Annotated in this window: 51 protein-coding genes (2 of these 51 only partly in view); 17 read left to right on the top strand and 34 right to left on the bottom strand. The window is 34.8% G+C overall.

The window, feature by feature from the left end:
* The 4 genes from ACHRV5_RS05525 to ACHRV5_RS05540 all read right to left on the bottom strand — a co-directional run.
* Window positions 1-174, bottom strand: the 5' end (the start) of a protein-coding gene (locus tag ACHRV5_RS05525) for a hypothetical protein (RefSeq protein ID WP_395426052.1). It extends 363 nt beyond the left edge of the window; 174 of the gene's 537 nt are visible here — the first part of the coding sequence; the start codon lies at window positions 172-174; its stop codon lies off the left edge, out of view.
* Window positions 175-413: 239 nt separating this feature from the next.
* Window positions 414-1,376, bottom strand: coding sequence for a hypothetical protein (locus ACHRV5_RS05530; RefSeq protein WP_395426053.1), 963 nt, complete (start codon window positions 1,374-1,376; stop codon window positions 414-416).
* A gap of 177 nt (window positions 1,377-1,553) precedes the next feature.
* Window positions 1,554-2,000, bottom strand: a complete 447-nt coding sequence (locus ACHRV5_RS05535; protein ID WP_395426054.1) for a hypothetical protein — start codon at window positions 1,998-2,000, stop codon at window positions 1,554-1,556.
* Between the two features lie 434 nt (window positions 2,001-2,434).
* Window positions 2,435-2,821, bottom strand: coding sequence for an RDD family protein (locus ACHRV5_RS05540; RefSeq protein ID WP_082210615.1), 387 nt, complete (start codon window positions 2,819-2,821; stop codon window positions 2,435-2,437).
* Between the two features lie 333 nt (window positions 2,822-3,154).
* Here ACHRV5_RS05540 and dnaK point away from each other — a divergent pair, with 333 nt between their 5' ends.
* Together dnaK and ACHRV5_RS05550 are read left to right on the top strand one after the other, a co-directional pair.
* A complete protein-coding gene (dnaK, locus tag ACHRV5_RS05545) occupies window positions 3,155-5,038 on the top strand; it encodes a molecular chaperone DnaK (RefSeq protein WP_047775908.1) in 1,884 nt (627 codons plus the stop codon).
* A 248-nt stretch (window positions 5,039-5,286) separates the two neighbouring features.
* Window positions 5,287-5,859 carry a hypothetical protein gene (locus ACHRV5_RS05550; protein ID WP_395426055.1) on the top strand — a complete coding sequence of 191 codons (573 nt, stop codon included), beginning with the start codon at window positions 5,287-5,289 and terminating at the stop codon, window positions 5,857-5,859.
* Between the two features lie 53 nt (window positions 5,860-5,912).
* Here the strand turns inward: ACHRV5_RS05550 and ACHRV5_RS05555 are convergent, their stop codons facing one another.
* Window positions 5,913-7,520 (bottom strand): lipocalin family protein, encoded by a 1,608-nt coding sequence (locus ACHRV5_RS05555; protein ID WP_395426056.1) that lies wholly within the window; start codon window positions 7,518-7,520, stop codon window positions 5,913-5,915.
* Between the two features lie 165 nt (window positions 7,521-7,685).
* Here ACHRV5_RS05555 and corA point away from each other — a divergent pair, with 165 nt between their 5' ends.
* From corA to ACHRV5_RS05570, 3 genes are all read left to right on the top strand, one after another.
* Entirely contained in the window at window positions 7,686-8,756 is a 1,071-nt protein-coding gene (corA, locus tag ACHRV5_RS05560; protein ID WP_047775903.1) for a magnesium/cobalt transporter CorA, read from the top strand.
* 63 nt (window positions 8,757-8,819) lie between these two features.
* Complete coding sequence (pta, locus tag ACHRV5_RS05565; protein ID WP_395426057.1) at window positions 8,820-10,913, top strand: phosphate acetyltransferase; 2,094 nt, start codon at window positions 8,820-8,822, stop codon at window positions 10,911-10,913.
* Between the two features lie 88 nt (window positions 10,914-11,001).
* Complete coding sequence (locus ACHRV5_RS05570; protein ID WP_395426058.1) at window positions 11,002-12,198, top strand: acetate/propionate family kinase; 1,197 nt, start codon at window positions 11,002-11,004, stop codon at window positions 12,196-12,198.
* A 259-nt stretch (window positions 12,199-12,457) separates the two neighbouring features.
* On the opposite strand, the gene ACHRV5_RS05575 is transcribed toward ACHRV5_RS05570, so the two are convergent.
* From ACHRV5_RS05575 to ACHRV5_RS05585, 3 genes are read right to left on the bottom strand one after another with little or no spacing between them, the layout of a single operon-like run.
* Window positions 12,458-13,009, bottom strand: a complete 552-nt coding sequence (locus tag ACHRV5_RS05575) for a hypothetical protein (RefSeq protein WP_047775899.1) — start codon at window positions 13,007-13,009, stop codon at window positions 12,458-12,460.
* A gap of 8 nt (window positions 13,010-13,017) precedes the next feature.
* Window positions 13,018-14,409 (bottom strand): hypothetical protein, encoded by a 1,392-nt coding sequence (locus tag ACHRV5_RS05580; RefSeq protein ID WP_395426059.1) that lies wholly within the window; start codon window positions 14,407-14,409, stop codon window positions 13,018-13,020.
* Window positions 14,410-14,415: 6 nt separating this feature from the next.
* Entirely contained in the window at window positions 14,416-14,982 is a 567-nt protein-coding gene (locus ACHRV5_RS05585; protein ID WP_047775897.1) for a YceI family protein, read from the bottom strand.
* A 756-nt stretch (window positions 14,983-15,738) separates the two neighbouring features.
* On the opposite strand from ACHRV5_RS05585, the gene ACHRV5_RS05590 reads away from it, so the two are divergent.
* The 10 genes from ACHRV5_RS05590 (at window position 15,739) to ACHRV5_RS05635 (ending at window position 33,422) form a co-directional block, all read left to right on the top strand.
* Complete coding sequence (locus tag ACHRV5_RS05590; protein ID WP_395426203.1) at window positions 15,739-18,483, top strand: histidine kinase; 2,745 nt, start codon at window positions 15,739-15,741, stop codon at window positions 18,481-18,483.
* A gap of 243 nt (window positions 18,484-18,726) precedes the next feature.
* The gene (locus ACHRV5_RS05595; RefSeq protein WP_395426060.1) at window positions 18,727-21,741 is read left to right on the top strand and encodes a SusC/RagA family TonB-linked outer membrane protein; all 3,015 of its coding nucleotides are present in this window, start codon (window positions 18,727-18,729) and stop codon (window positions 21,739-21,741) included.
* Between the two features lie 4 nt (window positions 21,742-21,745).
* Entirely contained in the window at window positions 21,746-23,209 is a 1,464-nt protein-coding gene (locus ACHRV5_RS05600; RefSeq protein ID WP_395426061.1) for a RagB/SusD family nutrient uptake outer membrane protein, read from the top strand.
* An 11-nt stretch (window positions 23,210-23,220) separates the two neighbouring features.
* Window positions 23,221-24,120 (top strand): LamG domain-containing protein, encoded by a 900-nt coding sequence (locus ACHRV5_RS05605; RefSeq protein ID WP_047775889.1) that lies wholly within the window; start codon window positions 23,221-23,223, stop codon window positions 24,118-24,120.
* Between the two features lie 68 nt (window positions 24,121-24,188).
* Window positions 24,189-25,574, top strand: coding sequence for a glucoamylase family protein (locus ACHRV5_RS05610; protein ID WP_395426062.1), 1,386 nt, complete (start codon window positions 24,189-24,191; stop codon window positions 25,572-25,574).
* Window positions 25,575-25,579: 5 nt separating this feature from the next.
* Window positions 25,580-26,293 carry a prolyl oligopeptidase family serine peptidase gene (locus tag ACHRV5_RS05615; RefSeq protein ID WP_395426064.1) on the top strand — a complete coding sequence of 238 codons (714 nt, stop codon included), beginning with the start codon at window positions 25,580-25,582 and terminating at the stop codon, window positions 26,291-26,293.
* A gap of 11 nt (window positions 26,294-26,304) precedes the next feature.
* A complete protein-coding gene (bglX, locus tag ACHRV5_RS05620; RefSeq protein WP_395426066.1) occupies window positions 26,305-28,605 on the top strand; it encodes a beta-glucosidase BglX in 2,301 nt (766 codons plus the stop codon).
* 101 nt (window positions 28,606-28,706) lie between these two features.
* Window positions 28,707-29,492, top strand: a complete 786-nt coding sequence (locus ACHRV5_RS05625) for a glycerophosphodiester phosphodiesterase family protein (protein ID WP_395426067.1) — start codon at window positions 28,707-28,709, stop codon at window positions 29,490-29,492.
* 65 nt (window positions 29,493-29,557) lie between these two features.
* A complete protein-coding gene (locus ACHRV5_RS05630; protein ID WP_395426068.1) occupies window positions 29,558-31,489 on the top strand; it encodes a discoidin domain-containing protein in 1,932 nt (643 codons plus the stop codon).
* 544 nt (window positions 31,490-32,033) lie between these two features.
* Window positions 32,034-33,422: a M20/M25/M40 family metallo-hydrolase gene (locus ACHRV5_RS05635; protein WP_395426069.1), complete on the top strand. Its 1,389-nt coding sequence runs from the start codon at window positions 32,034-32,036 to the stop codon at window positions 33,420-33,422.
* Between the two features lie 644 nt (window positions 33,423-34,066).
* Here ACHRV5_RS05635 and ACHRV5_RS05640 read toward each other — a convergent pair.
* The 17 genes from ACHRV5_RS05640 to ACHRV5_RS05720 all read right to left on the bottom strand — a co-directional run bounded on the left by ACHRV5_RS05640 (window position 34,067) and on the right by ACHRV5_RS05720 (window position 46,394).
* Window positions 34,067-34,372 carry a hypothetical protein gene (locus tag ACHRV5_RS05640; protein ID WP_395426070.1) on the bottom strand — a complete coding sequence of 102 codons (306 nt, stop codon included), beginning with the start codon at window positions 34,370-34,372 and terminating at the stop codon, window positions 34,067-34,069.
* A 4-nt stretch (window positions 34,373-34,376) separates the two neighbouring features.
* Window positions 34,377-34,829, bottom strand: a complete 453-nt coding sequence (locus ACHRV5_RS05645) for a hypothetical protein (protein ID WP_395426071.1) — start codon at window positions 34,827-34,829, stop codon at window positions 34,377-34,379.
* 90 nt (window positions 34,830-34,919) lie between these two features.
* Window positions 34,920-35,597, bottom strand: coding sequence for a YiiX family permuted papain-like enzyme (locus ACHRV5_RS05650; protein WP_395426072.1), 678 nt, complete (start codon window positions 35,595-35,597; stop codon window positions 34,920-34,922).
* 112 nt (window positions 35,598-35,709) lie between these two features.
* Window positions 35,710-36,546 (bottom strand): hypothetical protein, encoded by an 837-nt coding sequence (locus ACHRV5_RS05655; RefSeq protein ID WP_395426073.1) that lies wholly within the window; start codon window positions 36,544-36,546, stop codon window positions 35,710-35,712.
* 18 nt (window positions 36,547-36,564) lie between these two features.
* Window positions 36,565-37,383 (bottom strand): 3-deoxy-8-phosphooctulonate synthase, encoded by an 819-nt coding sequence (gene kdsA / locus ACHRV5_RS05660; protein WP_047775870.1) that lies wholly within the window; start codon window positions 37,381-37,383, stop codon window positions 36,565-36,567.
* Window positions 37,384-37,667: 284 nt separating this feature from the next.
* Entirely contained in the window at window positions 37,668-38,120 is a 453-nt protein-coding gene (locus tag ACHRV5_RS05665; protein WP_395426074.1) for a 2-dehydro-3-deoxyphosphooctonate aldolase, read from the bottom strand.
* Window positions 38,121-38,220: 100 nt separating this feature from the next.
* Window positions 38,221-38,919: a lysoplasmalogenase gene (locus tag ACHRV5_RS05670; RefSeq protein WP_395426075.1), complete on the bottom strand. Its 699-nt coding sequence runs from the start codon at window positions 38,917-38,919 to the stop codon at window positions 38,221-38,223.
* Window positions 38,920-38,931: 12 nt separating this feature from the next.
* A complete protein-coding gene (locus tag ACHRV5_RS05675; protein WP_230001680.1) occupies window positions 38,932-40,203 on the bottom strand; it encodes a sterol desaturase family protein in 1,272 nt (423 codons plus the stop codon).
* Between the two features lie 65 nt (window positions 40,204-40,268).
* Window positions 40,269-40,544, bottom strand: a complete 276-nt coding sequence (locus tag ACHRV5_RS05680) for an ATP-dependent Clp protease adaptor ClpS (RefSeq protein ID WP_047775865.1) — start codon at window positions 40,542-40,544, stop codon at window positions 40,269-40,271.
* A 34-nt stretch (window positions 40,545-40,578) separates the two neighbouring features.
* Window positions 40,579-41,412, bottom strand: coding sequence for a 50S ribosomal protein L11 methyltransferase (prmA, locus tag ACHRV5_RS05685; protein ID WP_047775863.1), 834 nt, complete (start codon window positions 41,410-41,412; stop codon window positions 40,579-40,581).
* 142 nt (window positions 41,413-41,554) lie between these two features.
* Entirely contained in the window at window positions 41,555-42,307 is a 753-nt protein-coding gene (gene tpiA, locus ACHRV5_RS05690; RefSeq protein ID WP_047775861.1) for a triose-phosphate isomerase, read from the bottom strand.
* A 70-nt stretch (window positions 42,308-42,377) separates the two neighbouring features.
* On the bottom strand, window positions 42,378-42,872 hold the full coding sequence (locus tag ACHRV5_RS05695) for a TlpA disulfide reductase family protein (protein ID WP_230001682.1): 495 nt from the start codon (window positions 42,870-42,872) through the stop codon (window positions 42,378-42,380).
* Window positions 42,873-43,170: 298 nt separating this feature from the next.
* On the bottom strand, window positions 43,171-43,836 hold the full coding sequence (locus ACHRV5_RS05700) for a YqiA/YcfP family alpha/beta fold hydrolase (RefSeq protein WP_395426077.1): 666 nt from the start codon (window positions 43,834-43,836) through the stop codon (window positions 43,171-43,173).
* A 58-nt stretch (window positions 43,837-43,894) separates the two neighbouring features.
* The gene (locus tag ACHRV5_RS05705) at window positions 43,895-44,194 is read right to left on the bottom strand and encodes a type II toxin-antitoxin system RelE/ParE family toxin (protein WP_395426078.1); all 300 of its coding nucleotides are present in this window, start codon (window positions 44,192-44,194) and stop codon (window positions 43,895-43,897) included.
* Window positions 44,191-44,436 (bottom strand): type II toxin-antitoxin system ParD family antitoxin, encoded by a 246-nt coding sequence (locus ACHRV5_RS05710; protein ID WP_230001684.1) that lies wholly within the window; start codon window positions 44,434-44,436, stop codon window positions 44,191-44,193. Before ACHRV5_RS05710 ends, ACHRV5_RS05705 begins: the two co-directional genes overlap by 4 nt.
* A gap of 229 nt (window positions 44,437-44,665) precedes the next feature.
* Complete coding sequence (locus ACHRV5_RS05715) at window positions 44,666-45,787, bottom strand: BT_3928 family protein (RefSeq protein WP_230001685.1); 1,122 nt, start codon at window positions 45,785-45,787, stop codon at window positions 44,666-44,668.
* A 67-nt stretch (window positions 45,788-45,854) separates the two neighbouring features.
* Window positions 45,855-46,394 carry a DUF1599 domain-containing protein gene (locus tag ACHRV5_RS05720; RefSeq protein WP_047775851.1) on the bottom strand — a complete coding sequence of 180 codons (540 nt, stop codon included), beginning with the start codon at window positions 46,392-46,394 and terminating at the stop codon, window positions 45,855-45,857.
* A 148-nt stretch (window positions 46,395-46,542) separates the two neighbouring features.
* On the opposite strand from ACHRV5_RS05720, the gene folP reads away from it, so the two are divergent.
* A complete protein-coding gene (gene folP, locus ACHRV5_RS05725) occupies window positions 46,543-47,376 on the top strand; it encodes a dihydropteroate synthase (RefSeq protein ID WP_395426204.1) in 834 nt (277 codons plus the stop codon).
* Between the two features lie 47 nt (window positions 47,377-47,423).
* Window positions 47,424-48,071 (top strand): hypothetical protein, encoded by a 648-nt coding sequence (locus ACHRV5_RS05730; protein ID WP_395426079.1) that lies wholly within the window; start codon window positions 47,424-47,426, stop codon window positions 48,069-48,071.
* A 150-nt stretch (window positions 48,072-48,221) separates the two neighbouring features.
* Here the strand turns inward: ACHRV5_RS05730 and rlmH are convergent, their stop codons facing one another.
* From rlmH to ACHRV5_RS05775, 9 genes are all read right to left on the bottom strand, one after another.
* Window positions 48,222-48,695 (bottom strand): 23S rRNA (pseudouridine(1915)-N(3))-methyltransferase RlmH, encoded by a 474-nt coding sequence (gene rlmH, locus ACHRV5_RS05735; protein WP_029269532.1) that lies wholly within the window; start codon window positions 48,693-48,695, stop codon window positions 48,222-48,224.
* Window positions 48,696-48,915: 220 nt separating this feature from the next.
* A complete protein-coding gene (locus tag ACHRV5_RS05740; RefSeq protein ID WP_395426080.1) occupies window positions 48,916-49,221 on the bottom strand; it encodes an antibiotic biosynthesis monooxygenase family protein in 306 nt (101 codons plus the stop codon).
* Between the two features lie 65 nt (window positions 49,222-49,286).
* Complete coding sequence (locus tag ACHRV5_RS05745) at window positions 49,287-50,705, bottom strand: adenosine deaminase (protein WP_395426082.1); 1,419 nt, start codon at window positions 50,703-50,705, stop codon at window positions 49,287-49,289.
* A 109-nt stretch (window positions 50,706-50,814) separates the two neighbouring features.
* Window positions 50,815-51,099, bottom strand: a complete 285-nt coding sequence (locus ACHRV5_RS05750; RefSeq protein WP_047775842.1) for a GNAT family N-acetyltransferase — start codon at window positions 51,097-51,099, stop codon at window positions 50,815-50,817.
* 5 nt (window positions 51,100-51,104) lie between these two features.
* The gene (locus ACHRV5_RS05755) at window positions 51,105-51,500 is read right to left on the bottom strand and encodes an OsmC family protein (RefSeq protein WP_047775840.1); all 396 of its coding nucleotides are present in this window, start codon (window positions 51,498-51,500) and stop codon (window positions 51,105-51,107) included.
* 3 nt (window positions 51,501-51,503) lie between these two features.
* Window positions 51,504-52,385 (bottom strand): pirin family protein, encoded by an 882-nt coding sequence (locus ACHRV5_RS05760; RefSeq protein ID WP_395426083.1) that lies wholly within the window; start codon window positions 52,383-52,385, stop codon window positions 51,504-51,506.
* A 292-nt stretch (window positions 52,386-52,677) separates the two neighbouring features.
* Window positions 52,678-54,675, bottom strand: coding sequence for a heavy metal translocating P-type ATPase (locus ACHRV5_RS05765; protein WP_395426084.1), 1,998 nt, complete (start codon window positions 54,673-54,675; stop codon window positions 52,678-52,680).
* A 10-nt stretch (window positions 54,676-54,685) separates the two neighbouring features.
* Entirely contained in the window at window positions 54,686-55,903 is a 1,218-nt protein-coding gene (locus ACHRV5_RS05770; RefSeq protein ID WP_395426085.1) for an efflux RND transporter periplasmic adaptor subunit, read from the bottom strand.
* A gap of 11 nt (window positions 55,904-55,914) precedes the next feature.
* Window positions 55,915-57,671: the 3' end of a CusA/CzcA family heavy metal efflux RND transporter gene (locus tag ACHRV5_RS05775; RefSeq protein ID WP_395426086.1), read on the bottom strand. Its footprint extends 2,560 nt past the window's final position; only the last 1,757 of its 4,317 coding nucleotides appear in the window; its start codon lies beyond the right edge, outside the window; it ends in the stop codon at window positions 55,915-55,917.

A 57,671-nucleotide genomic window follows, 5' to 3' on the forward strand; every position in this document is an offset into this window, starting at 1 on the left:
TATCAAAGGTAAGTTGTCGGTGAAAAATAAGGTTTGAATAATTCCATTTGTAAATTGAAGTGTTATTAATGATAAGAAAATTATCAAGACCCAACTTCTCTTTTTTGGAGTAGATATAATTATTTCTGAATTCGTCTCTATAATTTCAGAGATCATTTTTTTTGGTTCTTCCATATTGTCTTGATATATTACAAAATTGGTGATAACGTTATGCCGCTATACTTGGTTGGGAATTAATGATTGCGGTTTTGTCCATTACGTACAAATTCTCCGCTGTTCGAATTCTCCCGACTTTGTACCCGCTCCAATGAGCTAAAAAAGTTGTAGCCGAATATAGCAGTGTGTGCGAAGTCAGGAGACTTCGCACAGCGATCGCAATATTGAAAGAACACTTCGAAGAGCTGGATAGAAGCTTAGTCTTGTTTAATAGGGATGTGTTTTTCTTTGCAATATTTTTCAATTTCAGAATCGTTCTCAAAATATAGATCACAAAATTCATCAAGTTCTTTTTCTGTTGATTTATAATATCTTTCTTCGGCGGTCATTAATTTTTCGGTTTGCTCGATAAATTTTTCAAATTCTTTATTTATTTTGCAAAGTTTATCAATAGTTTTAAAGTCTAAATCGCGATATTTTGCAGTAAAAAGAATTTTGCTTTGATAAGGATTTGCATCTAGTTTGATTACTCCGATTCCAAATGACTGATTTAGACGCTCTATTTCTTCATATAAGCTATCGCTAAACTCAAAAGCAACCAAGTATCCAAAATTTGCCCAACTCGAATTTGAAACAGCTTGGAAGAAAGCCTTTTTTAGTTCACTATCGTTATTAATTTCTCTTTTTAACTCATAAGAACTAAGTTTAAATGTATCGACTCGATTTATGGATTTTAAAAAATTTTGACTTGCCTTTGTCTGTAAGTTTAAAAACTTTATTCCAACCATATCTGGATGTGACCAAATCTGATTACTATCTTTTCCATTTGATTGTTCGTGAAAAATTGTTTTGGAATAAGTATCAGCGTTTTTTAAATAACTACTTAGAAGCTTATGCAAATCTCTTTCTTCATAAGTTTTTTGTTTTCCAGATGATTTAACATCGATTTGAGTTTCACTAAATAATAAGTCTATTCCAATATTTTGTTCATTTTTTGTTAAGTAATATAAATAGGAGCCGTTTTCTTGTTTTATTCGCTTGACTCTTGAATCACCATTCCTAATGAAGTCTCCTAAAGATGCAGAAATCGTAGAAGAAGGTGTTTTAGATGCCCCAAAATCAAAATATTTTTTTTCAACAATATTACTATGTACCGCAAGATAATTTGTTAATCCGCCAATATCCTCTAAGCTTTTTAAAACTGCTTCTTTAATAATCATTTCGTAAATTTTGTGTTTAATTTATTCTATTATTGCATACAACACTCAGGCGCTTGGCGCGGTTAAAGACTAAAGATGCTATTTCTGTTATTATTAAGAAATTTTCCGGATACAAAACTAACTTCAAATTCAGCCTAATGTCCAAATCTCGTGTAACGGCTGTTAACAGCAGTAAAATTATTTCTCTGGTATAACATTAGTTTTCTTTGCCTGATAATTAAAAGCAAAATTATTTGTCCACTTGTTAAAAAATATAAATAGCCCCAGAGTTAGTAGGATTGTCCCATTTATTATGAATTCGTATTCAAGTCCGAAATGAGAAACCAAGTTGCCCAACGAAAAAAATATTGTGTTAATAATTTTGATGTGAAACAGTCCAAAGCGGTTTAGCAATAGTGCAATAATGAAAACAATAAGCGCATTTAGCCAAAACATCTTCTTTTTTATTGTTAAGCCAAGTGAAATTAGAAATCCAAACAACAATCCAATTAATCCGGATAAATTTGTCCAAATTAAAAAATAAGCAATTCGACTTGAATAATTACCCTCTTTGTATAAGTGTTTTAGACTGCCTTCAAGTCCATATTTGTCTATTGATTTAATAATGCCTATGTCGTTGAGCATTGCAAATTGTCTGGCAGCTATAATCATAAAGAATGTCGCGACAAGATGTATTGCTATTAGAGGCCAATTAAATTTATGGGTAAAATTAGAGAATGTCATCTGTCGTTATCGTCTATTTGTTGCTATTAACCAGTACATATGTCTGACAGGACTTGGCTTATCACCTTAAATGAGATGGATAAGTCCAGTAATAGTTAGACTTTAGTTGGATGCGAATATATAAATATTTCGTTACAAATTATCAAAAGAGCTTTTGATTTGCGTGAATACTTTTGGCGTTTACAGGTGTATTGATTTCGGTAGTTTTACTAGTACTTTGTCCTGAAAGTTGTTGGTATATTTAAAACTGTTCAGCTTTCAGGGAAATGAATGACATAATGATAACGTAGCCAATGAAGAGGTGCAGGTTTTTAAACCTTAATTATTTATTCTGCTTAAATTTTCACCATTACAGTCCCACTAAGAATATCATGAAGGGCTCGTTTCTTTGAGCTCGAAAAAATAGTGATAAAAGAAAGCCAGCCGAACAGTAATTTGATGAAATATCGAATCAGCGCCTGGAAAATATTGATTCGTTTTGTGCTGTCGGAATTTTTTCTGACTCTTATGCTTTTTATGTTATTGCCTATTGTGCCACCAAAAGTAGTAGCTATTGGCTCGTATAGAAATAGAGCTACCAGTAAAACAGCTCTTAGCCAATCGGGTACATTTTTGAAATTAGATAGAATATCAGAGAAAATGATCATGCAGGCTACTATTAAAACCGAGTCAATTAGAATAGATTGTATTCTCTCGAGTAAAAAAGGGTATTTTTCGTTCATCGTTTTTTTTTGACGAATGTACTTATTTTAATGGTATTCACAGAACTTTTTTTAACACAACCAAGTGCCCTAGCCCTGATGGGAGCGGCATCCTTTTTCTTGCTTCTTTAGCAAGGAAAAGATAGAGCAGACAGCAGGAATCAGCTCCTGATAATGACACTTAAAGTACTGATATGCCATGAATGTCAGGTTTTAAAAATGCCATGTTGTCATATTTTTTTGGTGTGTCAATAGTAAACTGACAATTTACTTTGGTTTTTTATATTGGCACAAAGATTGACTTATGCCACATGAGTTTAAAAATTAGTATATCAAAAATAAATTATATAAAAAATGGGTAAAATAATCGGAATTGACTTAGGTACGACGAACTCTTGTGTTTCTGTAATGGAAGGTAATGAAGCAGTTGTTATTCCTAACGCAGAAGGAAAAAGAACTACACCATCTATCATCGCTTTTGTTGAAGGTGGAGAAATTAAAGTGGGTGATCCTGCAAAAAGACAAGCGGTAACTAATCCAACTAAGACTATTGCTTCTATCAAACGTTTTATGGGACAAGGTTTTGGTGAGGTTTCGGCTGAAGCAAAAAGAGTTTCTTATTCAATCGTAAAAGGAGATAACAATACACCACGTGTTGACATTGATGGTCGTTTGTACTCTGCACAAGAATTGTCAGCTATGACACTTCAAAAAATGAAAAAAACTGCTGAAGACTATTTAGGTCAAACAGTTACTGAAGCGGTTATTACTGTTCCTGCTTACTTTAATGATGCACAACGTCAAGCTACAAAAGAAGCTGGAGAGATTGCTGGTCTTAAAGTTATGCGTATCATCAATGAGCCTACTGCTGCTGCATTAGCTTACGGATTAGATAAAAAAGGAACAGATCAAAAAATTGCTGTTTACGATTTAGGTGGAGGTACTTTTGATATCTCTGTTCTTGAATTAGGAGATGGTGTATTCGAAGTATTGTCTACAAATGGTGATACTCACCTTGGAGGAGATGATTTTGACCACGAAATTATTGACTGGTTAGCTGACGAATTTAAAGCTGAAGAAGGTATTGATTTACGTTTAGATCCAATGTCTTTGCAACGTTTGAAAGAAGCTGCTGAGAAAGCTAAAATTGAATTGTCATCTTCTGCTGAAACTGAAATCAACTTACCTTACGTAACTGCTACAGCTTCAGGACCAAAACACTTAGTTAAAAAATTAACTAGAGCTCAATTCGAAAAATTAACTGATTCTTTAGTAAAACGTTCTATGGAACCAGTTGCTAAAGCATTAAAAGATGCAGGTTTATCTGTTTCTGATATTGACGAAGTTATCTTGGTAGGTGGTTCTACTCGTATGCCAAGAATTGCTGACGAAGTTGAAAAATTCTTCGGTAAAAAAGCGTCTAAAGGAGTTAACCCTGATGAGGTTGTTGCAATTGGAGCAGCTATTCAAGGTGGAGTTCTTTCTGGAGATGTAAAAGATGTATTGTTATTAGACGTTACTCCTTTATCTTTAGGTATTGAAACTATGGGTGGAATTATGACTATCTTAATTGAGTCTAACACAACTATCCCAACTAAAAAATCTCAAGTTTTCTCTACTGCTGCAGATTCTCAACCAACTGTTGAATTGCACGTACTACAAGGAGCTAGAGCAATGGCTGCTGATAACAAAACTATCGGTCGTTTTAACTTAGACGGTATTCCACCAGCACCAAGAGGAGTTCCTCAAATCGAGGTTTCTTTTGATATTGATGCTAATGGTATCATCAAAGTTTCTGCAACTGACAAAGGAACTGGAAAATCTCACGATATCCGTATCGAAGCTTCTTCTGGTTTAACAGCTGAAGAAATCGAAAAAATGAAAAAAGACGCTGAAGCTAACGCTGAGTCTGATAAAGTAGCTAGAGAAAGAGCTGAAAAATTGAACGAAGCTGATGGAATGATCTTCCAAACTGAGTCTCAATTAAAAGAGCTTGGATCTAAATTAGCTGATGATCACAAAGTTGCTGTAGAGTACGCTTTAACTGAATTGAGAATGGCTCACCAATCTCAAGACATTCCAGCTATTCAAACAGCTCTTGACAACATCAATGCAGCTTGGAAAACAGCTACAGAAGCGATGTACGCTCAAGGTGAACAAGGTCAACAAGCGGCTCCTCAACAAGAGCAGTCTCAAGGTGACAATGTTGAAGACGTTGAATTCGAAGAAGTAAAATAATTTACTCCGTAGAGACGCACTGCTGTGCGTCTCTTACATAAGAATAGTAAAACCGAGTCAGAAATGACTCGGTTTTTTTATGGCTTTTTTTTTAGATAGGTTTTTAGGTCGGGTATTCTGTTTATTTGAATTAACCCCAGCAGGTTACGGAAACTGGTTTGATTTGGTTGTGAAATATTTTTCTATAAATGTGGTTTCCCTCAATCTTATTGAGTTTTTTAGTGTTTTATTTGCGCAAAAATTAAATTATGAAAAAAAGATTAGGCCTGGTAGTACTGTTAGTAGCTGCTTTATTTACAGGATGTAGTGGTGATGCTGATGACAAAAAAGAAGACCAGGCTGGAATTGCCTCAGTTACAGCTACCATCAATGGTGTAGCGTGGAAAGCTACAAAAATCAACAGTGTTACTTTGATGAAAGTTCCGGGAGAAAATGGAGGACAGCGTTTTGATATCAATGCTGAAGATGGTTCGCAAAGACTTTTTTTAACGTGCGGAGGCGAGTTAACAGCCAATGATGCTATGCCGCTAAAAGAATATGTTTTTGAAGATTCAGGTTCTGAAGGAGAACAGATTAATATTAATGCACTGTTTTTGAACTATTATCTAATTGGTGGAGATTCTTTTGCGGAACATACACCTAAATCCGGAAAAATGACAATTACAGCTATGAATCCGGAGAAAAAGACAGTTTCGGGAACCTTCAGTTTTACAAATGAAAAAGGAGGTATTTTACAAACTAAAATCGTAACTCCGGATGTCTTTGAAGTTACTAATGGTGTGTTTACTGATTTGTCTTATACAGTTATTAAAGGAGAGTAAAGATATTTTTAAATGTAAAAACCGAGTCAGAAACGACTCGGTTTTTTTAGATATTATTTTTTTCGGGTAAAAATAAGATATTCTCCCTTTGAAGTATTTTCACTTTCAAGTTCTAATGTAGTTTCGTTAAGTTTTCTAATCAAATAGCTTTCTGGATCTCCATTAATTTGAATTGTAAGTTTATCATTTGCCAAAGTATAGATCCCAGTTTGAATTTGTGGAACTTCAGGTGAACATTTAAGCGGGCCTTCATCAACTTGCAAAATTCCATTGTCTAAATAACTGTATATGTCGTCTAATTCACAGGCATCTTGTTGTGCGGGATTCCCAAAGATTGTAAATGATTTCCATTTCCAGCTACCTAAGATAGACAAAGATTTATTCACATTTATTGGTAAGCTCCCTGAAAATGTGCTAAATTCATCATCATAAGTGTAATTCAAAGTACTGGTTATTGGTGTTGTACTTGGAGTACCAGTAATTTCAATGTTTAAATCCATTTTTCCTATGCTTTGATAAGAAGCGCTTTTTAATATCAAATTGGGATGATTTATGGAAAATTTAAAATTTTTAAATGTCAATAGATCTGCAGGCGAAAGAACAATTTGGCCATTTGAAGGTAATTCAAGTGTTTTGAATAAACTATAGTTGATTGTCGGGATGTTTTGATTCAACCAAAGTATTACGGTATTCATTTTATTAACACTATTATTAAATGAATCTTGAGATTTAAAAAGATTAATAATTACTGGTTTTGAATTATTTTTGTCACTTGTAATTAGTATTCTGTCCCGCGTGTTAATTGTTACTGTTTTAGTATTGTTTGACAGTAGATTTAATGGAGTGTTAGTATTGTCGGACTCTCTTTTTTTGATAATTTCAGCTTCTCTAAGATCTGCATCGATGGAGTTTAATGCTTCAGTTTGAAATCTTTTATGAGCTTTAATTGCATTATAAACTGCAAATGCCGCTAGTGCTACTCCTGCAAGTTTAACTAAGGTTTCTCCCGCGTAAATCATCCAGACAGCTGGTACAATAAGTAAAACATTTTTATCAAATGAAATGATTAATTTTAGCTGATTCAATATGTTTTTTCCAGCCAAATTATCAGTGTCATAAAAAGGATTATCAAAAAGGGATTGATTTACTTTATATAAAATTGCTAATTGTCTTTTTTCTTCTAATGATGCATTAGTTAAAAAGGAAGTAAAACGGGATATATTCTTTTTAGCGTCAATTCCTTCTTGAGAATCATCTAGTTTTTGGGAAGACTGGTTAAAATTAAAGATAAAACCTTCTAAAGTTTTTTCGGGCGTTTCTGTTAATACAACTTCTTTAACGTCGATTAGGATTGATTTATTGGCTAAAGCAGGTATTGTTAATTTATTTAATCCAATTGGAGTTGTATTTGTAATAAAAAGAAGGAGTTTGTTTTCTGCTGATTTTGTTAATTTAATTAATGCATTTCCAAATACCCCATCATACTCATCCATTAACAGATTAGTATCTTTTAAGTCAATAGTTATTAATTGTGAGCGAAAGGCTTCAATGGTAAAAGTGGCATCAGATACTTTTTCATTATCATTATCTTTTGAGCACGAAATTAGAATTAGAAAAAAGAATAGTGTTAAAAAGCTGGTTTTAAAATTTAGAGATTTCATGTTATTTTGGTTTTAAAAATTAGTTGAGTTGTTAAAACCTTGACATTTAGCAGGATATGATGTATAAAGGTAATTGTTTTTTTATTCAAACACTAAATCAAAATGACAATTGTCATTTCTCCTTCGAATTCTTTTTCGTAATATTACTGTATAAAACATTTTTGAATGCGAAAGATAAAATACAAGAAAGGACGCAAGCTGCAACACATTACGCTAGAGTACACGGGCTCTCACAAAGAACATCAATCAGAGATGCAACTTTTTGTCTATGACGATGCGGATGTTATTGAATACGAGAAATTTAGTATTTTGGCATTAAATACCTGTGTTGATTATACCAAGAATAACTGGCTGAACATTCATGGATTGAATGATATCAATTTGATAAAAACCATTGGAGCGCATTTTAAAGTTGATGATTTTCTTTTGGCAGATATCTTAAATACAACCAAAAGAACAAAGTTGCAGGAGCAACAAGATATTTTATTCTTCAATATAAAATCGATTTTGCCTTCAGAATATTCAGATAACATTAGTGTTGAACAGATTAGTTTTATTTTGAAAGACAACGTTTTAATTTCATTTCAAGAAAAGCGAAGTGATTTTTTTACCCATATACGCGAGCGTCTTCGTACCCATTCCGGGATTGTGCGAACAAAAAAAGTAGATTATTTGTTGTACTTATTATTGGATGCTGTAATGGAGAATTTCTACATTACGTTGGAAGATGAGGAAGATAAAGTAGAGGAATTAATCAATGAAACTAAAAAAGAAGCCAGACCTATTATTCTGGAAAAGATTGAAAACCATCGCGATAATTTAAATTTTTTGAAAAGATCAATTATTCCGCTTAGAGATTCATTATACTATTTGAAATCAATAAAAGATGACAATACGGATAACGGAATCGAAAAAGAAACCTTCAATTTTTTTATAAGACTGCATCAGAAAAGTTTAGAGCTTTTAGAGCAAATTGAATCCGATATGAGTTCATTAGAAAGTGCGTCTAATTTTTATTTTTCGGAGCAAAGTCGAAAAATGAATGAAATCATGAAAACCCTCACCATTATTTCGGCCATCTTTATTCCACTGACTTTTATTGTTGGAGTGTACGGAATGAATTTCGACAATATGCCCGAACTTCGGTACAAATACGGCTATCATTATGTCATGATTGCGATGTTTTTTCTTGTTATAGGTTTAATCGTTTATTTCAAAAAAAGACGTTGGTTTTAACGTTTATTTCGAAGTTAAAAATTTCGGGATAGACTACATTTGTTAAGTTAAAAAAAATAAAATATGAGTAAAGCGATATACATAGCTACAAGCGACCAAAATAGCGGAAAATCGATTATGACACTCGGTTTGATGAGTATTCTGATTGGCAAAACGGCAAAGGTGGGTTATTTCAGGCCCATTATTGAAGATTTTGTCGATGGCGAATCAGACAATCATATAGAAACAGTTCTTTCCTATTTTAATCTTGACATTAAGTTTGAAGAGGCCTATGCGATTACAAAAAGCAAATTAATTAAGAAGAAAAATAAAGGGAAAATAGGAGAGGTTTTAGATCTAATTATCGAAAAATACAAACGCCTTGAAGAACGTTTTGATTTTGTTTTGGTCGAAGGAACAAGCTTTACAGGAGAAGGAACCGCAATTGAATTGGACACCAATGTTCTAATCGCGAAAAACCTCGGAATCCCAACAATAATCATAGGATCCGGAATTGGAAAAACCTTGGACGAATTAGTAGACAGTCTTAATCTGGTTTACAATTCGTTTAAAGTCAAAGAAGTTGAAGTTTTATCGGTTATTGCCAATAAAGTGCAATTCGAAAATATTGAATTGGTGACACAAGGATTGCAAAAAAGCTTGCCGAGTACGGTTTTGATAAATACAATTCCGCTAATTTCAAGTCTGAACAATCCGACAATGCAGGAGATCGTCAATCAATTGGGTGCCAAAGTATTGTTTGGAAGTACTTATTTAAACAATCAGATTGGGCATTATAGTGTAGGAGCCATGCAATTGCATAACTATCTGGTTCACTTACATGATAACGCTCTGGTAATTACACCCGGTGATCGTTCCGATATTATTTTAGGAGCATTACAGGCAAATGAATCGGCGAACTATCCTTCGATTTCCGGAATCATCCTGACCGGAAATATAATTCCCGAAGAAAGTATATTAAAACTTATAGAAGGACTTTCGGCAGTAGTACCTATAATTGCGGTTGCTGAGGGAACATACTATATCACGAATAAAATAGGTAGTATCAGATCGGAAATTTATGCCAACAACACCCATAAAATTGAAACCTCGATTAGTACTTTTGAAAAATACGTTCAAATTGAAGCACTGTCTGAAAAATTAATCACTTTTGAAGCAGAAGGTATGACACCGAAAATGTTTCAATACAACATGGTTAAAAGAGCCAGACAACACCGCAAACACATCGTACTTCCGGAAGGAAATGACGAACGAATTATTGTGGCAGCATCAAGATTATTAGATATGGATGTGGTTGATATTTCAATTATTGGAGATAAAAAACAAATCGAAAATAAAGTCACAGAACTCGGAATTACTTTTGATTTTTCGAAGGTTACCATTATCAATCCGATAGAATCGCCACTTTATGAAGACTATGCCAATACCTACTACGAGCTTAGAAAAGCCAAAAACGTAAGTATTACAATGGCAAGGGATTTAATGGAAGATGTTTCATATTTTGGTACTATGATGGTCTATAAAGGCCACGCTGACGGAATGGTATCAGGAGCAGCGCATACAACACAACACACCATTTTACCCGCATTACAATTCATTAAAACAAAACCAAATTCTTCTGTAGTTTCCTCCGTATTTTTTATGTGTTTAGAAGATCGTGTTTCCGTTTTCGGAGATTGTGCGATTAATCCAAACCCAACGGCAGAACAATTGGCAGAAATTGCTATTTCATCAGCAGAGTCAAGTTTAGCGTTCGGAATTGAACCCAAAATAGCAATGCTTTCCTATTCGTCAGGATCTTCAGGAAAAGGGGATGAGGTTGATAAAGTAAGAGCTGCCACAGCAATTGTAAAACAAAAACGACCTGATTTAAAAATTGAAGGACCAATTCAATACGATGCTGCAGTTGATCTGACAGTTGGAAAAAGTAAAATGCCCGATTCAGAAGTCGCTGGACAAGCAAGTGTACTTATTTTTCCGGATTTAAATACAGGAAATAATACCTACAAGGCTGTTCAGAGAGAAACAGGAGCTTTGGCTATCGGACCAATGTTACAAGGTTTAAATAAGCCAGTAAACGATTTAAGTCGCGGTTGTACCGTAGATGATATTATAAACACAGTAGTAATAACAGCCATCCAAGCACAAGGATTGTAGTCAAGAAAAAAATGTTTCAGGTTTCAAGTTTAAGGTTCTATAACTTGAAACTTGAAACCTGAAACAAAAAAAAACTCAGCAAAATAAAATGAAAATATTAATCATAAATTCAGGAAGTTCATCAATTAAATACCAATTAATGGTTATGCCGGCAAATGAGGTAATTTGTACCGGTATGATTGACAGAATTGGTTTGGAAAGCTCCAATGTTACGTTTAAAACTTCAACTGCTTCCTATGAAGAAACAGTATCAATTCCAACCCATAAAGTAGGATTACAAAAAGTAGCCAATATGCTTTTAGATGCAGAAAAAGGAGTTATAAAATCAACTTCAGAAATTACTGCCGTTGGACATCGTGTGGTGCATGGCGGAAGTAATTTTACTGATACCGTAAAAATCGATGAAAAAGTAAAAGCCAAAATCAAACAACTTTTTGATTTGGCGCCCCTTCACAATCCAGCTAATTTGGAAGGTATTACCGTGGCTGAAGAAATCTTTCATACAGCAGATCAAATTGCCGTTTTTGATACCGCTTTTCATCAGACGATGCCCGAAGTAGCTTATAAATTTGCAATTCCAAATGAATTGTTGACCGAAAAAAGAATTCGAGTGTACGGTTTTCACGGAACAAGTCATAAATATGTTTCAGAACAAGCAATTAAGTATTTGAAAGGGATTCGACATGCCGCACAAAATATCATCACCATTCATTTAGGAAACGGTTGTAGTATGACTGCAATTAAAAACGGAAAAAGTGTAGATCATTCTTTCGGTTTTGGACCAACAAACGGTTTAATTATGGGTACCAGAGCCGGTGATGTAGATCAATCGGTGATTTTTTATATGGCGAACTCATTGGGATACAGTTTAGACGAAATAAATGAGATTCTTCAGAAAAAAAGTGGAATGTTGGGACTTACGGGTTACAGCGATTTGCGTGATATTGAAGCAAATGCCGAAAAAGGAGATAAGGAATGTCAATTGGCATTGTTCATGAATGCCTATCGTATTAGAAAGTTTATCGGTTCTTACACCGCAGCATTAAATGGTTTGGACGCCATTGTTTTTACGGCCGGAATTGGAGAGAATTCTTCGTACATGCGCAAATTAGTTTGTACGGATATGGAGTTTTTCGGAATTGAGATCAACGATGAAGAAAACCAGATTCGTTCCAAAGAAATAAGAGAAATCAACAAAACAACTTCTAAAGTTAAAGTTTTGATTGTCCCAACTGATGAAGAATACGAAATTGCCAATCAGGTATACCACTTGCTTCAAAACTAGGATGCTGTATTTAAAGATGAAATTATGCTTGCCCATGTAGAGTCACGTTTTTTAAGCTGCAGATTATGAGGGTCATGAGAAGGGTATCCAAATCATAGGTCTGATATTCTGATATTTTAAATGTCTAAACGGGCAAGCATAATGTTTTTTGCATTGAAATTTTAAGCGCAATACTATTTGTAAAGACTGTCCAATAAAAAAAAATCTTTAAGCCATCTTTGAAATAGGCTTTAGAAGGTTTTTTTATAAATAGGACAACCTAGTTTTTGTGCAGAAAAAAGTCAATCTGTATTTCATCTTTTACTTTTACCAAGCCAGCCATTCTTACCGGAGGTTCAAGTCCGATCTCGGAGAAGCTTAAATTTATAATGCCCTCAATTTTATTTCCCGAAGTGTTAAGTATAATGTCTTTGTATTTGAAAGTTTTATCTGTTATCAAAAAAGAAAGGTTGCATTTATAGTTTTTTCCGTATGTTCTTATATCGTAAATGGTTACAGAACTCGTAGGGTATTTTTTTACTTTTACCGTAGTTTGAAAGTCTTTAGTCATTATTCGGTGTCTGCAATCAAAGCGGAGCATCGGAATTTCTGCAACAATGTTGTTTCTTTTGTTTAGATTTAGAAAAATGGTGTCTTTTTTTAAGAGTGAATTATCACAATTATAATCTCCAATCGTTGATTTTCCACTGATTTTTATTTCAATCATTTTGATGATTAAAATGGTGTCATCAGGGTAAAAAGTGGGTCTGGCACTTCCTAAGACTAGAAAAGATACGAGACCCAACATTACAATTATAACTAACTTTCTCATTTTATTCGTTAAAAAGTAATAACGGCTTCAAATAGTACTCCGTTGAACTTTCCGCCAAAGAAATCGTTTGGAGTTCCATTGGCATTAAACTGACTGTAATCTTTATAGGTTTGGTTGATATAGCCAACCTTTGCAAGGATATTTTTGGTCATAAACCAGCCGGCACTGCCTTCAAACCTGTTCACAGAAACTTTTTTGGAGTCTGCATTGCTTAATTTGCCACTCACGGTATTGTATTTTCCTCCTATAAAGAAGTTTTCAGAAGAACCAAATCGGTAAACCAAATCGGCTTCATACTGGTTTGTAGTACGTTTTTCGTCATTACCTTTTTTATCTCCTCCAGATGCAAACTCTAAAGTTGCAAAGAATTCAAGCCCTTTGTATTTTACAAAAGGGTTAATCATATAAGAGGTGGCCCAGTTACCAAATGCAGGATTAAATCTTCCGGTGGTCTGGTTAGAAGCCGGGTCAAAATTATCGGCAATAGAGATAGGAGGAGTGGCCGGATTATTATCTTGATCAAATGACGAAGCGGCATGAGTCATAACACCTGTAAAGCGGCTTCCGGCTCTATCAGAAGAGTACAAATTACCGCTGGAGTTGGCCGTGTGATATAAAGAACCCGTAAGTCTGACTCTCAGATCAGCGTCAAGTTGTTTGTCATAACCTATTTTGGCAAGAATGGTAGGGCTAATGGTAGTGTTTTGATCCGGAGCAGCAGGGGTTGTTGGAGCAGGAACAATTTCTTTAACATTTTGATTCATTTTAGAATTGGTTACGCCAATCATACTGACAAAGCCACTTCGGATGTAATAAATCTCGGCACCCATTTCGGTTATAAAAGCATCCATGATATTGTTACCGATAAAAGGATTCATCAATGCATTTCCATTGTCGGATCTTCTAAAATGAGCATCACCATAATTGTTTTCCATTTGACCAATTTTGATAGTGGCGTACTGCATAAAATCGGACAGAAAATCTTTTTCGATAAAATCTAATTTGTCAATTTGTAAATAACCCCCTTTTACCCAGGTTTCGTTATGGTGCCTTGAAGCCAGATAAATATCTAAATTTACACGAACCCCGTCAAACAATTGAGCTCCAATAGTCATATTTGCGTTCGGTAAATTAAAATTATTTTCAAGATTATTTAGTTTGTATTGGTCAGCAGGATAGTTGTGATCATTAAAAGACTTTACCCCCTGAAACTGCAGTGCAAAAGCAGCTCCTAAATCAACACTCAATCCTTTAAACTTAACGCTGTCTTTTTTTACATCAAATTGATTGATTCCCTCTTTGTTACGTGGAATCAGATTTTGAATTTGACCGAATCTGTCCTGAGCTGTTACAGTAGCAATATGTATTAAAGTTATTACCAGAATATAAATTTTTTTCATTAGTGCTTATTTTAAAAAGAGGTTGAAGTTGATAGTAAGGTCTTTACCGGTTTTAATTGTTCCTAATAATGCTTTAGGGGGAGTCATTCCGAAATCGGCAAAAGTTATTTTTTGAACCCCTTGTAAGTTTATAATTTCATTGACAAAGCTTGTTTTTATCTGGGTTTTATATTCTTTACTAACTCCGGCTATGGTATAGATCCCGGTTAAATTCCAGGTAGATTCATTTACTTTTTCTGCAGATTTTAAAACGTATTTTATGTTTTTATGTGTTTTAGTATTTAGCGTTTCGTAAGCAGCTTTGTTTATACCGTTTTTTTCGTTTTTTATACTTTCTGCCAACAGCATAATAGTAAGACTGTTGATTTCGGTTATTTTATGATTCAAGGCTGTTATGTTTGCAGTACCCGTGCCGGTATCAGATTTCATTTCCCAGTCATGTAAAGTAGAGGTTCCGGTTACTGAAAATAGTGATTTTGTATCTACAGTGTAATTTTTCTGAGCTTTGGCATAGAAGGCAATCCCTAAGCAGATAAAGGTTAAGAGAATAGATTTGATTTTTTTTGTTTTCATTTTTGTTCTTTTTTTTGGTTGTTAATTAAGGGGAATTATCTAATAGTCGACTGATTTTTGAATCAGCAGCCGATTCCTAAGATGCGTTGTAAAAAAACAGACAGCTTCTTTAGAGCTGCTTTGAATAGTATTTAACATTTGGATTCTTTGCGTTCCAGACAGCTGTCAAAATTGAACTTCGTCTCCATTTGTTTTTACTACAATAAAAAGATTTCACTCTTTTTGGTGCTTAAAACTGAGAAAAATATAATTTATAATTTTCTTGCATATGTGTTAATTTTTGAATGAATTAACTTATTTTTAGCGAAAATATAAAAAAGATAATAACTGGAGGCAAAAAAAATATACTATTTTTACTCTTATTTGTTTGTTTTTTAACAAGTTTATTTTTTCAAATAAAAGTAAGCGACTGTACTATAGACTAATTGCTTTTTTATGATTCATAAGTTTCAACGAATACCATCCATACCCTATAAAAAAGTCTTTGATTTTATAGAAATAGTTTTTTGAAGTGTTTTTTTGATGAAATTTAGATAATGAGCAAAGCGAACCAAGTAATTTTTTTTAGCGAAAAAAGAGTCCAATAAAATCGAAAGGATGGGTAAAGATTTTAGAAATAGGATTAATATGAATTGTAAAAACAAGTGATGAGATGTGTCAAGTGACAGGGCAAATTGGTGACAAAAGAACAGACTGCTTGGTGTCACATAAAAAATTAAATTTTTGTCAGTATCTTTGAATATAAAACCAAATGTTTTGAAATCGACACTTTTAAAATTATTTTTCTTTTTCCTCTTCACTTCTCAAATTCAGGCACAAGAATTACTTCCTTTTGTTGAAAACTACAGTAAATCCGATTTTCAGGGAGATAATCAGGTTTGGAACGTTGCTCAGGGGAAAGATAACGCCATGTATTTTGCCAACAATCATTATTTGTTACGCTACGACGGTGTAATGTGGGAGAAATACACGTTGCCTAATAAAACAATCATTCGTTCTATTTTAATCGAAGATGACAAAATATATTCCGGTTCCTATAAAGAGTTTGGGTATTGGTATCGCAAGGATGGTAAAATGCATTATGTTTCGATTACCAAAAATCTTCGCCTGTTTGCCGAAAAAGACAATGAAGAGATCTGGAAGATATTCAGATTCAATGGATCGCTTTATTTTCAATCCTTCAATGATGTCTTTATTTATAATGGGAAAACCATTCAAAAGATCAAATTCTCATCGCTTATTTCGTATTGTTTTCCTGTCGATAAGAATCTTTATGTAGCGTCTGTTAAGGATGGTATTTTTAAGATGAATGGAAAAAAAATAGCCAATCCAAAGGGATGGGGGATTCTAAAAAATACGGTGGTTCATGCCATTGAAAAATACAAAGACGAAACGTATATTTTTACACAAAAAAAAGGCGTTTTTGTGGTCCAAAACAATGGACTTAAACCGTGGGACAATCCATTGAATGAGACCTTAAAGTCAACTACTATAAATGTGGCCAGATTTATTAAAGGCAATAAATTGGTTATTGGTACGGGGAATAAAGGCGTATTTATTTTAGACTTAAAATCCAATTTGTTTAAAAACATTGACCGAAATAATGTTTTAATGAACAATTCTATTTTGAGTATTGGTTTTGACAAAGAAGATGATTTGTGGCTTGGTTTAGATAATGGAATTGCCCATATTGAGGTGAATTCCCCCATATCAATTTTTTATGATAATACAGGAATCCTGGGATCCGTTTACTCTGTGGCAAACACAAAAGACGGCTATTTAATAGCTTCCAATCATGGTATTTTTGAGTTTGGGACCGGTAAGTTTAAGATGATGCCAAATACACAGGGGCAAGGCTGGAATATTACTAAAATTGGTGATAAATTTATTATCGGTCACAATGACGGAACATTCTCTTATGATAACGGTTCATTGACTAAAATCAGTACCGTGAGCGGAGGGTGGAATTTGTCCAAAAGCACCATTAACAATACCTATTTCCAATCGACTTACAGTGGTATTTTAGTATATGATGATTTGTCAGATTTGTCTAAGTATAAAACAATAAAAGGCCTCACAAAGCCTATAAAATATGTGGCTCAGAATAAGAAAAATGAAATTTGGGCAGCCGATAATTATCGCGGATTGTATCATGTACTATTAGACGATAACTACAATACCAAAAAAGTAGAAAACGTTACCCAACAGAGTAAAATAAAGAATGATTTTGGTATCAAGATTTTTGAGTTTAGAAAAGAAATACTTTTTCTAATTAATAATTCATGGTACACCTACAATTCAATTAGCAATAAACTCGAAAAAAATGAATTGTTTAATGCCAATTTCAAAAACGTTTCAGATGTTGTAGCCATAGACGAAGATCATTTTATGGTGCTTCAAAACGGAATTCTGTATCACATTTATGCCTCTGGGAATAAATTTGTCTGGAACATTATTCAGGAGAAATACTATAAAGGAAAATTGATTAATGAGAATTTAAGAATTTTTAAAAATCAGAATCACTATCTGTTAAATTTAGATGATGGTTTTATTTCACTTCAGTTAAAATACATCAACAAGCAGCACAAAACGTTACGAGTAGAAGCTTTTAGCGAGGGAACTCTGGTGACAGACAATTCTAAAATTAAATTCAATAAAGAGCTTAAAGTAAATGTGATCTCTGGAATTTATGGTGCAAGTAAACCTAATTTATTCTACAAGCTAAATAAAAGTAAAGATTTTGTTCCAATTTCTGACGGCGTTATTTTATTGAATAACTTAAGTAGCGGTTATCATTCGGTTGTTATTTACAAACACGACGGCGCCAGTTATGAAAAAGTAGCTGATTTTGATTTTAAAGTAGCACAACCCTGGTATTTTTCTTTATGGATGATTTTACTTTATTTAATAGGTGTAGCTGGAATTCTGTTTTTCTATTATAAATGGAATAAGCTGCGTTATACTCAAAAGTTAAAATTGCAAGCGGAAGAATTAAAGCACCAAAGAGAAATTCTGGAAATGGAATTAAAAACCGAGAATGAGTTGAATATTCAAGAATATGAAAAACACATTCTGGAATTGGAACTGCAAACCAAATCATCTGAAGTTGCCGGAAAATCATTGTCAATTGCCAAGCAGAGCGAAATGATAGACAACATCCAGAATATTTTAAATACAGAAAAAGATTTTAGTAAACTCAAAAGCGAAATTAAAAAAGCAATTAAAATCAATGAAGTAAACAAACACGAGTGGGAAATTTTTGAAACCAATCTGAACCAAATCCACAATGAGTTCATTATTAACCTTACCAAAAAATTCCCAAATCTGACTCCAAAAGATATTAAGCTCTGTGTATATCTTAAAATGAACCTTTCTTCAAAGGAAATTGCCCCTATGATGAACATCTCTTTTAGAGGTGTAGAATTACACAGATATCGTCTAAGAAAGAAGTTAGACCTGACTCAAGACGAAAACCTGTCAAAGTTTTTATTAAGTCTGTAAGATTCTGTTGATTTTTTTAAACATCTTTTACTTTTTTATTTCTTTTTTTAGATTATTCTAATACATCATTACTACATCATAACGTTATGTTAAAGGAAATAATTGAATATTTAAATTATTGACTATCAGTTTGTTGTATTCGTTTTTTTGCATAATGATGTAGCTGTGTAGTAGTGTGTTTGATGTACTACAACGTTGTAATTGTTTAATTTGGCTCTACTAACTTAAACGATTACAAACTGTATGAAAAATTTTATTTTTAGCTTTTTAGCACTCTTGCTGCTTCCGGCCTATATGTCCGGACAGGCAATTAAAGGAAAAGTACTAGACAGTAGCGGGATGGGTGTTCCGGGTGCTATTATTACGGCATCGGAATCCAAAACTTCTGCTGATACTGATTTCGACGGAAATTTTACGATTAATGCTAAAGTTGGAGAGACTTTAAAAATTGCTATGTTGGGATTTGATTCTGCTTCTGTACCGGCAAGTGCAGGACAAATGACAATCACGCTAAAAGAATCTGGTGATACCGCTTTAAAAGAAGTCGTTGTAATTGGATACGGTACCAGAAAGAAAGTTGATAATACAACCGCTATCAGCTCCATCAGATCGGAGGAAATTACAAAAACTAAAGTACTAAATGCTTCACAAGCCATACAAGGTAAAGCAGCAGGTGTACAGGTTATCTCTTCAGATTTACCGGGAAGTACACCATCTGTAATTATTAGAGGTCTGGGTACTGCACTTGGAGGAAGAACTCCGCTATACATTGTAGACGGAATGCCGACAGAGAATATCAATAACATTAATACAAATGATATCACTTCTTACGATATTTTAAAAGATGCTTCGGCATTGGCAATTTATGGTACAAGGGCTGCAAACGGTGTTATTATCATAACAACTAAAAGAGGTACAGGAAATAAAGTTTCTGTAGAAATCGAAAGTTTTGGAGGTATTAGAACGCCTCTTAAAAAAGTAAAAATGGCAGGTAGTAATAAGTATGCTCATTATACTAACTCAGCGCTACAATCCACTACTTTTTCTCAAGATCAGCCCGTTAATACAGATTGGTTTGACGAAATTACCAGAACGGGAACCTATACACAAAATAATATTTCTGTTTCGGGAGCTTCAGAAAATATAAAATACTTTTTTAGTTTAGGAAACTATGAAGAAAAAGCAATTATGAACGGTTTGGATTTTGGAAGAACCACTTTTAGAAATAATAATGAATATAAAATTTCTAAAAAGTTGAGTCTTAGTCAGAACTTTAGTTTTTCATCTTCCAAATCAACTCCAAAACCATTATCAGCATTTACAAATGCGTACAAACAATCTCCTTTGGTACCGGTTTATTTTCCTGACGGGAAATATGGTGTGTCCAGAGTTGGTGATAATGGTTTTGCTAACGAGACGGGATCTTCAATTAATAATGTAGGGAATCCTGTGGCACAGTTGGACTTTTTTGATGAAGAACAAAGAAGCATCAACTTGCAAGGTGGTTTGAAATTGGATTATGAGATTCTTAAATCTTTAAAATTTACTTCGCAATTTAATGGTGAATATTACACTTGGAAACAGTACAATTATGCAGATAACAAAAATATTTGGCTGGCTGCAAATCCTGATAAAGTAGCGAGTGATTATGAAAAAACGTTTCCGAATGCTAACGTTAATACACTCACAAAAGGCAGAGAACAATACTACAATTGGAATCTTTCTAATTATCTAACCTATAATAAAGTTTTTGGTGAGATTCATGATGTTGAGGTGACTGCCGGTATTGAAACAAATGTAAAAGGATCCAGAGAAAAATTAACGATTGTTAGAAAAAATGTAAATGCAAATGCTAATTATTGGTCATTAAAAGATGTAGAGTATGCAGCAAATGTTACAAGTTATAAAGATGAGGTTTTTAATGAAACTAAATTAGCATCCTATCTGGGGCGTTTTCAATATAAATTGATGGACAGGTATTTGGTTACCGGTACGGTTAGACGTGATGGATCTTCTAATTTTGGAAAAGATTATCGTTGGGGGACCTTTCCTGCTTTTGGTTTAGGCTGGATCGTTACCAAAGAGAGTTTTATGGCTAATGTTAAAGCAATCAGCTTATTGAAACTAAGAGGAGGCTGGGGTAGATTGGGTAACCAAAACGTACCACTTAACAGAGCAAGTTATACGTCCGGTCAAACGGCTTATTTAGGAGGTTCTATACTTAATGAAGGAACAACTATTAATTCTCAAATTGATCCAAGTTTATCTTGGGAAATAACAGAAGAAACTTCAGCCGGTATTGATTTTGAATTATTTGAAAATAAGTTAAAAGGATCATTCGATTTATATGATAAAAATACTAATAATGTAATACTAAATACAAGACCTTACGCTACTTCCGGAATTACAAATGCATCTCCTGCGCATGTAGGTGAGGTTTCCAACAAAGGTTATGAAATTTCGCTGCGTTGGGATGATAAAATTAATGAGAATTTCAGCTACTGGATTGGGGGTAATTTTTCAAACAATAAAAATGAACTTACCGGTGTAAAAACTGTAATCTTGTCTCCTGTAGTTGGTGGTGGTTTGGGTAACGGACAAGACACCAAATTGTTAGACAATACCTCTGTTGGACAACCAATAGGAAGTTTTTACCTTTATGAGTATGCTGGCTTTGATCCTGCAAACGGAAAGATGCTTTATTATAATGCAGCAGGAAACAAAGTAACTCAAGATGCGTTAAGCGCAACTGCAGATAAAAAATATGTAGGTTCTATTTTACCAAAATCTAATTACGGTGTTACGTTAGGATTTAATTACAAAAACTTTGATTTTTCTGTTGATGGTTACGGAACGTCTGGAGCAAAAGTATATAATGGTAAAAAAGCACAACGTTTTTCAGGCGAGAACATTGAGGAATCTCTAGCGAATAACTTCTGGACACCAAATAATACGACCGCTTCTAATCCCGGAGCATTTAATCAAGTACCGGTAGCATCTACTTATTATTTAGAATCAGGTGATTTTTTTAGAATCAATAACATTACTGTAGGTTACAAATTGCCTTTACAAAGCAACAGTTTTATTAGTTCTTGCAGAATTTATGTAAACGCAATCAATCCATTCATTACGCAAAAATTCTCAGGATTTTCTCCCGAGTTAAATGGCGATGGTGATCCATACAAACTTCAAGGAGTGGAGTTAGATGCTTATCCAACTTTGAGATCGTTTGTAATGGGTGCTAATTTAAAATTTTAAGATCATGAAAAAAATATATATAACAGCGTTCGTAGTATCAGCCTTCTTTTTTTCAGGATGTGCGGACGATTATTTAGATGTAGATCAAACCGAATCTATTTCTACAGATGATACCGAATTGTTTAATAACGATGCGGGAGCTGCTACGTTTGTAACGTCAATTTATAACAAGTTTCTAAACTGGGACATGACCTCATTTGGCTGGATTGGTCTTTCAAGTATTACGTCTGATGATGCGGACAAAGGTTCATCACCAGGAGATACAGGAACCGATAAAGATGTATTGGATGCTTTAACGTATAATGCATCAAATCCATCTGCGGAGAGTACTTTTAGAGCTAATTATGATGGAATTAACCGATGTAATCAAGCTTTAAATATTTTACCAAAATTAGATAAAGTTAATCCTGCCTTAAGGAATAGATTAGCGGGTGAGGCAAAATTCTTAAGAGCTTTTATGTATTTTACTTTGGTAAAATGTTATGGAGGAGTTCCTATCGTAGATCATTTACCTGTTCCGGGTTCTGATTCGGACAGAATTATGCAACTAACTCGTAAGTCCGCTGCTGAGGTATATACTTTTATTGAAAACGATTTAAATGAAGCAATTGCTGCTTTGCCGGAAAAAGGCGCTTATGCTGCGGGAGAACGAGCACGAGCTTCAAAAGGTGCTGCTTATGCGCTATTGGCAAAAGTAAGTTTGTATCAAAAGAAATGGCAACAGGTAGTCGATAATTGTAATAAAGTTACCGGATATTCTATTGTTAATGATTATGCTTCCATGTATAAAGCTGCGGGGAAATTTGATTCTGAATCTATTTTTGAAATTTATGCCCAAGGAGCTGTACCGGCAAAAGGAATTGAAGGTTATTCTAATACACAAGGTGCTCGTGGTACCGGTGGTTGGGGATGGGGGTTCAACACACCTTCTCAAAGTTTAGTAAATGCCTATGAGCCAGGGGATGTTAGAAAAAATGCTACTATTATTTTTAGAGGTACTACTTTATACGATGGTAGAGTGATACCTAACACGGTGGAGAACGAAAGATACAACTACAAGTGTTATTCATCTCTTTATACAGATGCATGGGAAACCGACGTAGATATTAAATATTTAAGATATGCTGAAGTTTTATTGATGAAAGCAGAAGCTTTAAATGAATTAGGACAAACTGGGGAGGCTATTCCTTTATTAAACCAAATCAGACTTAGAGCAAATTTAGGTGAAACACCAGCTGTTTCTCAAGGAGATGTTAGAATAGCGATCTGGAAAGAAAGAAGAGTTGAAATGGCTTTTGAACACGACAGATTTTTCGATTTAGTGCGTACAGGACAAGCCAAAGCTGCTTTTGATGTTGATGGAAAGAACTTTATAGTTGGAAGACATGAATTGTTCCCTATACCGGCAGCATTTTTAAGAGAAGCCGGAAATCTATCTTCTCAAAACCCTGGTTACGATAACTTTTAAAGACAATCAAAATGAAAAAAAATAAATATATTTTCTTGCTTTCTTCTGTTGCAATGTCAGCATTTTTTACTGGTTGTGAGGATAGTATAGATAAAGTTAACAGTCCAATTCCGTACGAACAAATTGGCGGATATGATAATTCAGATGCTATTGCTCCAGACCATTTGGTGGCTAAATTTAGTTTTGATGGAACTATTTCAGATTCTAAAAATGCAATTACGGATGGTGTTGGACAAAACGTTAGCTATGAAGCGGGAATCAAGGGAGAGGCTTACAAAGGATCTAAAACATCTTTTATAGCTTACAATAACGTTGCAAGTTCTGTAATAAACCTGAAGAGTATTACAGTTTCAATGTGGATCAAAACAGATCCACATACAGGTGGAGCTCAATCTTTATACATGCTCCCTAAAAAAACAGATTTCTGGGGGAATATTTTTACACTTATTGAAGGAACTGGACCAGCAACCACAATGTTGATGAAAAACCATACCCAAAGAGATGTAATGCCTAGTATTCCTTGGGCTGGGCAATTTATTGAACATAATGGAGCAAACCTTTTGACTAATATGTTTGGCGCATGGAAACATTTAGTGTGGACCTATAATGGTACAAGTTCTACGTACAGTCTCTATATAGATGGGAAAAAATTAGACTTGCCATTATCTCTTTCAAAAAGATATGCAAGTGATCCTACAATGGGAGGAGGTCCTTATGGAGAACTGGCTAATTCTGAAGTCTCAAAATTTATCATTGGCGGTTTTCAACAGCATTTAGGTCCTCCATTTGGAAATCCTGATAGTTGGATGCTTCATTATACGGGATTAATGGATGAATTCAGAATTTATGATTCTGCTCTTACGGATAATGAAGTTGCAGCATTATATAAACTTGAAAAAGATAACAGATAAGTAATTTGTAAGACACCTGGAGATTTTTTCTCCGGGTGTATTTTTTAATTCATAATATTTTATAAAGAATGAAAATTTCAATATACCTAATCGCTTTTTTGAGTTTTTTTAACTCGTGTTCCTCTTCTACACCGGAGGAAAAATCAGGAGGTACTCCATTACCCACAACTCCGGTAACACCGACTAAACCTTTGACCGATGCAGAAGCAATGGATCAGGTTCAAAAAGATGCTATAAAATATTTTTGGGATTATGCCGATCCAAATTCAAAATTAGCAAGAGAAAGATATCTTACGGAGGACCCTAATTTTGAGTCCAATATTATAACAACCGGAGGTTCGGGTTTTGGGTTAATGACTATTGTTGTAGGTATAGAAAGAGGTTTTTTGCCAAGGGCAGAAGCTGTTTCCAGACTTACAACGGCCTTAACTTTTCTGGAAAAAGCAGAGCGTTTTCACGGAGCATGGCCGCATTGGATGGACAATAAATCAGGAAAAGTGATTCCGTTTGGAACAAAAGATAATGGAGGAGATTTGGTTGAAACTTCTTTTGTTTGCCAAGCTTTAATTACCATCAGAGAGTATTTTAAAAATGGAAGTACTACGGAAAAAGCATTAGCAGCAAAAGCAGATGAACTTTGGAGAGGTGTAGAGTGGAGCTGGTACACAAAAGGCGAAAATGCTTTATACTGGCATTGGTCTCCTAATTATGGATGGGAAATGAATTTTAAACTCGAAGGTTACAACGAATGTTTAATCACTTATGTTATGGCAGCCGCATCGCCAACTTATCCGATTTCTGCAGAAGCCTATCATCAGGCTTGGGCAAGAAACGGAGCTATTGTAAGTGGCAGTGCTCAATATGGGTTACCGGTTGTTTTAAATTACAATGGAGCTTCGGGTAACGTTGGACCAATGTTCTGGTCGCATTATTCTTATTTAGGTTTAGATCCGAATACTTTAAGCGACAAATATGCAGATTATTGGCAATTGACACAGAATCATGCCAAAATTATGGTGCAATACAGCATTGCTAATCCGAAAAAATGGAAAGATTACTCCGATAAATGTTGGGGACTTACCGCAAGTTATACCCGTAATGCGGATGGAACCACAGGTTATACCGCACACCAACCTAATAATGATACGGGAGTAATCACACCAACAGCAGCTTTGTCTTCTTTTCCTTTTACACCGGTAGAATCAATGAAATTTTTGCATTATCTGTATGATGAAAACAAAGCAAAATATGTCGGAATTGCAGGCCCTTATGATGCTTTTTCACCACAGTACAATTGGGTAACACCTCGTTATTTGGCCATAGACCAAGGAACCATAGCGCCAATGATTGAGAATTACAGAAGCGGTTTATTATGGAAGTTGTTTATGAACGCAGCGGACACCAAACAAGGTTTAACCAAACTTGGATTTAAATCAGGCAAATACGGAATCTAATTGTCATGAAATATAAAATAACACTATTGATACTGCTCTTTTCTGTATTGAGTTTTGCACAAAGCGAAACAACCGGAAAACTAAAAACAGTGATTGTAACCCATTGCGAATTGGGTTATGCACTGCACAAACCGGCCAACGCAAAAGAGAAAAAGCCCTTAATAGTTTTTATTTCAGGTGATGGAGAAAAAGGTACAGACATTGAAAAAGTAAAAATTAACGGCCCTCTAAAATACCTGAAGACCCACAAGTTAGATGCTTATGTTCTTGCTCCGCAATGCAAAGAAGACGAAGATTGGGACATAGAGTCTATCTACCAGTTAATTATGAAAATCAGGAAAGAGAACAATATAGACTCCAACCGTATTTATGTGACCGGTTTGAGTTCAGGAGGCTGGGCAGCATGGAATTTAGCGCTTTCATACCCCGATATGTTCGCGGCAATTGTGCCCATTTCAGGTTTTGTTGATTTGATTCCGTTAGAAAAAGTATGCAAAATAGCGTCTATTCCAACCCGAATTTATCACGGTTTATTAGATGATGTTGTCAATGTAGATTATGCCGTAACGGTTTACAAAGAATTAAAAAAATGCAAGACGAATGATGTCCGATTAATCATTTTTGACGACGCGGGTCACGACAGCTGGACAAGAGTTTATGACAATCCGGAGATTTATGACTGGATGTTTAAACAGATAAAAACAAATACGAACAAATAATATAGAATAGAATGAAAAACAAATTAGTCTTACTTTTTTTAGGATGTGCTGTTTTGGGTTACGCTCAAAAAAAGAACACTAAAAATACAGTAAAAATTAAACCGAAGTCTGAATTTGTGGCAGAGTTAATTTCTAAAATGACGCTGGACGAAAAATTAGGTCAGTTAAATTTGCCAACATCGGGTGATATTACAACAGGGCAAGCCAACAGCTCCAATGTTGCAAAAAATATTGCTGATGGTAAAGTAGGGGGTTTGTTCAATATAAAATCAGTTCAAAAAATCAGAGAAGTACAAAAGATTGCGGTTGAAAAAAGCCGTTTAAAAATCCCGTTGTTATTTGGTATGGATGTCATTCACGGTTACGAAACAACATTCCCAATTCCATTAGGACTATCATGTACCTGGGATATGAACTTAATTGAAAGAAGTGCCCAGATTGCAGCTCAGGAAGCCAGTGCAGATGGGATTAACTGGACATTTTCGCCAATGGTTGATATTTCCCGTGACCCGCGTTGGGGAAGAGTTTCGGAAGGTTCAGGTGAAGATCCGTATTTAGGAAGCCAGATTGCAAAAGCAATGGTAAACGGGTACCAACAAAAAGATTTGACAAAAAATAATACTATTTTGGCCTGTGTAAAACATTTTGCGTTATACGGTGCACCGGAAGCAGGACGTGATTACAACACAGTTGATATGAGCCATATCAGGATGTTTAACGATTATTTTCCTCCTTATAAAGCGGCAGTTGATGCAGGAGTAGGTTCCGTAATGGCTTCTTTTAATGAAATTGACGGGATTCCTGCAACAGGAAATAAATGGTTAATGACCGATGTTTTAAGAAAACAGTGGGGGTTTAAAGGTTTTGTAGTAACAGATTTTACAGGAATTCCGGAAATGATTGAGCACGGAATGGGGAACTTACAAGAGGTGTCTGCTCTGTCTTTAAATGCCGGTGTTGAAATGGATATGGTGGGTGAAGGTTTCTTAACAACGCTTAAAAAATCTTTAGACGAAAAACGAGTAACAATCGAACAAATTGATAATGCGGTTAAGCTTATTTTAAATGCAAAATATGATTTAGGATTATTTGAAGATCCTTATAAATATTGCGATGACAAAAGAGCCAAAACTGAAATTTTTACAGCAAACAGTAGAAAAGAAGCACGTCAGATCGCAGCACAATCTTTGGTGTTGTTAAAAAATCAAAATCAGGCACTACCTCTTAAAAAGTCAGGTACTATCGCGCTTATCGGACCTCTGGCAGACGCCAAAGAAAACATGCCGGGAACCTGGAGTGTAGCTACAAAAATGGAAAATGCAGTATCCTTATTGAGAGGTATCAAAGAAGTTGCAGGACCTTCCGTTAAAGTGTTGTATGCAAAAGGAAGTAACTTAGATTATGATGCAGATTTCGAAACGAAGGCAACCATGTTTGGCAAAACATTGCACCGTGATGATCGTTCTAAAGAAGAATTACTGGCAGAAGCATTAAAAATAGCCAACCAATCTGATGTGATTGTGGCAGCGCTTGGAGAATCTGCAGAAATGAGCGGAGAATCCAGCAGTCGTACTAATTTAGAAATTCCGCAAGCACAGAAAGATTTATTACAAGCTTTGCTTAAAACAGGGAAACCGGTTGTTTTGGTTTTATTTGACGGACGTCCGTTAGTATTGAATCAAGAAAATGAAACGGTTCCGGCAATTTTAAATGCTTGGTTTGCGGGAAGTGAAGCAGGATATGCTATTGCAGATGTTTTATTTGGTGATGTTAATCCATCAGGGAAATTAACATCGACTTTTCCAAGAAGCGTAGGGCAAGTACCCATTTATTATGCACACAAAAATACAGGAAGACCGCTTGCTAATACAGAAGGGAAATTCGAAAAATTCAGATCCAATTATATCGATGAGAGAAACGAACCCTTATTCCCATTTGGATTTGGTTTAAGTTACACCACTTTTGAGTATTCAAATTTAAAGATTTCATCCGATAAAATGAATTCATCCGGAAATGTAAAAGTAACCGTTGAGGTTGCCAATACAGGAAATTTTGACGGAAAAGAAACCGTACAATTATACATTAGAGATTTAGTTGGTTCTGTAACAAGACCAGTTAGAGAATTAAAAGGCTTCCAAAAAATAGCCCTTAAAAAAGGAGAAAAACAAACCGTGACTTTTGAGATCACCGTTGAAGATTTAAAATTTTATAATTCTGATTTACAATTCGTAGCAGAACCTGGGCAGTTTGATGTTTTCGTAGGAACAGATTCAAATGCCGATAAGAAAGTTAGTTTTGAGTTAACTAAATAGTTGGTTTGTTCTATTGGTCAGCCCTTCGTGTAGTTAGCGAAGGGCTTTTTTTTAAAAGAAACATTTATTTTTTAAACCATCATAATTTTAATTCTTAGATAATGAATACAATTAAAGTAGTTCGAACATTTCTTTTTTTGATAGTATTGGCCGTTTTTTCTTCCTGCAGTAGTAAGAAAAATGGTGTAGTGGCACATCGCGGCGCCTGGAAAACCAATAAGTTACCTGAAAATTCTATCGCAGCGCTTAGACATGCCATCGATTTAAAAGCAGCAGGTTCAGAATTTGATGTTGTAATGACAGCCGATGATTCTCTTGTCATCAATCATGATCCGCATTACAATAAATTGATTATTGAGGAAACTAACTATGCGGACTTAATTAAGTTCAGACTCTCTAATGGAGAAAAACTTCCAACACTTTACGAATATATTGCCGAAGGAAAAAAGAATAATAAACAGACTCTTTTGGTGTGTGAAATAAAACCTTCAGGAATAAGCAAAGAAAGAGGACAAAAAATTGCACGCATGGCGGTTGAAATTGTAAAGAAACTTAAGGCCGAAAAAATAACCGGTTATATCAGTTTTGATTATGAAATTTTAAAGCAGATTAGAAAAGTAGATTCAAAAGCTACTTTGCAATATCTGGAAGGCAATAAATCACCTGCGGAAGTTAAATCAGATCAGATTACAGGAATTGATTATCATTATTCCGTTTTTAAGAAGCATCCTGAATGGATTAAAGAAGCAAAAGAAAATCATATCATTTTAAATGCCTGGACGGTTAATGATCCTGCAGATATGGATTGGATAATTGCGAATAATTTTGACTATATAACTACAAATGAACCCGAACTTTTGAAGGAAAGAGTAAAGGGGAGAAAATAGAATAAAGAACATAGAATAAAGAAATGTTTTTAGATGAAATAATTTCTTTATAAAATTAAAATCATATGAAAAATATATTTGTACTGCTGACAATTTTTCTTTTGTCCCTTTTGATGTTGTATAGTAGTAATATGACAGCTCAAAATACGAACATACCGGGAAAAACAGAATGGTTTGATCCGGAAAAACCAGCAACAACCTATTGTAATCCCATCAATATTGGGTACAATTATACGACTCAAAATCATAATGGAATTCCGGAATCCCGCCGTTCGAGTGCCGATCCGGTGATTATTACTTATAAAGGAGATTATTATTTATTTGCCACCAATCAGGCCGGTTTTTTCTGGAGTAAGGATATGTCTGATTGGAAATTTGTTTACGGTAGTTTTCAAAGAAATCCCGGAGACGATGATCAATGTGCACCGGCAGCTTGGGTGGTAAACGATACCCTATTTTATGTAGGTTCAACCTGGAAAAAAGACCATCCGGTTTGGAAAACAGCTGACCCGAAATCGGGAAGGTGGACAAGGCATGTCAACACTGCAATGCTGCCAACCTGGGATCCAGCCATTTTTCAGGATGATGATAAAAAAGTGTATATGTATTATGGTTCAAGCGGTAAATTACCGCTAGTGGGTGTTGAGGTAGATTATAAAACCTGGCTTCCAAAAGGAAATCAGGCTGATTATGCCAAACTATATGCTGCAACAGAAGTCGAAGACATTCAGAAACCTTATGGACAGGCAAAAGCAGTCGTTGGATTAGACCCTTCAATACATGGCTGGGAACGTTTTGGACCAAATAATGATATGGAGCCCGCTCCCTGGGGGAATTTTATTGAGGGAGCCTGGATGACCAAACACAACGGAAAATATTATATGCAGTACGGAGCACCTGCTACCGAGTTTAAAGGTTATGCAAATGGAGTTCACGTAGGGGATAATCCATTAGGGCCATTTGTCTATCAAAAACACAATCCGATGTCTTATAAACCCGGAGGTTTTGTAATTGGCGCAGGCCACGGAAATACTTTTGCCGACAATTATGGAAATTATTGGAATACAGGTACCTGTAAAATCTCCATAAAAGACCGTTTTGAACGCCGCATCGATATGTTCCCGGCCGGATTTGATCAAGATGGAGTAATGTATTCTATTACAACATACGGTGATTTTCCGATTGTACTGCCGACCCAACAAAGGGATCAGACCAAAGGAGCCTCGTCAGGTTGGATGTTACTTTCCTATAAAAAGCCCGTGACGGTTTCTTCTTCTGAAACTTGTAACGAGGTGGAAACACACAGAATGGACAACGGTGGTAAAAAAGTATATGAAAAAATCTGTTACGATGCTTCAAACCTGACTGACGAAAATATTCAGACCTACTGGTCCGCAACATCAGATCAACCGGGAGAGTGGTTACAACTTGATTTGGGAAGAAAGATGGAAATTAAGGCGCTGCAAATCAATTATGCAGATCATAAAGCAACCCAGTACAATAAAGCAATGGATATTTATTATCAGTATAAAATATGGATGTCCAATGATGCTCAAAATTGGACTTTAGTGGTTGATAAATCAGCCAATGATAAAGATGTTCCTCATGATTACGTTGAATTAACAAAACCAATTAAAGCGCGTTATATAAAGATGGTCAACATTCATAATGCTTCAGGAATGTTTGCTGTTTCGGACTTTAGAGTTTTCGGAAACGGATTGGCAGAAAAGCCAAGAGCAGTTTCTGATTTTAAAGTGAAAAGAAATGCAACCGATCCCCGTAATGCGATTATTTCATGGACAAATAAAACAGACGCTATAGGTTACAACATCTACTACGGAATTACGCCTGATAAATTGTACAATAGTATCATGGTCTATGGTGATCGTACTTATGATTTCAGAGGTCTGGACAAAGGCACAAAGTATTATTTTGCAATTGAACCTTTTAACGAAAACGGTATTGGCGCCAAAAGTAAAATTATGGAAGTAAAATAGCTGTTGAGCACAATTAATTTTGACACATAGGAGATTACTAAGCAAAAATGCTGTACAATTTTCCTTATCTCTCCACCATTTGTCTGGCTGAGCGGAGTCGAAGCTCTTTTTCCCTAACCAGCCTTCGACTTCGCTCAGGGTGACAATAATGCATAAAAGAATGTTTAATTGATATCTAGAGGGTGTTTTTAACGAGACAAACATAGGAGAGATATAGTTTGTAAAGTCAGATAAAGTCGCTTCACTTAAAATAAATCACATAAAGTTATGTGAAAAAATTGTGATTTTCTAAAAACACCATAAATGTTAGTTTTAAATCGATGTTTCTATGTGTTAAATAAAATTAGCAGTATTACACCCGACAGCTAACTAAAATAATTTTTGAGTAGTGAAATCCTGAAAAGGCTGATTCCAAACAAAAAAGCTTAGAATCAGCGTTTTTTTATAGAAAAGCACTAAGAAAAAGTAGTCGAGTTGTAAAGAATTTTGTTCCTTTGTAAGGCTCGATAAAAAAGAGCGCTTAACCCAAAATGCTATAAAAACCATGAAAAAAACGATTCTTTTAACTGTTTTAGCTTTAAACGGATTGACATCTTTTGCGCAGTCAAATGATGAAAAAAACATTAAATTATTCTACAAAAAGGCCTTAACCGAGTCAAAATGTTATACTTGGTTAGAATATTTGTCAAACGATATCGGAAGTCGTTTATCAGGATCTCCCACTGCAGCAGCGGCAGTTCAATACACCAAATTGCAATTAGAAAGACTGGGACTTGACAAAGTATATTTGCAGGAAGTAATGGTACCACACTGGGTTCGTGGAGAAAAAGAGACTGCCTATATCTTAGACAATAAAGCAAAAACGGTGGTTCCGATTTGTGCTTTGGGTGGATCAGTTGCAACAGCTAAAGGTGGTCTTACAGCTGAGGTAATTGAGGTGAAAGGAATCAAAGAATTAGCAGAATTAGGAGATAAAGTAAAAGGAAAAATTGTGTTTTATAACAGACCAATGAATCCGGAGAACATTGAAACTTTTACTTCTTACGGGGCTTGTGTAGATCAAAGATACGCTGGTGCAAAAGAAGCAGCTAAATTGGGAGCAGTAGGAACTATTGTTCGCTCTATGAATTTGCGTTTAGATGACTTTCCACACACAGGGGCACAAAGTTATGGTGATTTGCCAAAAGAGCAATACATTCCAACAGCAGCAATTAGTACAAACGGTGCCGAATTGTTAAGTGCATCTTTAAAGAGAAATCCGGCTTTGAAATTTTATTTCAAACAATCTTGCGAAACCTTACCGGATGTTTTGTCACATAACGTTATTGGGGAATTGACAGGTAAAGAACACCCTGAAAATATTATGGTTGTGGGCGGTCATTTAGATTCTTGGGATTTAGCAGACGGATCACATGATGATGGAGCAGGAGTAGTACAAAGTATGGAAGTAATTCGTATTCTTAAAAATTTAGACTACAAACCTAAAAATACCATTCGTGTAGTATTGTTTATGAACGAAGAAAATGGTGGAAAAGGTGGAGCGAAGTATGAAGAAATTTCAAAGAAAAACAATGAAAATCATATTTTTGCCTTAGAAAGTGATTCAGGTGGATTTAGTCCAAGAGGATTTTCTATTGAAGCAGATGATGCTAATTTGAAAAAAATACAAGGGTACAAAGACCTTTTCGAACCTTATTTAGTGCATAGTTTCACCATTGGACATGCAGGTTCAGATATTAATCATTTAACATCAAAAGCAATTGTAAAAGCAGGTTTAAAACCAGATTCTCAACGTTATTTTGATTATCACCACGCTGCAAATGATAAATTTGATGCAATCAACAAAAGAGAATTAGAACTTGGAGCGGCAACTATGACTGCTTTAATGTATCTAATGGATCAAAACGGAATTGAGACGCCTAAAGTAAACTAAGGTTTCATAAATAAAATGATAAAAGCTGCGAGTTCAATCTTGCAGCTTTTTTTTTTAGATCAAGTTGTGCTGTATAAAGAGTTCTCCTGCTCCTTTTTAATTGTTACCTAAATTTTTAGCACGCAGATTTGGCAGATTGCACAGATTTTTTTGTATTTGGTAAATAAGATCAGCCTAATCTGCTAAATCTGCGTGCAAAAGAAAATCTTTGCTAGTCTTGCGGTTAATTTTTTAATCGTAAAATGAAGACAAGGTTTGTAAAGTTTATTTATAGCATTACGACTCCTTTTTAATTGTATACCTAAATTTTTAGCACACAGATTTGGCAGATTGCACAGATTTTTTTGTATTTGGTAAATAAGATCAGCCTAATCTGCTAAATCTGCGTGCAAAAGAAAATCTTTGCTAGTCCTTGCGGTTAATTTTTTAATCGTAAAATGAAGACAAGGTTTGCAAAGTTTATTTATAGCATTACGACTCCTTTTTAATTCTATACGTAAATTTTTTAGCACGCAGATTTGGCAGATTGCGCAGATTTTTTTGTATTTGGTAAATAAGATCAGCCTAATCTGCCAAATCTGCGTGTAAAAGAAACCCTTTGTTAACACTGCGATTATAAAAAAAGCAATCGGAATCGTTACCGATTAAACCTTGATTGCAATACTGTAATACAAAAAGAGAATCGGGATATTCGAGAGCAGGATCAGAATTTTAATTCCGATATCTTTTCTTTGTTCCGATAGCTGAATAAATTTGTCCGTCAAATGAAATAACATTATAGCATTTACGATCAGTGCAGAAAAGGCAAACGGACTGGCAACGACCAACAGAGTTGTACTTCCATTCGAAAGTATATAAAAAATGAAAAATAACGTACTGATTATAAACGAACCAATGGTCAGATCGATTGATTCAGTTTCGGTAAAAGTTCTGTTGTTAATAGTTCTCATGATTTTAAATATTAAATGTTTTTTGAATAGATTTAATTGGCGTGTGCAACATTTTTGAAAAATCCAGATAGTAAAACGGAAGCGCTTGTTGGCCTCTTTTGTATTGTTGAATGAAGTAATTGATTTGTTTTGGATAAAAAAGCGTACCTGACGTGATTACAAGAAATAAATACAGACTTTTTTTGCCATTCCCCAAAAGATAATATTGCATTCCGATTTCTTCACGAACGGAAATACCTGTATTGGTGAGAACATGAATGATGTCATGATCTTCTAGTTTTGGCTGAATATCAAACTGATTTTTAGCAAGGAAGGTTCCCAGTCCAAAACCCAAACTTTCTGCAGGGTAGGTTAATAATGTAGTTTTGTCAATGTCCCAAGGTTTGTTTTTTTTGAAATATTTTTGATACGGTTGTTTAGTATGTTCGTACATTTTTTCAATAAGACGATCTTTCATAAGTTGGTTAGTTTTTAAAAGTTCTTTGAATTTCAAAGTAAAATAAGAAATAAAAAAGCTAATTTTTATTGTAAATCAGCTTCCGTATTTTTAGTAATTATCGAGTACTGTAATTAACAGTTTAGAATCGGAGAGGTTAGAGGGTGAAACCACTTTTTCTTGCAGCGGAATAGCGTTTCCATATCTTTCTTTTAATACTTTTTGTACTCTTTCATCGGCTAAATTAAAATCTTTCAATTCCTGCAGCTTACACAATTCAATATCGGCACTATTTTTATATATTTTCCAAACCAGTTCAGAACAATAAATTTTAGTATCGGTCCATTCAAAATAAGCGTCATATTGTTTACCCATAAATTGATTACCATAGTTTTTCATTTTCTCAAGTGTTTTTGAATCCAGAACAGCAGTGGCGTTTTTTAACCTTTTCACGACGTATTTGCCGTCTTTTCCATGTTCGATCCACTTGTCCAATGGAGTTAGTTTTACGGGCTGCACAGCTTCAAAAACGAATTGTTTTCCATTCACGGTAAAAATGATTCCACAATGAGAAAATTTCGATCTCGTCGCAATTCGGACTGCTTCACACTGACTGGATTCCGAGGTCTGAAAAATAATATCGCCATCTTGTATTTTAGCCAAAACACTATTTTCCTGTTTGGATTTCGAAAAGGAGTTCATCGGAAAAAACAGTAATGTCACATAAAGGGCACAAGAAAAACTGATTAAAAAACTTACTATAAGGAAAATATATTTTGTCTTCTTCATTTTAAAAATTTAAAGTAAAAAGTAAAGTACTTTGAAGTGCAAAGTAAATAATAAAAAAAATAGCTGCCAAATAAAATGACAGCTATTTTTAAAATATAAAATGACCTATTTTTTAGATTCTGAAAATCCCTCCAACAGCGATAATTCGTTGTAAAAAGAAGAAATCCTGTGAAGCACTATCTTCACTACTTCTTGTAGTTCTGATGTCCTGCATGTTGATATAACCACCTTTTAACTCTCCTTGAAGATAGAAATATTTAAAAAAGGTAAAGTTAATCCCCGCTTTTGCAGACAATCCATAACCTGAAATATGAAAATCGTCATGACGTTCTTTTCCCAAAAGCATGGTATTTGTTTTAGGATATAAAACTCCTGCTCCCAAACCTTCGGTTAAATTGATTTGAACTTTGTCTGTATTTGGTAATCCAAACCATTTTGAGATGTCATCATGTCTGGAAACTTCTGTATTAATGTAATTCAAACCATCAGTATGTTCAAAAGTAAGGAAGGTTTGATCCGTGAAATTTACGGGTGTGTTATCGTAAGTACCATTATGAACAGGACCATTAATCTGGCCGGTAACATTTGCTGTTTGATCCTGAGTCATTACATACTTCATATGATCCCAACCGATAGCAACACTGTAATGATCACTAAAGAAGTATCCCATTCTGAAGTTCGTTTGCGGAATGGTCATATTAGCCGGATTTACATAGTCAATATGCCATCCTTTTGGTTTGTCGTGAGCAGTCATGTTATCAACTGTAAAGTTGTAATCTTTTCCTCTGAAATTGACATCAGACTTGGTATAACTGTCTCTGTTACCACCCCATGATACAAAGAATTTTCCTTTGTTATGGGCAGTATATCTTTCTACTGCGATTTCTTCCTGTGCAAAAGTGTTTAATGAAAAACCCAATAAGACAAAAAATAAAAATTTAGTTTTCAATGAACTTAGTATTAAAATTTAAAATGAGTTAACCGTTTTTCTGATCGCAACCAATTTGGTCATTAAACCTTCAAAATAGTCTAAATGTAACATGTTGGCACCATCACTTTTTGCATTAGCAGGATCAAAATGAGTTTCGATAAAAATACCGTCAACCCCAACAGCAATACCTGCTTTGGCCACAGTTTCGATCATATCAGGTCTTCCACCTGTAACACCGGCAGTTTGATTTGGCTGTTGTAAAGAATGCGTAACATCAAGAACTGTAGTAGCATATTGTTGCATAGTAGGAATTCCTCTGTAATCAACAATCATATCCTGGTAACCAAACATAGTACCACGATCGGTAACCATTACATTCTCGTTATGGCAATCTAATACTTTCTGAACGGCATGTTTCATGCTTTCAGGGCTCATAAATTGTCCTTTTTTCAAATTCACCACTTTACCCGTGTTTGCAGCAGCTACAACTAAGTCCGTTTGGCGCACTAGGAAAGCCGGAATTTGCAAAACATCAACATATTGAGCAGCCAAATCGGCATCCTCATTCGTGTGAATATCTGTTACGGTTGGAACATGAAAAGTTTCAGAAACTTTTCTTAAAATTTTTAAGGCTTTTTCGTCACCAATTCCTGAAAAACTATCAATTCTGGAACGGTTTGCTTTTTTAAATGATCCTTTAAATACATAAGGAATTTGAAGTTTGTCGGTAATACCAACTAATTTTTCGGCAATTCTAAGCGCCATTTCTTCTCCTTCAATAGCACAAGGACCTGCTAATAAAAAGAAATTTCCGCTATCTGTATGCTTAATTTGTGGAATATGTTGTATGTTCATAGTATGTTTTTTTTGACAGTGCAAAGGTAGTTATGATTTATGAGTTTGAGATGAAGATTTAAGAATTTTTTAAGAGCTAATAGTGCTGATGCTGTAGGCTTTTTCGTTTAAATTAAATTTTTCAGCCGTCATGATTAAATATGGGTTTGATTTATAAAATTTGAATTCTATTTTTTAAAATTGATTCCAAAAGAAAGTTTATACATTTTAAATTCTTTGCGCTCACGAGTGGGACGCTCGTGAGCGCAAAGAGAATCAAACATCAATTAATAATAACAATAAATTTAGTCCTGCTTCAAACGCAATCCCATCGGAACCATCAAAATTCCTTTTTCGTAAATGTTCAGATAAAGTTTAAGGGGTTTCTTTTGCCCATCCCATTTTAGTTCGTAAACATTGAGGAATCCGGCTCCCATATCACTTCTTTTCGTAGGGAAAGGGCAACAGGTTTCCAATCGCGTATAAGTGATTTTTTCTCCGTTTGGACCGGCCAAAGCATTTAAAAAACGGGTTTCGTTTAAAGCTTCATCTTTTGTGTTTCTGTAAAAAATATTCACAGGATAATCCGGATCGAAACCGTACTTTTTGTCGTTACTGAATAAAGTAATGATAAAGGTATTGTCTTTTTTTAATACTAAATCAGGAGCATTATCGTCTACATTTTTTAAAGTGGACTTTGTACTGATACAAGAGGTTACCGATAGAAGTAAAACGATAAAAAGAACTGTTTTTTTCATGTTGAGTGCGTATTTTGTATTACAAATGTAAGCTGTAAAAATGGTTTTTAAAATAATCTGGATTAAGAAAAATACAGACAGAAATACATTAGATTAAGTCTTAAATTTTCTTAGATTCTGTTGCTAAAGTGAGACCGGAATTTAATTTTAAGATACCAATTACAATCAGATATTGTGCCACAAGATAGGTTAACATTATAAAAAAAGAACTTTTCTCTATTGGGGCGTAAAATTTATTGATTGCCAGAATGCTGTCCGAAATAACAAACATAAGGGCACCAATAAAAACGTATTGATTACCGGGTTTTTTCCAGATTAAGAACCCGTTAAAAGCTAACAGTAACATAAAAGAAATTACGGATGCATAAACAATCACCGGGATTTTTAATTCTCCTAAAGAGGGTAATAGAACAGTCAACATCCCGATTAAGTAACAGGCGATAACGAGACTTCCAATTAGAAAAAGGGTTCTTTTTTTCTTGTTTTGAGTTTTAGTCTGTTTATTAAAAAGAACGCAATAAACGAGATGTGACAGAAGAAACGAAACCAAACCTAAAATGAAATAGATCTCAGCAATATCTGCAAAAAGTAAAATTACATCTCCAATCCAGGAAAATAATAAGGCAGTTAAAAGGGTATTCTTTGATGGGAATTTTTTATAAAAATAAACGCCAAATCCTAACAAGGGAATCAGAATGGGTTTTAAAAATAAATCAAAACTCTCGTAGCCCGAAAGTAAGAGCAAAAGATAAACAGTACTAAAACCAATATAGATTTTAAGAAGCGGGGGATTTTTCATAGTAAGTTTGGGTTATGAATTGGCGAGTTGATTTTGGTTAGTTTTAAAATCAATAGTAACAAAATACAGGGAAATTAAAAAGGATAACGTCAAATAACCAATAACGACATAATTGGCAAATGGGAATACAACATTCAAACCAAACCAATCACCATAATAGGTGATAATCGCAATGGCAATTGTAAAACGAAAGCCCTCCCACAAAGGGGCATATTGGCTTTTATCCATCAGTTCACTATAACTGTAGATAGTAATCAAAATAAAAAAGCCGTAAACAAATATGTTGGGTAGGCCAATTTTGGCAATATTGTCAAACAAATAAGTGACGAATAAAAGGGTTATGAGAACCTGAGCAACAGACCAATAAATCAGTTTTTGAGAATTATGGATACCGTATTTTTCAAAATTAAAAACATTTTCAATTTTGTTTACGGGGTATAATTCTTCAAAATTTTCAGGTCGCCAGCCTGTTGGTTTAAACCAGATGGTGAGTTTATCTTTCCATTTTGGAGCACGCCAGGCGTCTTTGATCAATAAAGTCAAATGTTGGAAATTAATTCGAATAGGATTCCAGGTACTTGCCGGTCTTGTAATTCCAAAAACAGGAGGAACATCATCCAATTCCTCTTGGAAAGTGCCAAAAAGTTTGTCCCAAAAAATGAATATTTGCGAATGATTTTTGTCTAAATATTCCGGATTTATAGCGTGATGCACCCGATGATGAGAGGGCGTTACCAAAATATGCTCAACAAACCCCATTTTCTTGATATGTTTGGTGTGATACCAAAATTGCAAAAACAAATGAAGCGGCAAAGTTATCGCAATAACAGAGGCAGGAACACCAAGTAAGGCGGCCGGAATCAATAAAAAGGTGAATAAGTTGACTAAGCTGGCAATAGGTTGTCGCAGCGCACAAGCCAAATTAAATTCTTCACTGCTATGATGAATAGCATGTTTGTTCCAGAGAAAATTAATCTGATGCGCCAATCGGTGGCTCCAGTACCCATAAAAGTCGATGACAAAAAAGGCAATACAATAGGAGAGGACATTGGCTTCTAAATGGTACAGTGCAATTTTAGAAACCATCCATTCGTACGAAATAAAAGTCAGACTAAGGCCCAAAACATCTTTTACCGAATTGGTAATTCCTGAACTAATACTCGACACGCTGTCTATTAAAGGCGCAGTATCGTCCTTTTTATAGAGCCCGTATATTTTTTCGATTATAATTAATACTAAAAAAACAGGCGTAGCGATAATTAATATTTTTCCATATTCTTCCATAAAAAAAACATTCAATTTTAATCAAATATAGAATAAAATTGAATGCTTTTTAAAATATTCCGGACTTAAACAATTTCGGCGCTAAGACCCGCTTCCAAAAGTTGTGTGCATTGTGGTTTTAACTTGTCCATCGGACCCGTTTTTACCGCGCATTTTCCGTTGTAGTGTACAATTAAGGAACATTGTTCCGCTTGTTCAGAAGTGTGGCTGCAAACACGCATTAAAGTATCAATTACATGATCAAAAGTGTTTACATCGTCATTGTAAACAATGATTTCGTTATTAAAACCTACAGCTTCCTTTTCCCGAACCCTTTCTCTTACTTTTTCTTTAGTACTCATTTTGTTTAGATTTTTGTACTGTTGTAATTACTGACTAATTTACGTATTTTAATGAAACCCAGTTATTTCTTTGGAACTTTTTTACGTAAGTCAATCCCTTTTCTGTGCAGGAAGCATCGATAAATGGAATGTCTTCTTCGTAAAAACCGCTTAAAAGCAAAGTCCCTTTTGGATTTAAACAATCCACATAGGCCTGCATATCGTTTAGTAAGATATTACGGTTGATATTAGCAATTATCAAATCGTATTTTTTACCTTCCAATAAAGCAGCATCGCCTTCATAAACGGTAATATGTTTACAGTTATTGCGTTCTGCATTTTCAATTGAATTCAGATAACACCAATTATCAATGTCAATCGCATCAATTGGCTCGGCGCCTTTCATTTCAGCTAAAATGGCTAAAATTGCTGTTCCGCAACCCATGTCTAAAGTTTTCAAACCGGCAACATCTGTTTCCAGTAAATGCTGAATCATCATGTGAGTCGTTTCATGGTGACCCGTTCCGAAACTCATTTTGGGTTCAATGATAATATCAAATTCGGCATTTGTTTTTTCGTGAAAAGGGGCGCGAACATGACATTTTCCATCCACATCAATAGCTTCAAAATTCTTCTCCCATTCTTCGTTCCAGTTCACCTGATCGATTTCTTCAAAAGTATATTCGATTTTGAATTCTTCCGATTGTAAAATATAAATGTCATCCAGAATAGTTTCATCCCATAAATCTTTCTTCACAAAAGCTGAAATTCCATTTTCAGTTTCTGTAAAACTTTCGAATGCTTTTTCTCCCAACTCAGCAATTAATATTTCTGATCCTAGTTCTTTTGGTTCAATAGTAAAATGATACCCTAAATATATATTCGACATAAATAATTTTTTTGCAAAGGTAAGAATACAAAGGAGAAGTTGTTTATAAATATGTTAGAACGTTGTCAATTTTGGGATAATTTTTAGACATAAAAAAAGCGATACTGTTACGTATCGCTTTTAGTTTTATATAAATCTAAAATTAGATTGCTGTTACAATAGCTAAAAAGTCATCTGCTTTTAAGGCAGCTCCTCCGATTAGACCACCATCTACATCCGGTTTTGAGAAAATTTCCTTAGCGTTATCCGGTTTTACAGAACCGCCGTATAAAATTGAAACTTCATCAGCAATGTCAGCTCCGAAAGCTTTACGAACCACTTCTCTGATAAATTCATGCATCTCTTGTGCTTGCTCCGGTGATGCAGTCTCTCCTGTTCCGATTGCCCAAACCGGTTCGTAAGCCAGGACAATTTTAGACCATGATTCTTTTGCAATGTGGAACAATCCGTCACGCAATTGATTTTCAACAATATTAAAATGATTTTCGGATTGACGGTCTTTTAATTCTTCTCCAAAACAGAAAATAACAGTCATATCATGTTTCAAAGCAGTATCTACTTTGTTTGCGATTAAAGCGTCAGTTTCATGGAAAATAGCTCTGCGCTCCGAGTGACCAAGGATTACTGTAGTGACACCAATACTCGTTAACATGTCTGCAGAAATTTCTCCTGTAAAAGCACCACCTTCAGCTTGGTGAACGTTTTGTGCAGAAACTCCAATAGTGGTGTTTTTTAATTTAGCCACAGCTCCTGCCAAGTTTACAAATGTTGGTGCAACAATTACCTGAGCGGTAGTTTGAGCTGGTATTTTGGTGATTAATTCGCTTAATAATTCTTCAGTTTGTTCTGCGTTTTTATGCATTTTCCAGTTTCCTGCGACAATCTTTTTTCTCATTTTGGTAGTTTTTAGTATTCTTTTAATTTTTTGTTTTTTATTGAAGTTGCAACTGATTTTTTATTGCATTTTATTTTAATCCTTGTAAAGTCGAATTGATCAGATCAAAATCTTTTTCGATCGCACGGTACAATACTATTTTCCCGGTTTTATCAACAATGATGTATCTTGGAATCCAGTCTAAGTCAATTGCTTTTCCGAAAACTCCTTTCATACCGTCAGTCATCATAAAATGATCTCCTTTTATTTCGTGTTTTTCAATTCCGATTTTCCATTTATCTGCGGTTTTGTCGGCAGAAAGAAATAAATAAGAAACATCGGGATTATTGGCTTGTAGCTCTTTTACTTTTGGCATTGCTTTTACACAATCACCACACCAAGAAGCCCAAACTTCGATTACCAAAGTTTTTCCCTTGTATTTTTTTAGAATGTTTTTAAAACTTACCTGACTGTCATCAGTAGCTAATAATTTTTGAGAAAGTGCTTCTTTTGAAAAACTGGTTTTCTGAGCTTGCGAACATGAAAAAGTAATAAAGGCAATGAGGATTAGAGCTATTTGTTTCATAGTAAGAGTTTGGTTTATTATTTGAAATACCGAATTCACAAAGTTAAACAAACAAATCGAATGCCAAATGGAGATTAACAAAATTTGAACACTGCTTTGTTTTATCACAAAACAGGAAATTTCGGTTAAAAAAAGAGGTCTGAAATCGTAATAGTTCGTTGTGAAAATCTAATTTCGGAGTAAAATCTTGAGAGAGGATTTCTAAAAAACTAAAAAAAATCGGTTTTTCAGTTTTCAAAAGAGTTTTCAAAGCAAAAAAAAACGCCAAAAATTTCTTTCTCGCGTTTTTTTAGCAGCATTAATTTAGTTCATAATTTCCGTTAGCCCATTTTTTGCAGGGAACGATCCAACCGTCTGAGGCTTTGAATAAAAAGCCATGTTTTAAACCGGTATTTAATTCGATTTCTTTGAAGTGATTGACTTTCAATTTTGAAGTTTCTTTTCGTTTGATAGCCGAAACTCCCAGAACATCTGATTTTTCATAAATGGTCAGAATGTTTCCACAGAAATTGATGTCCGGAATTTCTTCAATATCAATGTCTCTGAAACTACCAATAAATACAAAATTAACCTCCGGATTTGCCAGATAAGTAGAAACATACTGTGCAATATAACCGCCCATTGAGGTTCCGATTACAGTTATTTTATTGGGTTTAACTCCTTCTTTTATTAGTTTGTTGATTTGTTTTACCACTTTTTTCGCATAACGGGCCGCGTTGGTGTTTTTCTTTCTTTTCTCACTAAAAACGATAAAATTATCCGCTTTAAAAGAATTGATTATTTCGTTGTATTCGGCTTTACCGTACTCAGGATGAGCTTCATTTAAATCGTGTTCTTCTATAAATTTGTTGTGCAGGAAAAAGACATAAGCTTGGTTTGGATTATTTGATTGGGTTTGACTAAAGCCAAAGAAACAGGAAAGTGTAAGAAGTAAAAAAGGAATAAGACGAAATGGTTTTTTCATTGAGGTTTTTGATTTAGTTTAATTTTTTTGATTTTTTTTAATCTGTCCTCTATAGCTTTTATTTGATATGATTTTCAACGTCCATCATCTCATGCAGAATACGGATGATTTCTAATTGATTCTCTTTTACATTTATTTTATAGAAGATAAGATGTGATTTTACTTTTGAACGAAAATAGTCTTTTCTTATTGCCCCAAAATCAGTACCGGAATTTGGTTTTAAGCATAAATATTCAATTTCTTCAAATAATAAATTTAAATATCGGTCAGCTTGTTCAATCGACCAATTTTCAGCGGTGTACAGCCATATGTTTTCTAAATCTTTTGTTGCTAAATTACTTATTTCGTAATTCATCATTTTGAATGTTTTTCATGAAGATTATTCAAAAATGATTCGCGGTTAAAATCTTTAGCAAATCCGGATTTTTCCCCTTTTTTAAGTTCGCTGATTAATTCACTCTTTTTTGTTTCTTCCTGCTCAAACAGTCGTAATGCTGCACGAACAACTTCACTGGCAGAAGTAAACTTTCCATTTTTTACCTGACTGTTTATGAAATTATCAAAATAATCTCCAAGTAATATAGAGGTGTTTTTCGGCATGATTTCTAAATTTTTAATTCAAAGATACCAATTATTGGTATATGTTGTAGCTTGGTTTAGTTTACTTTATCATTTTTATTAGTATAAATTTTATAGGTAATAAAAGTAAAATGACTGCAGGGAGATTAAACTAAATTATGGATGAACTTGTAAAATGACAATGATAAATAAAAAAGCACCAATACCTCTAAAATATAGAATATTGGCGCCATTTAAATTACTTCTTTTTTTAAAGACTATAAGCAACATTTGATAGTTTTAAATCGTCAACGTCGTTATAATGTACTTTTTGTACTATAGTTCCTTTGTTCAGAACCACAATGCTAGGATTTGCTCTTTCGATTGTTTTTAAAGCGATTGCGTCACAGAAATAAAAATCAACATTTAGGCCGTATTGTTTTTTAGCTTTTGCAATTACGTCCGGTCCGGAAGCTGTCATTGCAATTACTTTGTATCCTTTCGCTTTAGCTTCCTGATTCACTTTTTCCAGTTTTTTCATTCCCTCAGGATTAGATAAATTCAAATCGTAGGTAACAAAAATAACTAATTTAGGCTCTTTTAATAATTCATCTTTGTAATCTGAGTCGTCTTTTACCATAGTAAAATCATGAATCGGAGGTACATATCCTTCTGTAATTACTTTGTCTTTACGGTCTACAAAAGTGGCGCCTTCAGGAATGTTCATCAGATCTTTTTCGGTGAACTCTTTGTCAACTCCGTTTACTTTGTAGATAAAAATCATTTCAACTACAGATTTAGGAGCACCTTCCGGAATTTCCATTCCTTTTTCGATGTTGTTTCCAACTTTGAATGGACGGAAATCTTTTATAGGATTGTGATTTAATACCCAAACGGCCATAAAAACACATAAAATTACACTGATTAAAGTAATAATATTAGTTAGTAGTTTTGAAAATAAAGGTTTAACTAATTTTTTATTGATAAACAAAATCAAAATGAAGAAAAGCAATACAATATCTTTTGTAAACGACTGCCAAGGCGTAAGATGTAAAGCATCTCCAAAGCAACCGCAATCTTTCACTACATCAAAATAAGCAGAGTAGAAGGTAAGGAAAGTAAAGAAAATGATCAATAGCAATAGGAACCAAATCGTTGCTTTTGCTTTGTAACCTACTAATAACATTACTCCTAAAACGACTTCTAAAATTACTAAAAAGATAGCTAATCCAAGTGCTAAAGGCTCTAAGAACGGCATATTGAAAACCGGCTCACTAAAATATTCCGCCAGTTTATAAGAGAATCCAACCGGGTCATTAAGTTTGATTAATCCTGAAATAATAAATAATATACCGACAAACAGTCTGGAGAATTGGGTAATAACGTTTTTCATAATTTAGAATTTAGTTTAAAATTCCAAAAAGTAACCTTGGAATTTGGGATTTCATTTTTGAAATTTATTATTTCATTGGGTTCAAAATCAACGCAAAAATGGAATAATTAATCATGTCCTGATAATTGGCATCAATGCCTTCAGAGACTAAAGTTTTTCCTTTGTTGTCTTCGATTTGTTTTACACGGAGCAGTTTTTGCAGAATCAGATCGGTAAGCGAGCTCACACGCATATCGCGCCATGCTTCACCATAGTCATGATTTTTAGCTTCCATTAATTCTTTAGTAAGTTTAATTTTAGCGTCGTATAATTCGGTTGCTTTTTCTACGTCCAGATCAGGTTGGTCAACAACGCCTAATTCCAATTGAATCAAAGCCATAATCGAATAGTTAATGATTCCGATAAATTCGCCACTTTCATCCTCATCAACTTTGCGAATTTCGTTTTCCTGTAAACTTCTGATTCGTTGCGCTTTTATAAAAATCTGATCGGTTAGTGAAGGCAGTCTCAAAATACGCCAGGCACTGCCATAATCTTTCATTTTATTGATAAATAAAGTACGGCAAACCGTTACTACGCTATCATATTCTAAAGAAGTATTCTTCATTTATTGTTGTATATTTGCTTAATTTTTTTCCAAAAATAAGGATAATTTTTTGAAAGCCTGAGAGGTTTCAAGTTTAAAGTTTCATGTTTTACGTTCAAACTCGAAACTTGAAACAAAATGAACTTGAAACAAAATAAACCCAAACAAGATTGTAATGAATTGCAAAGGACAACTTATAGATTTGTCAGTTCCCAGAGTAATGGGAATTTTGAATTTGACGCCAAATTCTTTTTTTGATGGAGGAAAATACAATAATGAAGACGAGATTATCACAAGAGCAACTAATATACTAACCGAAGGGGCCGATTTTATTGATCTTGGAGGGTATTCCAGTAAGCCAAATGCAGAGTTTGTATCGGAGCAGGAGGAAATTGACCGCGTTGTACCGGCTATAGAACTCATTTTAAAGCATTTTCCAGACGCTTTGTTGTCTATTGATACTTTCAGAGCAGGAGTTGCTAAAGCAAGTATAGAAAGCGGTGCAGCGATTATAAATGATATTGCAGCAGGTGAGTTAGACGACAAAATGTTTGATGTGATTGCAAAATATAACGTACCCTATATTATGATGCACATGCGTGGTAATCCACAGTCGATGCAAAGCATGACGCATTATGACGATATCATGAAAGAGATGTTGTTTTATTTTTCTGAAAAAGTACAAAAAGCGAGAAGCCTCGGAATTAATGATTTGATATTGGATCCCGGTTTTGGATTCGCGAAAACGACAGATCAGAATTTTGAAGTGATGCAAAAAATGGAACTTTTTAATCTTTTGGAATTACCTGTTTTGGCTGGTATTTCCAGAAAATCTATGATTTATAAAACGCTCCACATAACGGCAGAGGAAGCTCTGAACGGTACCACAATTCTTAATACCATTGCTTTATCAAAAGGGGCTAAAATACTTCGCGTTCACGATGTAAAAGAAGCAGTTGAATGCGTTACTTTGTTTACTAAAATGAGTTTTAAACAAAATTAAAGTAACATTCCGGTTTGTCATTTTAAATCTTACCATTATTTTAAATTATGAAATACTTTAGCTTACTCTTTGTAGTTCTGTTTTTCTCGTGCGGGAAAAAAGAAGATGTTTTATTGCCAAAAGCAAATGTAACGGTGGTTAAAAATGTAGAAGATCTTTCGCCAATCTACATTTTTTTTAAAACAGACGGCAAGGATACCATCGCCGAAGTAAATCGCAAAAACAGCATCATTTCAACCAATTGGATTTTCAATATTGACAAACGTTTGCCACTTAAATTGGTAATTCGCGAAGTAATGAAACTTCAGGAAAAGAAACGAGCCGAGAAAGCACACAAAAACGAAAAAGCAGAGAATTATTATTCGTATGCGGATTCTGTTGGAAAAAATTTAGCCTTTTTGCCTTTCACGAAAGTGCATTATAAAATGGAAATTGCGAATAACAGAAGTCAGCTGTATTTCAAGAAAAATGGAAGGATACAATACAGCGGAAGAAAAACGTATGATTTTCCTAAAAGTGATTTAAAACCGTTTTTGGATAGTTTAGTAATCAATCCTAAGGCTGAGATTAAATTTTCGTACGATAAAAATATGACGTACGGAGATTACATTCAATGTAAAATTCTTGTTGAAAAAATGATACAGGAAAAAATTGATTTTGTATTCATAAATACCGAAGAAGAATTTGTTTTCTAAATCCCCAACCTGAAACAAAGAAAACCTGAAACAAAGAAAACCTGAAACAAAGGAAACCTGAAACAAAGGAAACCTAAAACAAAGGAAACCTAAAACAAAGAAAACCTGAAACAAAGGAAACTTGAAACAAAAAAACTTGAAACAAATCTTTTATTGATGATGATAAGGCTCATTTCTTAAAATCGTAAACCCACGATACAATTGCTCAATAAAAAACAAACGCACCATTTGGTGGGAAAAAGTCATTAGAGAAAGCGAAATTTTCCCTTGCGCTTTGCTGTAAACCGTATCCGAAAATCCGTAAGGACCTCCGATTACAAAAACAAGTGTTTTGATTCCGGAGTTCATTTTCTTTTGTAATTCTTCAGAAAAACCAACGCTTGAGAAGTTTTTCCCGTTTTCATCGAGTAGAATTAACTGATCGGTTGGGGTTAATTTGGAAAGAATTAGTTCTCCTTCTTTTTCCTTTTGCTGACTTTCAGATAAATTTTTTACGTTTTTGATGTCGGGAATAATTTCTAAATCGAATTTGATATAAAAGGACAAACGTTTGGTGTAATCGTCAATCAAAGTCTGAAGCGATTTATTGTCGGTTTTGCCTATGGCGATGAGTTTGATGTTCATGGTTTTTTAGTTTTTTGCCACAGATTAAAAGGATTCGGAAGGATTTTTTCTCTAGTGTATTGTTTGCTTTTTTGCCGCGAATTTCACGAATTGGCACAAATTAATATATGAAAAAATGAGCTGATTTTTTTAATGTTTTTTGCCACAGATTAAAAGATTAAAAATGATTTTTTCTTTTTTTAATCTGTGAGAATCTTTTTAATCTGTGGCAAAATTAATGCTATGGTTTCTTATTTTCAAAAACGGTTTCAAAATGTTCTACGACAGGGAATGGTTCGTAATAATGATGTAAGAGTTTCTTCCATTCTAAGTACGCAGCTGAAGTTCTGAAACCTACAGTATGATCTTCCAATGTATTCCAGTCTACCAGTAAAAGGTATTTGTTTTCAATCTCCAGACATTTTTCTAAGCGATGCCCTAAATAGCCTTCAATAGAAGAAATGTACTGACTTGCTTTTGTAAAATCGCTTTCAAATTGAGTTGCCAAATTTGGTTTTACGTAAAGATAGGCTGCTTCAAGAATCATATTTTATGTTGTAAAATTTAAACTACACCTAACAGGTTTTTAAAACCTGTTAGGTTTGATTTAAGTTAGTTTTTAGAAAATTGATTTTCAAAAGTTTTAAATCTGGCATCCAGATCTTTCAATAGTTGTTTTTTTACAGAAGCATCCTGAATAAAGCTGTAATTGATGCTATTGTAAACATATTTTTTGATCGTTTCGTAAGTCACATCAGGATATCTTTTTGCCAGTAGGACATATTGTTCGGTCATGTTGGTTCTTAGAATTCCGGCATCGTCGGTACTAATTACAATTGGGACATTAAATTCTTTATAAAGTGAAAACGGATGTCTGTTCTCTTTTACTTTTAAGATGAATTCGTTACTCGTTAAGTTGATCTCAATCGGAATATTGTTTTTGGCCATATAACGCAACAAGTCGTATGAGTTTGCTTCGTATGCAATATCTACTCCGTGTCCAATTCTATTGGCTCCGGCCGTATAAATGGCGGAGTTAATATGCCAGGTTAAATCCTCGGGTTGCACTAATCCTAGAGTTAATTCTCCTGCGTGGAGCGTGTACTTTACATCATCAAATTTGGAATGGCAATATTTGAACATGACCATATGAAGCCAGTAATCGTTCATAGAATTTTCACCATGTTCAGGAGAAACAATATTTACACCTGCAACCAATTTACTGTCGTTTGCTGAGATAAAAGCAATAACCAGATTTTTGAATAAATCTACCGGTTCCATAAAACGAAGTACAAAGTTCTGATAACGCATGGTAAAACGATCGTCATCAATTTTTAGTTCCTTATGCAGTTTTGCGACGAAGTTTGTATTGAAATCTTCGGCGTATTTTTTAGCGTCTTTTTGTTGTAGTGATTTATACAGTTCATCTAAATACTTTAGAACTGCTTTCTCGTCTTTTTGTGCCGCAGCCTGACGGAGTTTGGTATTAAAATCGGTTAAATCAGCAACATTCATATCACAAGGAATCGTTGATAATTGCGTTTCGATATAACTTACATTTTCAGCAAGGGCTCGTTTTTTCAATTCAAGCATTCCTTCGGCAAAATGCCCGTCGATTGTTGCATAAAACTTATCGAAGGAATCAAAAAACAAATCGTCAGAAGGAACAGATACCCCGTTGTAATCTTTTGCAGACCAGGTTTGCATCACTTGCTGTTTGTAAAAATCCAGTTTTTCTTTATTTTTAAGTGAAGAAAAGATTTCCCAGTTTCCATTTGCAGGTTTTGTTTTAGACACTGCCATGGTTTCTAAATTCAAATAGAAATCTTCAGAAATCGCTCTTTCTAAAAGAGGTTCTGCATAAATTGATCCCGAAAAATGATGGTGTAGATCGCCTCCTTTAGGCATTTGTTGAAAAAAAGCAGTAGAAAGGGCTTCGTTGTTTCTGATTTTTTCCAAATAACGTTCAGCCGATTGAGAAAAGCCGATTTGTGCTATAAAAATACAGAAAAGTGTAATTATCCTTGTCATAGTCTAGGTTTAAATTACATGCAAATGTAGTTATTTTACAGGACTTTTGAAAAGGAAGGGGTAATATTTAAGTAAAGACGCACAGCAGTGCGTCTCTACGGGGGTATTTTTATGAAAAAAGAACATCATGTATATCAGCGGTTCTATCGAAAACGCTTTTGGCAAAAGGACAAAGCGGAATAATTTTAAAATCATTGGCCCTTGCATATTCAACGGCAGCCATGACCATTTTTTTACCAACACCTTTCCCGTTGAATTCTTCGTTTACTTCTGTGTGGTCAATGATGAATTTAGTGTCACCGGCCCAGCTATAGGTCATTTTTCCGGCTTGTTTTCCGTCTTCTACAGCTTCAAAATATCCTTTTCTTCCTTCGTTTATTTGTTGTATTTCCATGATTGTTAAAATAATGTGGTTTTGATTTCTATTGAATGTGTTAATGTTTTATGAATTGGGCAACTGTTGGCAATGGTTTCTAAACGTTGTCGCTGTGTATCGTCTACCTCGCCGATAATTTCAATTTTTCGGGTAAATAAAGAGACATTCTGATTAGAGTCTCTTTCAAAATCGACCTTAATATTGATTTCAGAAACTTGCCATTGTTTGCGGTTGATGTACATTCGCAATGTAATAAGTGTACAGGCTGCTAATGAAGAAGCTAAAAGCTCCGAAGGGCTAAAACCTAGATTTTTACCTCCAACTTCCTGAGGTTCGTCTGCTATTACCGTATTTCCGCTGGCAGATTTTATTTCGGTGCGATACAAGCGCGTGTCAATTTGTGCTGATATAGTTTCCATATGTTATTTCATTCGGGGTTCAGGTAAAGGAACAAACTCAGTTTCTCCAGGGACTTTTGGGAACGTTTGTGCTGTCCAGTCTCTTTTTGCTTTTTCGATTAATTCTTTGTCAGAAGAAACAAAATTCCAGAAGATAAAATGTTCTTCAGGGAAAGGAGCTCCACCAAAAATATAAACAGTAGAATGAGCAGCAATTTCAAACTCACATAAAGTACTGTCATTTGTAATCAGGATCTGCTTCGGATCGTAAACATGCTCTCCGCTTTTAATACTTCCTTCCAGGATATATAAGCCACTTTCTCCATACAAATCTTTTCCAATATTGATTTTCTGAGTCGTTTCGCTTTTGATTTCAATAAAATACAACGGACTATACACTGGAACCGGTGATTTTTTGTTGAAAGCTTCTCCGGCAATTAATTTATATGAAACTCCATTTTCTTCCCATTGCGGAATATCATCTGCCTCCACATGTGTGAAATTAGGTTCCATTTGCTCTAATTCTTTTGGCAAAGCAACCCAAATCTGTAATCCATGAAGCACTTTATCGGAAGCTCTTAAATATTCGGGTGTTCTTTCGGAATGTACAATTCCTTTTCCTGCGGTCATCCAGTTTACAGCGCCCGGTTTTATTTCGAGTTCTGTTCCCAGACTGTCGCGATGCATGATACTTCCTTCAAACATAAAGGTCAGTGTAGAAAGTCCGATATGCGGGTGAGGAGGGACGTCCATATTCTGGTGTTGGTTCAGATGTGCGGGTCCCATATGATCAATAAATACAAATGGTCCGACTGCTCTTTTTTCACGAAAAGGCAATAATCTCCCTACCATAAAATTGCCAATGTTGGCGGCGCGTTCTTCAATAATTAAACTGATGTTTGACATGGTATATTTTTAAAATTGATCTTTTGACGATTGAGATTTATTGTAATTATTACTGGGGTTCTTTATAATTGGTTTGACAAAGTTACTATCATTATTAAAAATGCAACTTAATGTAGATTAAGAACCGAATTAGTATAAAAGTAAGGATAAATATTTAATTACTAAAGGCCGTTTTTAAACCTAAACCTAACAGGTTTTTAAAACCTGTTAGGTTTGAAATATTTACGTAAAAAAAAGGGTATTTATACGATTTTGTACAAATACCCCCTTTTTTAATCTACTTTACTTTGTTTTAAAACTTCATTCTTTGTATTCTTACCGCATTCAGAATCGCTAATAAAGCAACCCCCACGTCAGCAAAAACAGCTTCCCACATGGTAGCGAGGCCGCCGGCACCCAGTACAAGTACAATGGCTTTTACAACAAAGGCTAAACTAATATTCTGCCATACAATTTGTTTGGTTTTTTTACCAATATTTATGGCGGTGTATATTTTTGTTGGCTGGTCGTTTTGAATCACGATATCGGCCGTTTCTATAGTCGCATCACTTCCTAAGCCACCCATTGCGATTCCGGCATGTGCCAACGCAATCACAGGTGCATCATTTACGCCATCGCCAACAAAGGCAATTTTCAGGTCTTTGTTTTTTAAATCCGTAACTTTTTCAACCTTATTTTCGGGTAATAAGTCACCATAAGCCACATCGATATTTAATTCTTTGGCAACGGATTCTACCACAGCTGTTTTATCCCCCGAAAGCATGACGGTTTTTACATTTATTTGATGTAAGCTTTGAATGGCCTGTTTGGCATCTTCTTTTATTTCATCGGCAATGAGGAAATAACCGGCATATTTTTGATTGACGGCTACAACGATTATGGTGAAAGGCGTTTGGTCTATTTCGGTATCATAACTAATATTGAACTTTTTCATTAGTTTGGTATTTCCGGCCAAAATAGCATTGCCGTCAACTGTACCTTTTAGGCCATGACCTGCAATTTCTTCAACAGCGGTAACAACACTGTTTTTTTCTGCTCCGTTGGCATAGTCAATAATGGCAGTACCAACAGGATGTGTTGATTTGGTTTCGAGTGCAGCCGTATATTTTATTAAATCAGCATCGGGAATCCCAACCGCTACCACTTTTTGAACTTTAAAAACCCCTTTTGTCAAGGTGCCGGTTTTGTCCATTACAACAACCTGAATTGCTGCCATGATGTCTAAAAAGCTCGAGCCCTTAAACAAAATCCCGTTTTTACTTGCTGCTCCAATTCCGCCAAAGTAACCCAGTGGAATTGAAATCACCAAGGCACAAGGACAAGAGATTACCAAAAAGACCAAGGCACGATACAACCAATCTTTAAAAAGATAATTGTCTACAAAAAAGTAAGGCAGTAAACAGATCGCGATTGCTGCATAAACCACAATTGGCGTGTATATTTTGGCAAATTTTCGGATAAACAATTCGGTTGGCGCTTTTTTGGAAGTCGCTTCCTGAACCATTTCCAGAATTTTAGACAATTTACTATCGGTATACAAAGTGGTAACTTTTACCTCGGCTACGGCATTGAGATTGATCATTCCCGCAAGGACATTTTCGCCTTTGTTTTTGGTATCAGGTTTACTTTCTCCTGTTAATGCTGCGGTATTAAAGGAAGCTGTTTCAGAAAGAAGTTCGCCATCTAAGCCTAACTTTTCGCCTGGTTTTAATTGAATGATGTCTCCAATTTGAGCATTTTTTGCTTTAATAATTTTAGGCTGATTGTTCTCAAGAATTGTCACTTCATCCGGACGCTGGTCTAACAGCGTTTTGATGTTTGCTTTGGCACGAGTTACGGCCAATGTTTGGAAAGTTTCGCCAACAGCATAAAAAAGCATTACAGCAACGCCTTCAGGATATTCACCAATTGCAAAAGCACCGATGGTAGCAATACTCATTAATAAAAACTCTGAAAAGAAAGCACCATTTCTGGCACTTCCAATTGCTTCTTTTATGACAGGAAAACCAACCGGTAAATAAGCGACTATATACCAAACAATTCTAACCCAACCTGTAAACCAGGTTTGAGGTAAATAATTATCGAAAACAATGGCAATGATTAGTAAAACAAAACTAGTTATTGCCGGAGAAAAAAGCTGAAAAGTGGTCTGATCTCCTACTGAGTGGTCATGTCCATCGTCGTCACTATGTTTGTTATCATCATGTGAGCAGCAACCTGCTTCTGTATTTTTTTTGGGGGCTGTGTTTTGTTTTGTTTCACAGCAATCAGTATCGTCATTATGTATCATAAAATTTAGATTAGTGAGTGTGTTCTCCACCGCCTTTTTGAGCAGACAATAGATAAAAAGCACCTTGTGTAACAATTTTGCTTGTATTCGGGATTGAAGTTACAAATTTTATTTCAGTATATCCCATATCGGTAGTGCCCGGAATAACTTCAATGGCTTTAAAATGTATTTCTTCAGCTTCCTCTTTAGAATCGTGTTTTTCGCCTTTTTCGGCATGTTCTTCTTCTTGAATAAAGATGAAATATTTATCACCATTTTTTACAATTGACGCTTTTGGCAGTGCCGGTACGGTAGCGCTATTAAGGTTTATATTGGCAGAAACATACATTCCGGAGATTAATCCTTTGGCATCATCCGGATTTATTTTGGCGTGAACAGCAACTGTTTTACTTTCGTTAGAAAAAGATTTATTGATACCGAATATTTTACCTTTTATGGATTTATTGGATTGGTTGGTCAGTATAAAATCGACTTCCTGGCCTATTGAAATTGAGCCTAAATCTTTTTCATATACATTTAAATCCAAATGCATTTGACTGTTGTCAACTACTTCAAATAACGGAATTCCTGTTTCTGCAAATGCTCCTTTGGCAATACTGATCTTACCTACATAACCACTTATCGGTGATAGAATAGGGATTAATGCATTGTTGCTGTTTGGGCTAATATTAAGCGCAAGCAATTTGTTTTTTGCCGCTTGTGCTCGTGCTCGTTCTACAGCCAATTTTGCTTTGACCTCCTGAAATGTTTTTCTTGGATTTACATTTTCATCAGCCAATGTTTTCTGACGATTGTATTCTAATTGTAAATACTCGATATTGGCGGTAGCCGATTTGTATTCTTCTAACATTTCTACCACTTCCAGATTTTGAATAGTAGCCAGAACTTTGCCTTTGTTGACATAAGTACCTTCCAAAACTAAAATGTCTTTGACAGTACCGCCAAGTAATGTGGCAATTTTAGCGGAATTCTGAGGAGGAACCGTCGTATAACCGTTTGCTTTAATGATCGTATTGAGGTTACGGTTTTCCACCATTCCAAACTGAATGCCAACTGTTTTAAATTGAGCAGCCGTTAACATTACTTCATTTTCTAATTTCTCGTCTTCCTGAGCCACTTCGGGCTTTTTCTCATTGCAGGATGTTAGAAGTAGTATAAGTAATAGAAGAAAGGCAATAGGGATAAACAGGAAGGTAAAACGCTTTGTTGTATTTGTTATATTTTTCATTGTGATGAATATTAGTTATTAGAAATAGAAGGGAATTGTAAACGAATAGCACTTTGATTGTACATATTCAAAGTTTCGGCATATTGTTTCTTTATGTCAATGGCCTGATTTAAAAAACTGATATAAGTCCAATAGCTCATGTCGCCATTTGAATAGCTTTTTTGGGCTGTTGTAATAATCTGCTCAGCATATTGCAGGCCTTCTTTTTGATAATAAGACAGGCCTTTTTGTTGCTTTTCAAAATCGTTATTCAATTCCTGTATTTGTAATTCCAAAGAGAATTTATTTTTCTCTAATTCCAATTCTGATTGTGTAATGTTTATCGCTGCGGCTTTGGCTCTAGCGGTATTAACGCCACCAAACAGCGGAATTTGTAAACCTGCCGTAAATCCCTGAAACAAAGATTTAGTATCAATGGTTTGTGCAAAGTACCCTAAACCCAGCTTTGGTGTTCGTAGTGCTTTATAGGTATTCGCTTCTTTCTGATACACCGAAATTTGCTGTTGATAGTACTCAGTCATTAGGTTTTCTACTTTAGACTTGTTGGAATCTGCAAGTGTTGTAAACTGTAAAGAGGTCGTGGTATCAGGCACAATATCTTCCTTAGTTTGAACAAAAAACTGCAACTGTTTTTGATAAATGACCAAATCGTAGGCTAACTGCTCTTTTTGAGTTTCAATTTCTTTGACTTTAGCCTTGGCGCTAATTACTTCAATGTTTCCGCTTTCGCCGGTCTTAAAACGCAGCTCTGCATTTTTTAGAAATAAAGCATAAATATTGAACAATTCGGTATTTAGTTTTTGAATAGAAACGCCATATAAATATTGATAGTAAGCTAATGTTACGGCTTTTTCGATTTCATAGGCAGACATGGCTTTTCGTTTTTCGGCCAACTTCACCAATTCTTCCTGCAATTGTCGGTTGGCTTTGGTGATTTTTCCGATTGGGAAATACTGCTGCACAGAAACATTGCTATCATAATCGACACTGTTAAACTGTCCGCCTTGGTACTGTATTTGCAAGGCATCCGGTTGAAAAGCGGTCTTTTTAAGGATCGTTTGTTTTTCTACTTCTTTATCGGCAATTTTTAAATTGATGTTATTAGATTTTGCTATTTCAATTGCTTTTTCCAATGTAACAGGCTGTTGGTTTTGAGCAAAAGAAAAACTGCTGATCAGTAGTAAAAAAACAGTTGCTATTGATTTTGTCATTTTTGATTTTAAATTAATTTTTTTCTCAGACAATAAATAGAGTATAGGTAAAACAATTAACGTTAGTAAGGTTGCGGAGAATAAACCACCAATTACAACCGTCGCTAATGGTTTTTGAACTTCTGCACCACCGCTCGTGGATAATGCCATTGGCAAAAATCCTAAAGAGGCTACTGCTGCTGTCATTAAAACGGGACGTAATCTTGTTTTTGTTCCGATTAATACACGTTGCAGCGGATCAGTGATTCCTTCTGTTTTTAATTGATTGAAATAAGAAATCAAAACAATTCCGTTAAGAACAGCGATTCCAAACAACGCGATAAAACCAATTCCTGCTGAAATACTAAAAGGCATGCCACGCATCCATAAGGCAAATACACCACCGATGGCCGAAAGCGGAATCGCGGTAAAAATCAAAGCCGCTTGTTTGGTGCTTTTAAAAGTAAAATAAAGGAGCACTAAAATTAAGCTCAGTGCAATTGGTAAAGCAATAGACAGACGTTTATTAGCTTCGATAAGATTTTCAAATTGACCTCCGTAAGTCACATAATATCCGG

The sequence above is a fragment of the Flavobacterium sp. FlaQc-52 genome (assembly GCF_044007495.1).
Classification (GTDB): Bacteria; Bacteroidota; Bacteroidia; order Flavobacteriales; family Flavobacteriaceae; genus Flavobacterium; species Flavobacterium cupriresistens.

Coding starts and splice junctions, on each gene's coding strand:
- ACHRV5_RS05530 (WP_395426053.1), bottom strand. CDS start 1,376: ATGATTATTAAAGAAGCAGTTTTAAAAAGCTTAGAGGATATTGGCGGA.
- ACHRV5_RS05535 (WP_395426054.1), bottom strand. CDS start 2,000: ATGCTCAACGACATAGGCATTATTAAATCAATAGACAAATATGGACTT.
- ACHRV5_RS05540 (WP_082210615.1), bottom strand. CDS start 2,821: ATGAACGAAAAATACCCTTTTTTACTCGAGAGAATACAATCTATTCTA.
- dnaK (WP_047775908.1), top strand. CDS start 3,155: ATGGGTAAAATAATCGGAATTGACTTAGGTACGACGAACTCTTGTGTT.
- ACHRV5_RS05550 (WP_395426055.1), top strand. CDS start 5,287: ATGAAAAAAAGATTAGGCCTGGTAGTACTGTTAGTAGCTGCTTTATTT.
- ACHRV5_RS05555 (WP_395426056.1), bottom strand. CDS start 7,520: ATGAAATCTCTAAATTTTAAAACCAGCTTTTTAACACTATTCTTTTTT.
- corA (WP_047775903.1), top strand. CDS start 7,686: ATGCGAAAGATAAAATACAAGAAAGGACGCAAGCTGCAACACATTACG.
- pta (WP_395426057.1), top strand. CDS start 8,820: ATGAGTAAAGCGATATACATAGCTACAAGCGACCAAAATAGCGGAAAA.
- ACHRV5_RS05570 (WP_395426058.1), top strand. CDS start 11,002: ATGAAAATATTAATCATAAATTCAGGAAGTTCATCAATTAAATACCAA.
- ACHRV5_RS05575 (WP_047775899.1), bottom strand. CDS start 13,009: ATGAGAAAGTTAGTTATAATTGTAATGTTGGGTCTCGTATCTTTTCTA.
- ACHRV5_RS05580 (WP_395426059.1), bottom strand. CDS start 14,409: ATGAAAAAAATTTATATTCTGGTAATAACTTTAATACATATTGCTACT.
- ACHRV5_RS05585 (WP_047775897.1), bottom strand. CDS start 14,982: ATGAAAACAAAAAAAATCAAATCTATTCTCTTAACCTTTATCTGCTTA.
- ACHRV5_RS05595 (WP_395426060.1), top strand. CDS start 18,727: ATGAAAAATTTTATTTTTAGCTTTTTAGCACTCTTGCTGCTTCCGGCC.
- ACHRV5_RS05600 (WP_395426061.1), top strand. CDS start 21,746: ATGAAAAAAATATATATAACAGCGTTCGTAGTATCAGCCTTCTTTTTT.
- ACHRV5_RS05605 (WP_047775889.1), top strand. CDS start 23,221: ATGAAAAAAAATAAATATATTTTCTTGCTTTCTTCTGTTGCAATGTCA.
- ACHRV5_RS05610 (WP_395426062.1), top strand. CDS start 24,189: ATGAAAATTTCAATATACCTAATCGCTTTTTTGAGTTTTTTTAACTCG.
- ACHRV5_RS05615 (WP_395426064.1), top strand. CDS start 25,580: ATGAAATATAAAATAACACTATTGATACTGCTCTTTTCTGTATTGAGT.
- bglX (WP_395426066.1), top strand. CDS start 26,305: ATGAAAAACAAATTAGTCTTACTTTTTTTAGGATGTGCTGTTTTGGGT.
- ACHRV5_RS05625 (WP_395426067.1), top strand. CDS start 28,707: ATGAATACAATTAAAGTAGTTCGAACATTTCTTTTTTTGATAGTATTG.
- ACHRV5_RS05630 (WP_395426068.1), top strand. CDS start 29,558: ATGAAAAATATATTTGTACTGCTGACAATTTTTCTTTTGTCCCTTTTG.
- ACHRV5_RS05635 (WP_395426069.1), top strand. CDS start 32,034: ATGAAAAAAACGATTCTTTTAACTGTTTTAGCTTTAAACGGATTGACA.
- ACHRV5_RS05640 (WP_395426070.1), bottom strand. CDS start 34,372: ATGAGAACTATTAACAACAGAACTTTTACCGAAACTGAATCAATCGAT.
- ACHRV5_RS05645 (WP_395426071.1), bottom strand. CDS start 34,829: ATGAAAGATCGTCTTATTGAAAAAATGTACGAACATACTAAACAACCG.
- ACHRV5_RS05650 (WP_395426072.1), bottom strand. CDS start 35,597: ATGAAGAAGACAAAATATATTTTCCTTATAGTAAGTTTTTTAATCAGT.
- kdsA (WP_047775870.1), bottom strand. CDS start 37,383: ATGAACATACAACATATTCCACAAATTAAGCATACAGATAGCGGAAAT.
- ACHRV5_RS05665 (WP_395426074.1), bottom strand. CDS start 38,120: ATGAAAAAAACAGTTCTTTTTATCGTTTTACTTCTATCGGTAACCTCT.
- ACHRV5_RS05670 (WP_395426075.1), bottom strand. CDS start 38,919: ATGAAAAATCCCCCGCTTCTTAAAATCTATATTGGTTTTAGTACTGTT.
- ACHRV5_RS05675 (WP_230001680.1), bottom strand. CDS start 40,203: ATGGAAGAATATGGAAAAATATTAATTATCGCTACGCCTGTTTTTTTA.
- ACHRV5_RS05680 (WP_047775865.1), bottom strand. CDS start 40,544: ATGAGTACTAAAGAAAAAGTAAGAGAAAGGGTTCGGGAAAAGGAAGCT.
- prmA (WP_047775863.1), bottom strand. CDS start 41,412: ATGTCGAATATATATTTAGGGTATCATTTTACTATTGAACCAAAAGAA.
- tpiA (WP_047775861.1), bottom strand. CDS start 42,307: ATGAGAAAAAAGATTGTCGCAGGAAACTGGAAAATGCATAAAAACGCA.
- ACHRV5_RS05695 (WP_230001682.1), bottom strand. CDS start 42,872: ATGAAACAAATAGCTCTAATCCTCATTGCCTTTATTACTTTTTCATGT.
- ACHRV5_RS05700 (WP_395426077.1), bottom strand. CDS start 43,836: ATGAAAAAACCATTTCGTCTTATTCCTTTTTTACTTCTTACACTTTCC.
- ACHRV5_RS05705 (WP_395426078.1), bottom strand. CDS start 44,194: ATGATGAATTACGAAATAAGTAATTTAGCAACAAAAGATTTAGAAAAC.
- ACHRV5_RS05710 (WP_230001684.1), bottom strand. CDS start 44,436: ATGCCGAAAAACACCTCTATATTACTTGGAGATTATTTTGATAATTTC.
- ACHRV5_RS05715 (WP_230001685.1), bottom strand. CDS start 45,787: ATGAAAAACGTTATTACCCAATTCTCCAGACTGTTTGTCGGTATATTA.
- ACHRV5_RS05720 (WP_047775851.1), bottom strand. CDS start 46,394: ATGAAGAATACTTCTTTAGAATATGATAGCGTAGTAACGGTTTGCCGT.
- ACHRV5_RS05730 (WP_395426079.1), top strand. CDS start 47,424: ATGAAATACTTTAGCTTACTCTTTGTAGTTCTGTTTTTCTCGTGCGGG.
- rlmH (WP_029269532.1), bottom strand. CDS start 48,695: ATGAACATCAAACTCATCGCCATAGGCAAAACCGACAATAAATCGCTT.
- ACHRV5_RS05740 (WP_395426080.1), bottom strand. CDS start 49,221: ATGATTCTTGAAGCAGCCTATCTTTACGTAAAACCAAATTTGGCAACT.
- ACHRV5_RS05745 (WP_395426082.1), bottom strand. CDS start 50,705: ATGACAAGGATAATTACACTTTTCTGTATTTTTATAGCACAAATCGGC.
- ACHRV5_RS05750 (WP_047775842.1), bottom strand. CDS start 51,099: ATGGAAATACAACAAATAAACGAAGGAAGAAAAGGATATTTTGAAGCT.
- ACHRV5_RS05755 (WP_047775840.1), bottom strand. CDS start 51,500: ATGGAAACTATATCAGCACAAATTGACACGCGCTTGTATCGCACCGAA.
- ACHRV5_RS05760 (WP_395426083.1), bottom strand. CDS start 52,385: ATGTCAAACATCAGTTTAATTATTGAAGAACGCGCCGCCAACATTGGC.
- ACHRV5_RS05765 (WP_395426084.1), bottom strand. CDS start 54,675: ATGATACATAATGACGATACTGATTGCTGTGAAACAAAACAAAACACA.
- ACHRV5_RS05770 (WP_395426085.1), bottom strand. CDS start 55,903: ATGAAAAATATAACAAATACAACAAAGCGTTTTACCTTCCTGTTTATC.